The organism is Flavobacterium solisilvae, assembly GCF_012911605.1.
Lineage (GTDB): Bacteria > Bacteroidota > Bacteroidia > Flavobacteriales > Flavobacteriaceae > Flavobacterium > Flavobacterium solisilvae.
In genome coordinates this window covers 115,344-173,014 of sequence record NZ_JAAMPT010000205.1, presented here as the reverse complement: position 1 = coordinate 173,014, position 57,671 = coordinate 115,344, and the positions used below count along the sequence as shown (strand labels likewise).

The 57,671-nt window shown below is 33.4% G+C and carries 53 protein-coding genes and 1 riboswitch (2 of these 54 cut by a window edge); of the genes, 31 read left to right on the top strand and 22 right to left on the bottom strand.

Going from position 1 to position 57,671, the window contains the following annotated elements:
- The 10 genes from G6042_RS07555 to G6042_RS07510 form a co-directional block, all read left to right on the top strand.
- Nucleotides 1-770, top strand: partial view of a MotA/TolQ/ExbB proton channel family protein gene (locus G6042_RS07555; protein ID WP_169523696.1) — the 3' portion only. Its footprint begins 52 nt before the window's first position; only the last 770 of its 822 coding nucleotides appear in the window; the start codon falls outside the window, past its left edge; it ends in the stop codon at nt 768-770.
- Nucleotides 771-808: 38 nt separating this feature from the next.
- A complete protein-coding gene (locus G6042_RS07550) occupies nt 809-1,435 on the top strand; it encodes an ExbD/TolR family protein (RefSeq protein ID WP_169523695.1) in 627 nt (208 codons plus the stop codon).
- An 18-nt stretch (nt 1,436-1,453) separates the two neighbouring features.
- A complete protein-coding gene (locus G6042_RS07545) occupies nt 1,454-2,020 on the top strand; it encodes an ExbD/TolR family protein (RefSeq protein ID WP_169523694.1) in 567 nt (188 codons plus the stop codon).
- Between the two features lie 31 nt (nt 2,021-2,051).
- Nucleotides 2,052-2,852, top strand: a complete 801-nt coding sequence (locus tag G6042_RS07540) for an energy transducer TonB (RefSeq protein ID WP_169523693.1) — start codon at nt 2,052-2,054, stop codon at nt 2,850-2,852.
- 231 nt (nt 2,853-3,083) lie between these two features.
- On the top strand, nt 3,084-3,974 hold the full coding sequence (locus tag G6042_RS07535) for a PstS family phosphate ABC transporter substrate-binding protein (protein WP_169523692.1): 891 nt from the start codon (nt 3,084-3,086) through the stop codon (nt 3,972-3,974).
- 32 nt (nt 3,975-4,006) lie between these two features.
- Complete coding sequence (locus G6042_RS07530) at nt 4,007-5,671, top strand: tetratricopeptide repeat protein (RefSeq protein ID WP_169523691.1); 1,665 nt, start codon at nt 4,007-4,009, stop codon at nt 5,669-5,671.
- A 114-nt stretch (nt 5,672-5,785) separates the two neighbouring features.
- The gene (locus tag G6042_RS07525; RefSeq protein WP_169523690.1) at nt 5,786-6,418 is read left to right on the top strand and encodes a 7-carboxy-7-deazaguanine synthase QueE; all 633 of its coding nucleotides are present in this window, start codon (nt 5,786-5,788) and stop codon (nt 6,416-6,418) included.
- Between the two features lies 1 nt (nt 6,419).
- Nucleotides 6,420-6,806 carry an energy transducer TonB gene (locus tag G6042_RS07520; protein ID WP_169523689.1) on the top strand — a complete coding sequence of 129 codons (387 nt, stop codon included), beginning with the start codon at nt 6,420-6,422 and terminating at the stop codon, nt 6,804-6,806.
- Nucleotides 6,807-6,864: 58 nt separating this feature from the next.
- A complete protein-coding gene (locus G6042_RS07515) occupies nt 6,865-7,269 on the top strand; it encodes a DUF2059 domain-containing protein (protein WP_169523688.1) in 405 nt (134 codons plus the stop codon).
- 94 nt (nt 7,270-7,363) lie between these two features.
- Nucleotides 7,364-7,753, top strand: a complete 390-nt coding sequence (locus G6042_RS07510; protein WP_169523687.1) for an energy transducer TonB — start codon at nt 7,364-7,366, stop codon at nt 7,751-7,753.
- Here the strand turns inward: G6042_RS07510 and G6042_RS07505 are convergent.
- A complete protein-coding gene (locus G6042_RS07505) occupies nt 7,750-8,451 on the bottom strand; it encodes a class I SAM-dependent methyltransferase (protein ID WP_169523686.1) in 702 nt (233 codons plus the stop codon). The genes G6042_RS07510 and G6042_RS07505 overlap by 4 nt on opposite strands.
- A gap of 73 nt (nt 8,452-8,524) precedes the next feature.
- Between G6042_RS07505 and G6042_RS07500 the strand changes: the two genes are divergently transcribed.
- Together G6042_RS07500 and G6042_RS07495 are read left to right on the top strand one after the other, a co-directional pair.
- Entirely contained in the window at nt 8,525-9,022 is a 498-nt protein-coding gene (locus G6042_RS07500) for a YkgJ family cysteine cluster protein (protein WP_169523685.1), read from the top strand.
- Nucleotide 9,023: 1 nt separating this feature from the next.
- The gene (locus tag G6042_RS07495) at nt 9,024-9,413 is read left to right on the top strand and encodes a PH domain-containing protein (protein ID WP_169523684.1); all 390 of its coding nucleotides are present in this window, start codon (nt 9,024-9,026) and stop codon (nt 9,411-9,413) included.
- 91 nt (nt 9,414-9,504) lie between these two features.
- On the opposite strand, the gene G6042_RS07490 is transcribed toward G6042_RS07495, so the two are convergent.
- Entirely contained in the window at nt 9,505-10,725 is a 1,221-nt protein-coding gene (locus tag G6042_RS07490; RefSeq protein ID WP_169523683.1) for an exo-beta-N-acetylmuramidase NamZ family protein, read from the bottom strand.
- 4 nt (nt 10,726-10,729) lie between these two features.
- On the opposite strand from G6042_RS07490, the gene G6042_RS07485 reads away from it, so the two are divergent.
- Together G6042_RS07485 and G6042_RS07480 are read left to right on the top strand one after the other, a co-directional pair.
- Nucleotides 10,730-11,962: an ABC transporter permease gene (locus G6042_RS07485; protein WP_169523727.1), complete on the top strand. Its 1,233-nt coding sequence runs from the start codon at nt 10,730-10,732 to the stop codon at nt 11,960-11,962.
- Between the two features lie 140 nt (nt 11,963-12,102).
- Complete coding sequence (locus tag G6042_RS07480) at nt 12,103-12,666, top strand: hypothetical protein (protein WP_169523682.1); 564 nt, start codon at nt 12,103-12,105, stop codon at nt 12,664-12,666.
- A gap of 47 nt (nt 12,667-12,713) precedes the next feature.
- Here the strand turns inward: G6042_RS07480 and G6042_RS07475 are convergent, their stop codons facing one another.
- The 7 genes from G6042_RS07475 to G6042_RS07445 all read right to left on the bottom strand — a co-directional run bounded on the left by G6042_RS07475 (nt 12,714) and on the right by G6042_RS07445 (nt 22,476).
- The gene (locus G6042_RS07475) at nt 12,714-13,562 is read right to left on the bottom strand and encodes a TlpA family protein disulfide reductase (RefSeq protein WP_169523681.1); all 849 of its coding nucleotides are present in this window, start codon (nt 13,560-13,562) and stop codon (nt 12,714-12,716) included.
- A 49-nt stretch (nt 13,563-13,611) separates the two neighbouring features.
- Entirely contained in the window at nt 13,612-14,568 is a 957-nt protein-coding gene (metF, locus tag G6042_RS07470) for a methylenetetrahydrofolate reductase [NAD(P)H] (RefSeq protein WP_169523680.1), read from the bottom strand.
- A gap of 104 nt (nt 14,569-14,672) precedes the next feature.
- Nucleotides 14,673-17,339: a methionine synthase gene (metH, locus tag G6042_RS07465; protein ID WP_169523679.1), complete on the bottom strand. Its 2,667-nt coding sequence runs from the start codon at nt 17,337-17,339 to the stop codon at nt 14,673-14,675.
- Complete coding sequence (locus G6042_RS07460; RefSeq protein ID WP_169523678.1) at nt 17,339-18,328, bottom strand: homocysteine S-methyltransferase family protein; 990 nt, start codon at nt 18,326-18,328, stop codon at nt 17,339-17,341. The genes metH and G6042_RS07460 overlap by 1 nt, the downstream gene beginning before the upstream one ends.
- A 415-nt stretch (nt 18,329-18,743) precedes the next feature.
- A riboswitch (SAM riboswitch) is annotated at nt 18,744-18,846 on the bottom strand.
- A 135-nt stretch (nt 18,847-18,981) separates the two neighbouring features.
- Entirely contained in the window at nt 18,982-20,082 is a 1,101-nt protein-coding gene (locus G6042_RS07455) for a homoserine dehydrogenase family protein (RefSeq protein ID WP_169523677.1), read from the bottom strand.
- The gene (locus tag G6042_RS07450) at nt 20,069-21,070 is read right to left on the bottom strand and encodes an alpha/beta fold hydrolase (protein ID WP_169523676.1); all 1,002 of its coding nucleotides are present in this window, start codon (nt 21,068-21,070) and stop codon (nt 20,069-20,071) included. Before G6042_RS07450 ends, G6042_RS07455 begins: the two co-directional genes overlap by 14 nt.
- Before the next feature lie 110 nt (nt 21,071-21,180).
- Entirely contained in the window at nt 21,181-22,476 is a 1,296-nt protein-coding gene (locus G6042_RS07445) for an O-acetylhomoserine aminocarboxypropyltransferase/cysteine synthase family protein (protein WP_169523675.1), read from the bottom strand.
- Nucleotides 22,477-23,245: 769 nt separating this feature from the next.
- Here G6042_RS07445 and metK point away from each other — a divergent pair.
- Both metK and G6042_RS07435 read left to right on the top strand, forming a co-directional pair.
- Nucleotides 23,246-24,496 carry a methionine adenosyltransferase gene (metK, locus tag G6042_RS07440; RefSeq protein ID WP_169523674.1) on the top strand — a complete coding sequence of 417 codons (1,251 nt, stop codon included), beginning with the start codon at nt 23,246-23,248 and terminating at the stop codon, nt 24,494-24,496.
- Nucleotides 24,497-24,579: 83 nt separating this feature from the next.
- Nucleotides 24,580-25,935 (top strand): hypothetical protein, encoded by a 1,356-nt coding sequence (locus tag G6042_RS07435; RefSeq protein WP_169523673.1) that lies wholly within the window; start codon nt 24,580-24,582, stop codon nt 25,933-25,935.
- A gap of 127 nt (nt 25,936-26,062) precedes the next feature.
- Here G6042_RS07435 and G6042_RS07430 read toward each other — a convergent pair whose 3' ends face one another.
- From G6042_RS07430 to G6042_RS07415, 4 genes are read right to left on the bottom strand one after another with little or no spacing between them, the layout of a single operon-like run.
- Nucleotides 26,063-28,792, bottom strand: a complete 2,730-nt coding sequence (locus tag G6042_RS07430; RefSeq protein ID WP_169523672.1) for a carboxypeptidase-like regulatory domain-containing protein — start codon at nt 28,790-28,792, stop codon at nt 26,063-26,065.
- Between the two features lie 25 nt (nt 28,793-28,817).
- Nucleotides 28,818-29,657, bottom strand: a complete 840-nt coding sequence (locus G6042_RS07425; RefSeq protein WP_169523671.1) for a GLPGLI family protein — start codon at nt 29,655-29,657, stop codon at nt 28,818-28,820.
- 24 nt (nt 29,658-29,681) lie between these two features.
- The gene (locus G6042_RS07420) at nt 29,682-30,491 is read right to left on the bottom strand and encodes a GLPGLI family protein (RefSeq protein WP_169523670.1); all 810 of its coding nucleotides are present in this window, start codon (nt 30,489-30,491) and stop codon (nt 29,682-29,684) included.
- A 26-nt stretch (nt 30,492-30,517) separates the two neighbouring features.
- Complete coding sequence (locus G6042_RS07415) at nt 30,518-31,396, bottom strand: GLPGLI family protein (RefSeq protein ID WP_169523669.1); 879 nt, start codon at nt 31,394-31,396, stop codon at nt 30,518-30,520.
- A 122-nt stretch (nt 31,397-31,518) separates the two neighbouring features.
- Here G6042_RS07415 and G6042_RS07410 point away from each other — a divergent pair, with 122 nt between their 5' ends.
- A complete protein-coding gene (locus tag G6042_RS07410; protein WP_211161657.1) occupies nt 31,519-32,316 on the top strand; it encodes a hypothetical protein in 798 nt (265 codons plus the stop codon).
- Nucleotides 32,316-32,930 carry a deoxynucleoside kinase gene (locus G6042_RS07405; protein ID WP_169523668.1) on the top strand — a complete coding sequence of 205 codons (615 nt, stop codon included), beginning with the start codon at nt 32,316-32,318 and terminating at the stop codon, nt 32,928-32,930. Before G6042_RS07410 ends, G6042_RS07405 begins: the two co-directional genes overlap by 1 nt.
- Before the next feature lie 124 nt (nt 32,931-33,054).
- Here the strand turns inward: G6042_RS07405 and G6042_RS07400 are convergent, their stop codons facing one another.
- Entirely contained in the window at nt 33,055-33,708 is a 654-nt protein-coding gene (locus tag G6042_RS07400; protein ID WP_169523667.1) for a hypothetical protein, read from the bottom strand.
- 99 nt (nt 33,709-33,807) lie between these two features.
- The gene (locus G6042_RS07395; RefSeq protein WP_169523666.1) at nt 33,808-35,379 is read right to left on the bottom strand and encodes a beta-N-acetylhexosaminidase; all 1,572 of its coding nucleotides are present in this window, start codon (nt 35,377-35,379) and stop codon (nt 33,808-33,810) included.
- Between the two features lie 633 nt (nt 35,380-36,012).
- On the opposite strand from G6042_RS07395, the gene G6042_RS07390 reads away from it, so the two are divergent.
- Entirely contained in the window at nt 36,013-36,555 is a 543-nt protein-coding gene (locus G6042_RS07390) for a hypothetical protein (RefSeq protein WP_169523665.1), read from the top strand.
- A gap of 308 nt (nt 36,556-36,863) precedes the next feature.
- Here G6042_RS07390 and G6042_RS07385 read toward each other — a convergent pair whose 3' ends face one another.
- From G6042_RS07385 to G6042_RS07375, 3 genes are all read right to left on the bottom strand, one after another.
- On the bottom strand, nt 36,864-39,293 hold the full coding sequence (locus G6042_RS07385; protein ID WP_169523664.1) for a sodium-translocating pyrophosphatase: 2,430 nt from the start codon (nt 39,291-39,293) through the stop codon (nt 36,864-36,866).
- A 196-nt stretch (nt 39,294-39,489) separates the two neighbouring features.
- Nucleotides 39,490-41,973 carry a DUF5686 and carboxypeptidase-like regulatory domain-containing protein gene (locus G6042_RS07380; protein WP_169523663.1) on the bottom strand — a complete coding sequence of 828 codons (2,484 nt, stop codon included), beginning with the start codon at nt 41,971-41,973 and terminating at the stop codon, nt 39,490-39,492.
- A 51-nt stretch (nt 41,974-42,024) separates the two neighbouring features.
- A complete protein-coding gene (locus tag G6042_RS07375; protein WP_169523662.1) occupies nt 42,025-43,002 on the bottom strand; it encodes a pyruvate dehydrogenase complex E1 component subunit beta in 978 nt (325 codons plus the stop codon).
- 241 nt (nt 43,003-43,243) lie between these two features.
- On the opposite strand from G6042_RS07375, the gene G6042_RS07370 reads away from it, so the two are divergent.
- From G6042_RS07370 to G6042_RS07350, 5 genes are all read left to right on the top strand, one after another.
- A complete protein-coding gene (locus tag G6042_RS07370; protein WP_169523661.1) occupies nt 43,244-43,990 on the top strand; it encodes an electron transfer flavoprotein subunit beta/FixA family protein in 747 nt (248 codons plus the stop codon).
- Between the two features lie 81 nt (nt 43,991-44,071).
- Nucleotides 44,072-45,040, top strand: a complete 969-nt coding sequence (locus G6042_RS07365; protein ID WP_169523660.1) for an electron transfer flavoprotein subunit alpha/FixB family protein — start codon at nt 44,072-44,074, stop codon at nt 45,038-45,040.
- A 276-nt stretch (nt 45,041-45,316) separates the two neighbouring features.
- Entirely contained in the window at nt 45,317-45,943 is a 627-nt protein-coding gene (locus tag G6042_RS07360) for a bifunctional nuclease family protein (RefSeq protein WP_169523659.1), read from the top strand.
- A gap of 91 nt (nt 45,944-46,034) precedes the next feature.
- Nucleotides 46,035-46,859, top strand: coding sequence for a thymidylate synthase (locus G6042_RS07355; RefSeq protein ID WP_169523658.1), 825 nt, complete (start codon nt 46,035-46,037; stop codon nt 46,857-46,859).
- 2 nt (nt 46,860-46,861) lie between these two features.
- The gene (locus G6042_RS07350) at nt 46,862-47,824 is read left to right on the top strand and encodes an endo alpha-1,4 polygalactosaminidase (protein ID WP_169523657.1); all 963 of its coding nucleotides are present in this window, start codon (nt 46,862-46,864) and stop codon (nt 47,822-47,824) included.
- Nucleotides 47,825-47,879: 55 nt separating this feature from the next.
- Here G6042_RS07350 and G6042_RS07345 read toward each other — a convergent pair whose 3' ends face one another.
- Nucleotides 47,880-48,176: an isoamylase early set domain-containing protein gene (locus G6042_RS07345; RefSeq protein ID WP_169523656.1), complete on the bottom strand. Its 297-nt coding sequence runs from the start codon at nt 48,174-48,176 to the stop codon at nt 47,880-47,882.
- Nucleotides 48,177-48,413: 237 nt separating this feature from the next.
- On the opposite strand from G6042_RS07345, the gene G6042_RS07340 reads away from it, so the two are divergent.
- From G6042_RS07340 to porT, 4 genes are read left to right on the top strand one after another with little or no spacing between them, the layout of a single operon-like run.
- The gene (locus tag G6042_RS07340; RefSeq protein ID WP_169523655.1) at nt 48,414-48,752 is read left to right on the top strand and encodes a 2TM domain-containing protein; all 339 of its coding nucleotides are present in this window, start codon (nt 48,414-48,416) and stop codon (nt 48,750-48,752) included.
- A complete protein-coding gene (locus G6042_RS07335) occupies nt 48,749-49,234 on the top strand; it encodes a dihydrofolate reductase (protein ID WP_169523654.1) in 486 nt (161 codons plus the stop codon). The genes G6042_RS07340 and G6042_RS07335 overlap by 4 nt, the downstream gene beginning before the upstream one ends.
- 32 nt (nt 49,235-49,266) lie before the next feature.
- Nucleotides 49,267-49,998, top strand: a complete 732-nt coding sequence (ubiE, locus tag G6042_RS07330) for a bifunctional demethylmenaquinone methyltransferase/2-methoxy-6-polyprenyl-1,4-benzoquinol methylase UbiE (protein WP_169523653.1) — start codon at nt 49,267-49,269, stop codon at nt 49,996-49,998.
- Between the two features lie 20 nt (nt 49,999-50,018).
- The gene (gene porT, locus G6042_RS07325; protein WP_169523652.1) at nt 50,019-50,723 is read left to right on the top strand and encodes a type IX secretion/gliding motility protein PorT/SprT; all 705 of its coding nucleotides are present in this window, start codon (nt 50,019-50,021) and stop codon (nt 50,721-50,723) included.
- Between the two features lie 5 nt (nt 50,724-50,728).
- Here the strand turns inward: porT and G6042_RS07320 are convergent, their stop codons facing one another.
- On the bottom strand, nt 50,729-51,457 hold the full coding sequence (locus tag G6042_RS07320; RefSeq protein ID WP_169523651.1) for a TrmH family RNA methyltransferase: 729 nt from the start codon (nt 51,455-51,457) through the stop codon (nt 50,729-50,731).
- Between the two features lie 35 nt (nt 51,458-51,492).
- Here G6042_RS07320 and tamL point away from each other — a divergent pair, with 35 nt between their 5' ends.
- The 3 genes from tamL to accD all read left to right on the top strand — a co-directional run bounded on the left by tamL (nt 51,493) and on the right by accD (nt 56,112).
- On the top strand, nt 51,493-54,045 hold the full coding sequence (tamL, locus tag G6042_RS07315) for a translocation and assembly module lipoprotein TamL (protein ID WP_169523650.1): 2,553 nt from the start codon (nt 51,493-51,495) through the stop codon (nt 54,043-54,045).
- Between the two features lie 63 nt (nt 54,046-54,108).
- Nucleotides 54,109-55,176 carry a class II fructose-bisphosphate aldolase gene (gene fbaA, locus G6042_RS07310; RefSeq protein ID WP_169523649.1) on the top strand — a complete coding sequence of 356 codons (1,068 nt, stop codon included), beginning with the start codon at nt 54,109-54,111 and terminating at the stop codon, nt 55,174-55,176.
- 81 nt (nt 55,177-55,257) lie between these two features.
- Nucleotides 55,258-56,112, top strand: a complete 855-nt coding sequence (gene accD / locus G6042_RS07305; protein ID WP_169523648.1) for an acetyl-CoA carboxylase, carboxyltransferase subunit beta — start codon at nt 55,258-55,260, stop codon at nt 56,110-56,112.
- A 66-nt stretch (nt 56,113-56,178) separates the two neighbouring features.
- On the opposite strand, the gene G6042_RS07300 is transcribed toward accD, so the two are convergent.
- Nucleotides 56,179-57,222 carry an NAD(P)/FAD-dependent oxidoreductase gene (locus G6042_RS07300; RefSeq protein WP_169523647.1) on the bottom strand — a complete coding sequence of 348 codons (1,044 nt, stop codon included), beginning with the start codon at nt 57,220-57,222 and terminating at the stop codon, nt 56,179-56,181.
- Nucleotides 57,223-57,288: 66 nt separating this feature from the next.
- Nucleotides 57,289-57,671, bottom strand: the 3' portion of a protein-coding gene (porN, locus tag G6042_RS07295) for a type IX secretion system ring subunit PorN/GldN (protein ID WP_169523646.1). Its footprint extends 532 nt past the window's final position; 383 of the gene's 915 nt are visible here — the last part of the coding sequence; the start codon falls outside the window, past its right edge; the stop codon is at nt 57,289-57,291.

Below are 57,671 nucleotides of genomic sequence, written 5' to 3'. Positions count from 1 at the left end.
GTATCATCATCGTAGCATGTGTTTTTGTAGGATGGATAATTTGGCAATTCATCATGGGTAATGGAGCTAACTTTGAAGGTGGAGTAAACACAGGTCATCCGCTACCAGGAAACTATTTAGCGATGGTTTATAAAGGTGGACCAATTGTACCGGTTTTGATGGGATTATTCTTAATGGTAATTGTTTTTTCTATTGAGCGTTTCTTTGTTATCTCTAAAGCAAGCGGAAAAGCAAATCTTGACAACTTCATGAGTAATGTTCAAAGTAGCATTAAAGCTGGAAACATTGATGATGCAATCAGTGCTTGTGACAAACAACAAGGTTCTGTAGCTAACGCAATTAAATCAGCATTAGTAAAATACCAAGAGGTTAAAAAAGAAGGATTTACTAGCGAAGAAGCATCTGAAACTATACACAAAGAAATCGAAGAAGCTACTTCATTAGAAATGCCAATGTTAGAGAAAAACATGACTATCTTGTCAACTCTTGTAGCTCTTGGAACCCTTGCAGGATTATTAGGAACAGTAACAGGTATGATTAAAGCGTTTGGTGCATTAGCAACTGCTGGAACTCCAGACCAAGCTGCATTAGCAAATGGTATTTCTGAAGCACTTATCAATACTGCTACAGGAATTGCTACATCAGCTTTAGCAATTGTTACTTACAATTTCTTTACTTCTAAAATTGACACATTAACTTACTCTATTGACGAAGCTGGTTCAACTATCGTGAACACATACAGAAAATTCAGAGGAAGTTTAAAATCATAATTAATAATTAGAATTCTAATTATTTAAAAAATAAATAAATGGCTAAAGTAAAAATGTCTAAAAAAGCAACTTCCATTGACATGACAGCGATGTGTGACGTAGCTTTCCTTTTGCTAACATTCTTTATCCTCACGGCTACTGCAAAATCGCCAGAGCCATTACCAGTTGATACACCTTCATCTACTGTGCAGACTAAATTACCAGAAACGGATTTAGCTATTATAACAGTTGGAAAAAACAACAATGAAGATCAAGTATTTTACGGTTTAAAAGGTAAGGAACTACGCATTAAAACATTAGAGTTCATGGCTCAAAAATACAACATTTCATTTACCGATGAAGAAATAGCACAATTCGCTCTAATTGAAGAGTTTGGCGTTCCAATCGAAGCTTTGAAACAAGTATTGGCTATGAAAAATTCTGACAGAATTAAACAAGGAGTTCAGACAGGAATTCCTACCGACTCAATAAACAACCAATTAAAAGATTGGGTTTATACTTCAAGACAAGCAAATGCTGAATTAAAAGATGAAGATCTAAAATTTGCTATTAAAGGAGATGCTAAAGAATTATATCCTAGAATTCAAAAAATTATGGATATGTTACAAGATCAAGACGTAAATAGTTTCAATCTAGTTACTGGCTTAAGAGGGAAAGATTATTAATTTTAATAATAAAATATAATGGCTGAATTAAATACCGGCGATGGCGGTGGCAAAAAAGGCAGTAAAAAGGTAAGAAGTAAAAAATCCAACTCAAAAGTAGATCTTACTGCCATGGTGGATTTGGCATTCTTATTGATTACGTTCTTTATGTTGACGACATCTTTATCTAAACCTCAATCGATGGATTTAGGTTTACCTGATAAAAAGAAAGATCCTAATGAAAAAGAAGACGATATAAAAGTAGATCAAGTCCGAACAGTTACTATCATACTTGGAAAAGACAACAAAATCAAATGGTTTCATGGTTTACTTGAATCACCAGAACCAGGTGGAGCACCAGCTGATGGAACTTATGGCAAAAATGGAATTAGAAAAGAATTACTAAAAAGAGTTACTTCAATTCCTCAAGCAACAGGTAGTAAAGAAAAAGGAATGATTGTAATTATCAAACCTACTAAAAAATCAACTTACAGAAATTTAGTTGATATTTTAGATGAAATGGCAATATGTAATGTACCTACTTATGCAATAGTAAATGACATTACACCAGAAGAGCAGAAACTAGTAGATGAAATGAACAAGTAATGTCTTGTACTAATCTTTAAAAAAGTAAAAAATGAAATTAGACTTATTAAAAAGACAGTGGATAGACATCGTTTTTGAAGGAAAAAACAAGGCGTATGGCGCATACGAACTTCGTAAAGAAAATTCAAAAACAACGTTTCGTTCACTTCTAATTGGAGCTTTTATTTTTGGTTTGGCAGTAGCTTCGCCTCTGATAGCTGATTTAATACCAGATAGCAGTGATGAAGAAGCAGTCTTAGACAAAAAGATAGTAACCGTTAAGTTACCTCCAAAAGAAGAAAAAAAACCAGAAAATCTTCCACCTCCACCGCCACCACCGCCAAAAGTGGATCAGGTAAAATTTGTTAAACCAGTGGTTGCAAAAACAGAAGAAATTGTAGAAGATCCTCCAAAAATGGAAGATTTGAAGGAAAAAAAGATTGCTGACAAAACCATGGAAGGCGATCCAAATGCTAAAATAGCTATCGATCAACCTGTAGGAGATGGACCAGTTAATCAAGTAGTTGAAGAAGATAACGGAATTTATAACACGGCAGGTATCCAAGTACAACCTGAATTTCCTGGTGGAATGGATAAATTTTACAAGTTTATCTCAAAAAACTACAATACTCCTGAAGAAGAAGGCTTGAAAGGTAAAGTTTTTGTAACTTTCGTAGTAGAAAAAGATGGTTCACTAACTGATATCAAAGTAATTAGAGATATTGGATATGGAACGGGAAAAGAAGCTATTAGAGTTTTAAAATCTTGTCCAAAATGGAATGCAGGTGAACAAAATGGTAAAAAAGTAAGGGTTCAATACTCTTTACCTATTAGCATTCAATCTGCTGACTAATGTTATCAAGATTTATAGAAAATTTCAAGAAGAAATCGCTAAAAGAGCGATTTCTTCTCGTTATAGGAATTTTGTTTTTTTTGATTTATTTAACAATTGGACTAATCATTATTTTTTGGGAAAAACTACCTTTAAATATGCCGTCCAACTATAGAACTGCATTAGGAGTAATTCTAATAGTATATGCTTTTTTAAGATTTTTACGTTTTTTTAACACAGATAAAATTCAAAATGACTAAATTGCTCAAAACATTATCAGGGATATTACTAGTACTTGTACTATTCGTTTTTGCATGTCAAGACAAGAACAAAGAAACCATAATCAAAGGTAAAGCCACATTATTTGTAGACGAATCTATATTTCCTATAGTTGAAGATCAGCAAGCTGTTTTTGAAACCGAATATGATGCAAAATTAAAATTGATTACAAAATCAGAAAATGAAATCATCAATAGTTTAATGAATGACACCGTAAAAATTGCAGTATTACCAAGAAAACTATCCAATAATGAATTGAAAGCTTTTGTAGCCAAAAAAATCAATCCTAAAATGACACATTTTGCAACAGATGCTGTCGTTTTTATACGAAATAAAAAATCAAATGATACTTTGATTGCTCTTGATGATGTAATCAATTTCATGAAAGGGAATTCGGTTAATGGAATTAAAGGTTTAGTTTTTGATAATCCAAACTCAAGTTCTGTGCGATTAATTTCAGAATTATCGGGTATAAAAATTACACCACAAAAAAATATTTACTCATTTAACACCAATAATGAAGTAATAAAATATGTGGCAGAAAACGATGGAATGATTGGAGTTGTTGGTATAAATTGGCTAACACAAGCACCGTTAGACATGCAAAACAATGTTGATGCGGTTTCGGTTTTGAGTGTAAAAGACATAAATAAACAAGACTATATTTATCCAAGCCAAGATAATCTAGCTCAAGGAAAATATCCTTTGGCACGTGATTTGTATATTATCAATTGTCAGGGTTATTCTGGACTAGGAATGGGATTTGCTTCCTTTCTTGGTGGAGAAAGAGGACAAAGAATTGTGTTAAAATCAGGATTACTACCTGTTCGCATACCAAGTCGAAAAATCGTGATAAGAAAATAAAATTCTAAAGACAAAAATTAAATACAAGAAAAATGAAAACGATTAAAATTTTAAGTTTTGCCCTATTGGCTTCAACTTTTACAACGCAAGCTCAAGATTTAGAGCCAGCGAAAAAAGCCATCGATGCAGAACAATTTGAAAAAGCAAAAGGACTTCTAAAATCGATTATACAAGCTAAACCAAGCAACGGAAAAGCAGCTTTCCTTTTAGGAAACATCTATTTAAAGCAAAATATTGCTGACTCGGCTGCAATTTATTTTCAAAAAGGTTTAACAGCAAGTGAAAGTGCCAAACTAAATCACATTGGTTTAGGTCAAATGGATTTAGATGCGAATAATCATAGTGCTGCACAAGCTAAATTCGATATGGTTATTAAAGATTTGAAGAAAAAAGATACTGAGGAATTAGTTCACATTGCTCGTGCTTACATGAATGCAGACAAGCCTAATTACAAAAAAGCAATCGAAATCCTAAACAAGGCTAAATTAGCAAACCCAAATGATGCTCAAGTTCAACTAGCACTTGGAGATGCTTTTTATGGCGACAAAAATCAAAACGATGCTTATGTTGCTTATAGAAATGCGTATCAAACTGACGACACCTTGATAAGAGCAAAAATGCAATTAGGTGTGCTTTTGAAAGGTGCAAAAGCATACACTGAAGCCGTTAAAGCATACAACGAAGTTATCGCTATCAACCCAAATTATGGTCCAGTTTACAGAGAATTAGCTGAAACTCACTATTTATGGGGAAATAACGAACCAAAAACTTATACTGAAAACATCAAAAAAGCATTGAATTTTTATGAAAAATACATGAGCTTAACTGATTATTCTTTGAACTCTCGCATGCGTCATGCTGACTTTTTAATCTTAGCAAAAGATTATAAAGCACTAGAAACAGTGGCAAATAAAATGAAAGAATTAGATGGTGTAAACCCAAGAATTCTTAGATATTTAGGTTATTCAGCTTATGAAAATGGAAATATTGACGGTGCATTAAAAGCGTTAACCGATTATACTTCTAACCCAAATCATAAAATTATTGCAAAAGATTATGCTTATTTAGCACAAGCAAAAATCAAAAAAGCAATCACTGAAGATGGAAAAGTTACCGATGCTACTGCCTTAACTGATGCAATGACAACAGTAAAAAAAGCAATCGAAATGGATCCGTTAATTGCTAATGATTTGAATGAATTAGGAAAAAAACTATATGAGCAAAAAGCTTTTGGTGCTGCAGCAGCCGTTTTTGAAGCAGCCGTTAGTGTTCCAACTTCTAAAAATTACTTGATTGATAATTTCTATTTAGGAAACGCAATTTATTATGACAACTCTGGAAAAGATGCCGATAAAAGAGATAAAATTGCACTACAAAAAGCCGATGTTGCCTTTGGAAATGTAATCACAGCTTCTCCAACAACTCAAGATGCATACATCTTTAGAGCGAGAACTAATAAAATGTTAGAAAATGATCAACAAATGTCTGATTATTACCAACAGTATATTGATGTAGTTACAGCAAAAGGACAAGAAGAAATAACTAAAAATAAATCTAAGTTCACAGAAGCATACAACAATATGGCTGCGCATTATGCAAATTCAGATAAAGCTAAAGCTAAAGAACTTTTAAATAAAACGTTATCAATTGACCCAACGAATCAATATGCTTTAGACTCACTGAAATTATTAAAGTAATAAGAAAACAACTCTTAACTAAGCCATCCATTTTTTGGATGGTTTTTTTATTTAATGACATTTCAAAAACAAGCAGAACAAATTGAGTATCTTTGCAGACTATTTTTGATTAAAATGATTGCAAAAGAAATACAATTAGCAGTAAATAAAGGAGAAATGCTTCCGTTAATGGAAGAATTCTACACCATTCAAGGCGAAGGATTTCACACTGGAACTGCGGCTTACTTCATTAGAATTGGCGGTTGCGATGTAGGTTGCCATTGGTGTGACGTTAAAGAAAGTTGGAATGCCGATTTGCATCCACCAACAGCTACTGACATAATTGTTAAAAACGCTTCAAAATATGCCGACACTGTTGTAATTACTGGAGGCGAACCTTTAACTTGGGACATGACTTTGCTTACCCAAAAATTAAAAGCAAAAAATCTACGCGTTCATATTGAAACTTCAGGTGCTTATGATGTAACCGGAACTTGGGATTGGTTTTGTCTTTCTCCAAAAAAAACAAAGTTACCAGTTCAAACCGCTTATGATATTGCTGACGAATTAAAAGTAATCATATACAACAAACACGATTTTCAATTTGCCGAAGAACAAGCCGCAAAAGTAAATCCAAATGCTATTCTCTTCTTGCAACCCGAATGGAGTAAAAAAGATGAAATGACACCGTTGATTGTTGATTATGTAATGAATAATCCTAAATGGAGAGTTTCATTACAAACACACAAATACTTGAATATTCCTTAAAATGAAGAAAACAATTTTCTTTTTTCTAATACTATTAACTCCTATTTTTTCATTAGCCCAAATTGGTGGCGAAGATGAAGTTTATCTCGATGGAAGCAAAATTGATGCTAAATTCAGAGGTGACGATTCTATGGATGAATTTGGAAAATTCATCAGAAGTGAATTTGATTATTCAAAAGTTTCAAAATCTGGAACCATGATTTTTTCGTTTACCGTTGATGAAAATGGCGATATAAAAAACATCAAAGTCGTTCAAATGCTAGACATTGAATCAGCGACTGAAATCATTCGCGTGATGAAAAAATGTCCAAAATGGGAACCCGCCAAAAGAAAAGGAAAACCAATTAGCATCGAAATAAAATATCCTATGACTTTCAAGAAAAAATAGATTTCATTTCAAATGAAAATCACTATTTTTATACCATTAACTTTATTAAAAAAAATAAATGAAAAAATTTTTATTATCAATTACATTTGTATTCGTAACAAGTGTAATGGTTGCTCAAGAAAAACCAAACAAAGAAGATGTATTACAAGTAATTGAAAAAAGTGGTGCTTCTGGTCAGTTGAACGCTGCAAAAAAACAGTTGCTAACAATGATTCCTTCTGCTAAACAAGCTGCATTTGTAATTGAATTTGATGCTTTGATGAAAAAAGCAAACGATGCTACAGCAGAAATCTATATGGCTGAATATTCTAAAGAAGATATCAAAGCAATGCTAGCTTTTTACAATAGTCCAACAGGTAAAAAAATGGCCGAAAAAGCAGAAGCAATTGCCGAAAAATCACAAGAAGCTATGATGACTTTACAAGGCGAAGTTCAAACTATGATGACAAAATACATGCAATAATAGTTGTATTTTAAACTTACATAAGTCCCAACTTTTCATAGTTTGGGACTTTTTTTTGCAAAAAAAATCATATTTTTGGATAAACAACTAGCTTATGAAACATCTAGCAATTATCTTTTTGATGTTATTGTCAACTGAAATCCAAGCACAAGAAGAAGAAATTAAAATTAACGAAAACATCTACAATACTGCTGGAATTCAAGTGCAACCCGAATTTCCTGGAGGAATGGGAGAATTTTATAAATACATCGGTCAAAATTATAAAACACCGAATGTTAAAGGTTTAAAAGGCAAAATATTTTTAACTTTTATCATCGAAAAAGATGGAAGTCTAAATGATATAAAAGTTATAAGAGATATTGGTCATGGAACTGGAGAAGAAGCTGTACGAGTTTTAAAAATTTGTCCAGCATGGAAACCAGGCGAAGTTGATGGTGAAAAAGTTAGAGTTCAATATTCATTGCCTATATCTATTCAAAATTAAGTATAAATTTTCGCCAAATAATCAAAATGCTTTCCTTCCATAATTAATTCGCAGTTCAAACCATTGGCATGCGCTGCATTTTGTAGCGTATTGTAATCCATATACAACCAAGGAAACGGTTCGTCAGTTTGACCTTTATAAGAAACCGTAAAAACTAATTCGCCATAATATTGATTAGCAGGAACGAGATAACTTCCGTCTTCATCTTCGTCATACATATAGATGATATCCGAACTATCGATTAAAATTTGACCGTTTGGATTGAGCAACGATTTTAATTTTTGCAGATATTTTGAACATTCCATCAACGTTCTGAAAATTCCTGTTCCGTTCATTAAAAGCAGAATAGTATCAAATTTGTCATTCTCAATAGCTAAAACATCTTGAACTTTTACGTTCTTCAAACCTCTTAATTGACAAGCTTTCACAGCATTTTCAGAAATATCAATAGATGTTACGTCCAATCCTTTTTCTTGAAGATACAAACCGTGACTTCCTGCGCCACAGCCTACATCGAGTACTTTTCCTTTGGCGAGTTGCAATGCTTTTTGTTCCAACTTTGGCATCGATTTAAAATCTCTGAAAAGATACGCAACATCCATTTCATCGGCTTCAGAGATATTGGTTTCTGTGATTAAATCTTCTGGCGAATTATGAGTTTGAAAATCAAGTATGGCTTTTCCGAAAAGGTCTTTCATAGTTTAATTTGGTTTTTCGGTTATTTGATTATTCGTTTTGTGTAATTTTGTGGCTCAACATCAAATAACCAAATTGACAAATCCACAAATTAACATATTACAAAAGTTGGCCAAAGATAAGCATAACGAAAACAAAAAGTATTTCGATAAGCTTAAAAAGAAAACGCCTAAAAATCTGGATTATGTAATGCAAGATTTGCACGAAGCCGAGTTTAAAAAAACCGATTGTTTGGAATGTGCCAATTGCTGTAAAACAACTGGTCCACTTTTCACTTTGGCTGATATAGAACGAATTTCAAAGCATTTTCGACAAAAACCGCAACAGTTTATTGACCAATATTTACGCATTGATGAAGACAATGATTATGTTTTGCAAAGTGTTCCGTGTACTTTTTTAGAAGCCGACAATAAATGTTTCATCTATGATGTTCGCCCAAAAGCGTGTCGCGAATTTCCACATACCGATAGAAAAAAGTTTCAGCAAATATCCAATTTGACATTAAAAAACGTAGAAATTTGTCCGGCAGCATTTAATATTGTGGAGGAAATGAAGAAAAAATTACCTTTATAATATGAAAATATACAAATCAAAAATCGATTGGTGGCTAATTATTCTAATTCTTATACTTTTTGGCTATCCAATTGTTGATGGAATTCTCAGTAAAGAATATGTTTTATCACTAGTTTTTGGATTGATTTTAATTATTTTTTTCTTTTTATCTAAAACCATTCAGTATAAAATTGATGGCGAAAATTTAGTTATTTGGAAAACAAAAATCGATATTAAAACCATCAGAAAAATTTATAGAACAAACAATCCTTTGAGTTCTCCAGCAATGTCTTTAGACAGAATTGCTATTGTTTACAATAAATTTGATGAAGTTTTACTTTCTCCTGAAGAAAGAGATGAATTTATAAATGAACTCTTGAAAATCAATCCAAATATTGAAATAAAACTTTGAATATTGTGTTCTTCGTGCTTTCTTTGTGTACGTTGTGGTTAGATTTAACCACGAAGTTCACTACGATTTTTCACAAAGTTCACAAAGAATTTTATTTGTAAATCAAATAGTTGCGACGCATTGTTTTAAAATTATTCAATCCTTTTTCCCAAGATTTTCTGATTTCATTTTCAGAAACTCCTGCTTCGATTTGTTCTCTTAACTTTTTAGTTCCGGCTAATTTTACGAAGAAATCATTAAAAAATTTCGATTTATCCGACGTTGAATTGTAGGCTTTAATCAACCATTTTAATTCCAACTGTTTCACTTTTTCGATCTTAGTTAAATCTTCGCCATAGCATAATTTTCCGTTATGCATTGGATCTTTGGCACCAAAATTAGGCATTGGCGTAAAACTGAAACTACTTTTTGGCAGAAATGGCGAACCATAAATTTGGAATTGCATTTCGGTTCCACGACCAGAACTTACATTTGTTCCTTCAAACAAACATAAACTCGCATATAGATTTATCGATTGATCATTCGGTAAATTTGGCGATGGTTTAACCGGCAAACTGTACGCCATTTCTCGGTTGTAATTCAAACACGGAATAACTGTCAGCTTACATTCTACGCCATTCTTAAGCCATTTTTCGCCGTTAATCATTTTGGCATATTCACCAATGGTCATGCCGTGAAGCAACGGAATTTGATGCATTCCAACAAAACTTGTATGTTCTTTTTCCAAAATTGGTCCGTCAACAATACTTCCGTTTGGATTTGGTCTGTCTAGTACAATTAACGGAATATTATTTTCGGCACAAGCTTCCATAATATAATGCAACGACGAAATATAAGTATAAAATCGTGCACCAACATCTTGTAAATCAAAAACTAAAACATCAATTCCGGCCAATTGTTCCAGTTTTGGTTTTTTGTTATTTCCGTATAATGAAATGATTGGCAAACCCGTTTTAGTGTCTTTTCCGTCTTTAATCAATTCGCCAGCATCGGCAGTTCCACGAAAACCGTGTTCTGGTGCGTAGATTTTTTGGACATTGATTTTTTTGTCTAAAAGAAAATCAACCAAATGCGTTTTATCAGAAAGAATTCCGGTTTGGTTCGTAATAATACCGATTTTTTTATCTTTTAACAAAGGCAAATAAGCCACATAATTATCGGCTCCAGTTTTTATTTCTACCAATTGCTTCTCAGCAATAACTTCTATTTTCTCTTCTCTATTTTCTATTTTCTTAGTAGAACTACTACCACAAGACAACATTAGTAAAACCGAGAATAAAACTGTATTTTTGAACACTGAAATTGAAATCATACCATTGAAATTAGAATATTTTATAGCGAAACGACTGATTACTGCTAAAGACCATAAAAGTAGTATTTCTGCACCAATTATAAAAATTGCCATCATCGCCATTGCGTTAGGAATGATTATGATGATTGTTTCAGTCGCTACCGGTATTGGTTTACAGCAAAAAATACGCCAAAAAGTTTCGGCTTTCAACGGACATATTATTATTTCGAGTTACAACGACAACCAATCGGATGTTAGCACCAAACCGATTTCTATTTATCAAAAATTTTATCCGAAATTTAATGGTGTTGATGGCATCAATCACGTTCAAGCTGTTGCCGGAAAAGGCGGAATCATTAGAACAGAAAACGCTTTTGAAGGTGTAATTTTTAAAGGAATTGGCAAAGATTATAAATTGGATAACTTGGAAGAATATTTGGTTCAAGGAAAATTACCCAATTTAAAAGCCAATCTCAACGAAGAAGTCATCATCTCGGAATTTCTTGCTAACCGATTAGGTTTGAAACTCAACGATAGCTTTGTTACCTATTTCATGAAAGAAGATAACGACGGTTATAATTTGAGAAATTTTAAAATTGTTGGGATTTACAATTCCGGTTTTCAGGAATTTGACGCCAATTATGTTATTGGAGATATTCGTCATATTCAACGAATTAACAAATGGAAACCGCATGAAGTGGGTTCGTTTGAAGTTTTTATTGACGATTTTGACCAAATCGATTTAAAAGGACAACAAGTTTATGAAGAAACCTCATCAACGTTGGATTCAGTAACTATCAAGGAAAAATTTTACTATATTTTTGAATGGTTAAAGCTTTTCGACTTTAATATTATTGTGATTCTTATTGTGATGATTGCCGTTTCTACGATTAATATGGTTGTGGCATTATTGGTTTTGATTTTGGAACGAACCCAAATGATTGGGATTTTAAAATCACTTGGTGCGAACAATTGGAACATTAGAAAAATTTTTATTTACAATTCGTTTTACTTGATTACCAAAGGACTTTTTTGGGGAAATTTAATTGGAATATCGCTTTTATTACTTCAAAAATATTTTGGTATCATTAAGCTCAATCCCGAAAGTTACTATGTAAACGAAGCTCCGGTTGATATTAATTTATTCTACATTTTACTGCTAAACATTGGAACGGTTGCCATTTGTTTATTGGTTTTATTAATTCCTTCCTATATCATTACCAAAATATCGCCGTCTAAAGCGATACGGTTTGATTAGATTTATTTATTATATTTGGTAAATGGCTTGTTTGGAATTGTTTGAAAATGTATTTTTTTTAACTAATTATACCATGAATAATTCTAAAATAATAAAACTCAAAAAAATCTAAACCAATCTTCTATGAGAACTAGAAAGTTATGAAAAAGAAAAGTTATTACGATTTATTAAATGAAGAAATTATCAATGGTTTCAAGATAACTTACCAAGATAAACTATCTACCTCTGAATGGCAAAATAAAAGAGAGCAAATAATTTCTAGAGACAACTGTAAATGTATAAAATGTGGAGAACCCAAAATAACACTTTATGGGATGGGATTGAGAGAAATGAATCAATCTGAAAGAGATGAACGTTGGGAAAGAATATCACAAATTCCAAATTCTCCAATTAAATTTTCTAAAGACAAAATCGTATATCCTCGTGTGACTGTTCAACTTCATGTTCATCATAAATATTACATATTAAACAAGCTTCCTTGGGAATATCAAGACATTGCTTTAATAACACTTTGTGATTTATGCCACAAAGAAGTTCACAATACGGAAAAAATACTTGTTTTTAAAGACGATTCATTGACTGAAACTATTGATTTAGAAGCGTGTAATAATTGTAATGGAAGTGGATATTTAAGTCATTATAAGTATTATATGAACGGAATTTGTTTTAACTGTAGTGGAACAGGATATTTTGAATTAAAATAAAAACTTTTTAAAGATACAACTTATTTTTCAATGCATTTAACACAACCCTACTCATTCCCCATTTGAAACGCTGGACCAGCATCAACTGAATATTTTTTAGCTTTTACCAACTTAGTTAGTTCCGTTTTTATTTCTTCCATTCTGTTGTTGTGTTTAAAAAAACTACCAGTGTAAACAATTTTTCGGTTTTCATCAATAATCAACGTAGTGGGAAAGAATTTTATCCCAAAACGATCTACTAAATGTTGGCTATTCGGCACAATCGTAAAATCAAATTGTACTTTACTTAGTAATCGGTTTATCTTTTCTTTATTGTCATAGGTTACGCCAAACCAAGCCACGTTATTGGTTCCAAATTGTTCTTTCAACTTATTCATTTCCGGCATTTCTTTGATGCATGGTGCGCAAGTGGTAAACCAAAAATCGAGCACAATAATTTTATTTCCAATGCTTTCAAAATCGTGCTGATTGCCATCAATATCAACCATTACCAAATCATCAAGAACTGATTTTTTCAGTTTTTTACGGTTTTTTTCATCGGCTTTGATGTAATCATTAAAATCCTTATTGGTTTCCTTTACTTCCGCTTTTTCACGTTTGTATAACACATAACTGAAGCTATTGCTTATCGTATCGCGATAAAATTTCGTACTATATCGATAACCATCTTTTGTTTTAGTAATTGAATCTGCATATTTCTGATCATATGCGGAACCATCTTCCAAAAAATACCGAGTAGTTTTATGAATACTATCTTTTTTGGCTAAATTATCATTCAAATAATCAATGTATTCACCAATCTTAATTTTCTTAGTTGAAGCCGATAAAAAAGGATAATCTTGAGCGAACATCGACAGGTTCAATCCAAGGAAAACGATCAAAATAATTTTCTTCATTTTATTTGGTTTAGAACGATAACGATAAAATTATCCATTTATTACTTTACTAAAAAACTTCTTTGGCAATTGCTTTGATATTCTCAGATTTTCCCATCGAATAGTAATGCAGTACCGGAATTCCAGCTTTGACTAATTCTTTACTTTGAGCAATACACCATTCAATACCAATTTGCTTTACAGCGTCGTTATCTTTAGCTTTTACAACAGCCATAATTAAATCGTCAGGCAATTCTAGTGAAAATCGATGCGGAATTAAATTCAATTGCTTTTTGGTTGCAATAGGTTTCAATCCGGGAATAATTGGCACAGTAATTCCCGCAGCACGGCATTTGGCAACATAATCAAAGAATTTTTTATTGTCAAAAAACATCTGTGTAATAATATAATCAGCTCCGTTTTTTATTTTTTGTTTCAAGAAATGAATATCGCTGTCCAAACTTGGCGCTTCCATGTGTTTCTCAGGATAACCGGCAACGCCAATGCAGAAATTGGTTTTGGCAGAATTTTTCAAATCTTCATCCAAATAAATTCCTTCATTCAAGTTACTGATTTGCTTCACCAAATCGGAAGCATATTCGTTTCCTTCTTTCTCCGGTTTGAAATAGGTTTCGTTTTTCAATGCGTCGCCGCGAAGTGCCACAACATTATCAATACCCAAAAAGTCCAAATCAATCAATAGATTTTCGGTGTCTTCTTTGGTAAATCCGCCACAAAGAATATGCGGAATGGCATCGACATCGTATTTGTTTTGAATTCCGGCACAAATTCCCACGGTTCCAGGACGTTTTTTTACAATTTTCTTTTGCAAAAGTCCGTTTGGCAATTCTTTAAATTCATATTCTTCACGATGATACGTTACGTCAATAAAAGGCGGATTGAATTCCATCAACGGATCAATTCCGTCAAAAATTGACTGAATATTTTGTCCTTTCAACGGCGGAAGTATTTCAAACGAAAATAATGGTTTTCCGTTGGCGTTTTCTATATGTTGGGTTACTTTCATTTGCCTTTCCCAACCCTTTCCAAAGGAAAGGGCTTTTTTTGGGTGTATTTTTAGTTAAACATTTCTCATAATAATTCCTTCCCTTTGGGAAGGCTAGGTTGGGCTTAATCTGCTATATTCGGCGAAAGCCATTTTTTTGCTTCTTCAAAAGTTATACTTCTTCTTTTGGCATAATCTGTTACTTGGTCTTCTTTTATTTTTCCAAGTCCGAAATATTTACTTTCCGGATTTGCAAAATAATATCCCGAAACCGATGCTGCTGGCCACATTGCCATGCTTTCAGTTAGCTTCACTCCTATTTCTTGTTCTACATTTAATAATTTCCAAATGGTTGGTTTTTCCAAATGGTCTGGACAAGCCGGATAACCTGGTGCAGGACGAATTCCTTTATAATTTTCTTTAATCAAATCATCATTCGATAAATTTTCATCAGAAGCATAACCCCAAATTTCTTTTCGGACTTTCAGGTGTAAATATTCGGCAAATGCTTCGGCTAATCTATCGCCTAAAGCTTTTACTAAAATGGAATTGTAATCGTCTAATTGTTTTTCAAATTGAGCTGCTTTTTCATCTACGCCAAAACCTGTTGTAACACAAAAACATCCTATATAATCTTGCTTTCCGCTGTCTTTTGGCGCAATAAAATCGGCTAAGGCAATGTTTGGCGCGCCAGCCGTTTTTTGAGATTGTTGGCGCAAAGTCAAAAATCGAAAGTCGAAAGTCGAAAGTTCAATATCGTCATCATTAACAGTATTCGCTGGATAAATTCCGAGAATTCCTTTGGCAATAAACCATTTTTCTGAAACGATTTGCTGTAACATTTTTTGAGCATCATCAAATAAATTTGTGGCTTGTTCGCCCACAACCTCATCGGTTAAAATTGCCGGATATTTTCCGTACAATTCCCATGACTGAAAAAATGGTGTCCAATCGATGAAATCAACCAATTCAGAAAGTTCAACTTCAACAGTTTTTGTTCCAATGAAATTTGGTTTTACCGAAGTGAAATTATCCCAATCCAATTGTAATTTATTTCTACGTGCTTCTTCTATCGAAAGGAAATTTTTGTCGCGACTTCGACTTAAATAACCGTCACGAAGTTTGTCGTATTCTTCACGGATTGCCTTTACATAACTACCTTTGGTTTCTGCCTGAAGTAAATTACTAGCAACCGTTACGGCACGCGAAGCATCGTTTACGTGTACGACAGTTTCCTTATATTCCGGTGCAATTTTTACAGCCGTATGCGCGCGAGAAGTTGTTGCGCCACCAATCATAATTGGGATTTTAATATTCAGTTTATCCATTTCTTTGGCGAGATAAACCATTTCGTCCAATGATGGTGTAATCAATCCGCTTAAACCGATGATATCTACATTATTTTCAACCGCAGCTTGAATGATTTTTTCCGGCGGAACCATAACTCCTAAATCAATGATTTCGAAATTATTACAACCCAAAACGACTGCTACAATATTTTTCCCAATATCGTGAACATCACCTTTAACCGTTGCCATCAAGACTTTTCCCGCAGAAGATGATTTTCCATCTTTTTGTGCTTCGATAAATGGTAACAAATATGCCACTGCCTTTTTCATTACACGTGCTGACTTTACCACTTGTGGCAAAAACATTTTTCCGCTTCCGAACAAATCACCAACAACATTCATTCCTGCCATTAAATTGATTTCGATAACGTCAATCGCTTTTTCAGAATGTAATCGAGCTTCTTCGACATCAATTTCGATGAATTCGTCTATTCCTTTTACCAATGAATGTGTCAATCGATCTTGAACCGAACCGTTTCGCCATTCTGCAACTTCTTTCTCATTTGATTTTACATCGCCTTTGAAACTTTCGGCTAAAGTCAACAATCTTTCAGTTGCGTCTTCTCTCCTATTTAGCAACACATCTTCAACGTGTTCCAATAAGTTTTTATCAATTTCATCGTAAATCTCCAACATTTCTGGATTTACAATTCCCATCGTCATTCCGTTTTGAATAGCATGATATAAAAACGCCGAATGCATCGCTTCACGAACTTTGTCATTTCCTCGAAACGAAAACGAAACGTTACTTACACCACCCGAAATATTAGCATACGGAAGATTTTCTCTTATCCATTTTGTAGCTCTAAAGAAATCTAAAGCATTTAGTTTGTGTTCTTCCATTCCAGTTGCAACCGGAAAAATATTGGGATCAAAAATGATGTCTTCGGCTGGAAAACCTACTTCATTAACCAGAATATCATAACTTCTTTTGCAAATTTCAATTCGCCTTTCGTAAGTATCAGCTTGACCAACTTCATCAAACGCCATCACGATAACCGCCGCACCATATCTTTTTATCAATTTGGCATGATGAACGAATACTTCTTTTCCTTCTTTTAGTGAAATGGAATTCACAACACCTTTGCCTTGAATAACTTTTAATCCGGCTTCGATAATTTCCCATTTGGAACTATCAATCATCACTGGAACTCTAGCAATATCGGGTTCGGCAGCAATCAAGTTAAGGAATTTGGTCATAGCATAAACGCCATCCAACATTCCTTCATCCATATTGACATCGATGATTTGTGCGCCACCTTCAACCTGAGCACGAGCAATATCAAGTGCTTCTTCGTATTTTTCTTCTTTTATTAATCGAAGAAATTTACGTGAACCGGTAACATTGGTACGTTCGCCAACATTGATGAAATTACTTTCGGGTGTTATAATTAAAGGTTCAAGACCTGATAATTTTAGATATTTATTCTTTACTTCCGTCATTATATTGTTTCTAAAATTTGTCTTGGTTTGAATTCTTTGGCAATATCGGCAATTGCTTTGATGTGTTCTGGTGTTGTGCCGCAACATCCGCCAATGATATTGATTAAATTATCTTGTAAATATTCTTTAATTAATGCTTGCATTTCGGATGGTGTTTGGTCGTATTGCCCGAAAGCGTTTGGTAAACCTGCATTTGGATGCGCTGAAATATTGAGTTGTGTATTGTGTGCCAATCTTTTTAAATAAGGTTTTAATTGGTCGGCTCCTAATGCGCAATTAAAACCAATGCTCAACAACGGAATATGCTGAATGGAAATCAAAAATGCTTCAACTGTTTGACCTGAAAGTGTTCTTCCTGAAGCATCAGTTATTGTTCCTGAAACCATTACTGGAATATCTAAATTTCGCTCTTCTTTTACTTCTTCAATGGCGAAAAGTGCGGCTTTTGCGTTTAATGTGTCAAAAATAGTTTCTACTAATAAAACATCACAACCGCCATCAATCAATGCTTCAACTTGTTGTTTGTATGCAATTCTTAAATCATCAAAAGTTACTGCTCTAAATCCTGGATCATTAACATCTGGCGACATGCTTGCTGTTCTGTTCGTCGGCCCAATTGAACCAGCTACAAAACGTGGTCTATCTGTAAATTCATCGGCAACTTCTCGAGCGATTTTGGCGGATTGATAGTTTAATTCGTAAACTAAATCTTCCATGTGATAATCGGCCATTCCGATGGTTGTTCCAGAGAAAGTATTGGTTTCTACAATATCGGCGCCAGCTTGAAAATACAGTCGATGAACTTGTTTTACAGCTTCGGGTTGTGTGATGGAAAGTAAATCGTTGTTTCCTTTTAACGGATGTGGAAAATCTTTGAAACGTTCGCCTCGGAAATCTTCCTCGGAGAAGTTGTTTCGTTGTAGCATTGTTCCCATTGCTCCGTCGAGGACGAGAATTCTTTCTTGTATGGCTTGGTTTATTTTTGACATATTGTTTTGTTTCACAGAGTTGCACTAAGTTTTCACAGAGTTTCACAAAGTTTATTTTTACACGAATTGCACGAATTTGCACGAATTCTTGATGCTTATTTATTACACGAATTATAAAAACTTCGTTTTTTGTAAAACGTGCTTTTTATTGTTTTTTTTTAAACCATTAAGTAAGTTAAGTTTATTAAGAAATAGTTCTTTTGGAAACTTGATTTTGCAAAAATGGTTAGCTTTTTAGCCCTGATTGCAGCGGTATCTTTTTATTTTTTTCTTTAAAAAAATAAAAAATATAGCGGAAAGCAGGAATATGGTTTGCTGAAATGCGCAATCCATTCGCTCCATGCTTCGACAAGCTCAGCAGGACAAACTAGTTTAAAATTATTTTATGTTATGTGGAAAGTGAGAGAAATTCTCGTGGTTATCTGTTTCGCCGAAGCGAATAGAATGTAGCACCTTTTCGTGTTGATAGGTTGCTAAGCTTTCATTGAGTCTAATCTCTCCAGCTTTCGTGATAACGGTCAATAAGTTTATGAACGATGCAAAGTAATGGTATAGATTGTTAATTTGCAAGTGTTTTGTAAAAATAAAAACCTACAACGTTATAGTGTTGCAGGTTTTCGGGGTTTTGGGTTAGTTAGTGAAATTTTTATTTTTTAGAGCCAAATTGCTTCTTTTACTTTTATTTTTTCGGCGATTTTGAGAATATCGGTCAAAACGCCGCGCGCTGTAACTTCTTTTCCTGCGCCTGCGCCTTGAATGACGATGGGAATTTCACCATAGGATTTTGTGTAGATTTCAATCAAATTATCAGCACCTTTTAGTTGACCAAGTGGAGAACTTTTGGGAACAGAAATTAATTTAACCTCGAGTGATTTATTGTTTATATCAAATTCTCCAACATAGCGCAAAACATGGTCTTCTGCCTGAGTAATTTTGGCTACTTGAAATGGTTTATCGAACAAATGCTTGTTGGATGCATACTCTGCTTTTGAATGTGTTGTATTGAGATTGGGCAACAAGAGTGACGACACTTTAACATCGGAAAAATCAACTGAGTGTTCTATTTCACGAGCTAAAATCAATAGTTTTCGTGCTACATCATTTCCTGATAAATCTTCGCGGGAATCGGGTTCGGTATAACCGTTTTTTTCGGCATCGAGTAAAATTTTTGAAAACGGAGTTTCTTCGGATGAAAATCTATTAAAAATATAACTCAACGAACCTGAGAAAACGCCTCGAATTTTTGTGATTTTTTCGCCCGAAAAATGCAAATCATTGATGGTCTGAACAACTGGCAAACCTGCGCCAACATTAGTTTCATAAAGAAATGATTTGTCGTATTTTTTGAGATTTCTTCGTAGTTCTTTGTAGAAGTCAAAATGAATCGTATTTGCTTTTTTATTGGCTGCTACGATATCAAAACCATTTTGTATCAACGGAATGTAATTTTTGATGATTTCTTCGCTTGCCGTGGCATCAACTGCTATCAAGTTTTCTAATTGTTGTTCTTTGACATAATCGATAATGTCTTCTATTCTAAACGGAATTGCCGATTGGGCAAAGTTGGCTTCCCATTGATTTTTTACACCAGCTTTCTCAAAAAAAGCTAAGGACGAATTGGTTATAATTGGAAAACGTAAATCGATATTCTTTTTCTCCAAAAAGAATTTTTGACTTTCTATGACTTGATTAACCAATGTACTTCCGACATTGCCAATACCAAAAAGGATTATATTTACTCTAAGCGCTGACATATTTTTGTTGTTTTTGTTTGTTAAAAATGGGTTCTAAAATTTGGGATAATTGATTGATTTCGATTAAAAAAGCATCGTGTCCGTGAATGGAATTGATTTCATGATAAAAGACATTTTCTTTTACCAATTTAGCTTGCTGATAATCTTTTCTGTTTTCATCGGCAATGAAAAAATAATCGGTATCGACAGCTACGATATGAATATTGGCATTAATTGTAGTAATTACCGATTGGAAATTATTTCGCTCGCGTGTAATGTCGTTCGTTTTCAACAGATGATTCATTAGTTTATACGATGATAGTCGAAAACGGTTTTTGAGTTTTATTCCGTGATTAACCAACCAATTTTCGATTTGAAAAATGGAGTTTTCATTTAATTTTTCTCTTTGAAATCGCTGGTTTACGGACTGTGGCGTTCGATACAAAAGCATGGCGTGTAATCTTGCATCGGCAATCGGATCATCGGAATTATTGAGAATTTGATCCTGAATTAAGACATTGGCAATTACCCAATCTGTAGCTTTCCAATCTGTAGCAATTGGGATTAAATTTGCAATTTTATCGGGTTGAAGTGCTGTCATTTCCCAAGCGATTGAGCCGCCAAGACTTCCACCAATTAGTGCAAAAACCGAATTTACATTGAGAAAAAACAATCCTTCCCAAAAAATACGAGCTATATCACGAATGGTGAAATCTTTGTAATTTGATATGAGATTACCAAAATTATTATCAAATCCGTTTCCAGGAATATTGAAAGCAATTACCGTAAAATAATTGGTGTCAATAGTTTTATTTTCCCCAATTAAATCGTTCCACCAGCCGTTTTCTCCAGTTATATTAGAGTTTCCTGTCAAAGCATGATTGACAATTACAATCGGCGCGGAATGTAACGGTTGACCAAATAGTTGATAGAATAACGGAGTATAAGCGCGCTGTTTTCCGTTTTCTAACCCAAAATTAAAGAGGTCTATTTTTTCTAACTTTTTCATTTTTGTTTTTTATAGCAATTCTTCCCTTTTTTAAAAGACTGCCTTCAACCAAATGATTGAAGACAATCTTCAAAACAAACAAACAAAACCTAAACCAATGGCTTATTCTTTTATACTATAAACTGAGTTGCTTTTACTTTTACAAATACTGCTTTTAAATCAGCTTTCAAATCATCGATGTCTTCCAATCCAACCGATAAACGGATTAAATCCTTTGTTACTCCTGTAGAAAGTTGATCTTCATCGGACAATTGTTGATGGGTTGTACTCGCCGGATGAATTATCAATGATTTTGTATCACCAATGTTTGCTAAAAGTGAGAATAACTTGGTTTCTCCTACTACTTTTTTAGCTGCTTCATAACCTGCTTTTAATCCGAAGGTTACAATACCGCTTTTTCCTTCTGGCAAATATTTATCGGCTAACTCTTTGTATTTTGATGATGCTAATCCTGGATAATTTACCCAAGCAACTTCTTCTTGTTGCTCAAGCCATTGTGCTAATTTCAATGCATTTTCAGAATGTTTTTTAATTCTGATTTCCAAAGTTTCCAATCCTTGTATCGTTTGAAAAGCATTAAACGGACTTAAAGCTGCGCCAAAATCACGTAATCCTTCAATTCTTACTTTGGCTATAAATGATGCAGCGCCAAGAACTTCATAGTATTTTAATCCGTGATATCCAGCTGAAGGTTCGGTGAACTCTGGGAATTTTCCATTACTCCAATCAAATTTTCCGGCATCAATGATAACACCTCCAAGAGAAGTTCCATTTCCAGTAATGTATTTGGTTAACGAGTGAATGACAATATCTGCACCGTATTGAATTGGGTTCAACAAATAAGGCGTTGCAACCGTATTATCAACGATAAATGGTACTTTGAATGCTTTGGCTTCTTTGGATATGGCTTCCAAATCGAGTACATCTAACTTTGGATTTCCTATGCTTTCTGCAAAAAATACTCTAGTGTTTTCTTTTGCTGCTTTAGTAAAGTTTTCAGGATTTGACGGATCAACAAAAGTAGTTGTAATTCCTAATCTTGGTAAAGTAACACTCAGTAAGTTATACGTTCCGCCATACAAACTGTTGGATGCGACAATATGATCGCCTGCTTTTAATAACGTTAAAAACGCTGTTGCAATTGCGGCCGTTCCCGAAGCAGTAACAACTGCACCAATTCCGCCTTCTAATGCTGCTAAGCGTTGCTCAAGAATATCATTGGTTGGATTGTTTAATCTTGTATAGATAAATCCGGCTTCGGCAAGTCCAAAAAGATTAGCAGCGTGATCCGCATCTTTGAAAACATAAGATGTTGTTTGATAAATTGGAACTGCTCTTGTTCCTGCGTTTTTAGTAACGTCATGTCCTGCGTGTAATGCGTTGGTTGAAAATTTTTGTGTGCTCATGATTTTTAAGTATTAAGATATTTGTATTAAGTATTAAGATTTTTGTAGTTGGATTTTTGATGTGATGCTGAAATAAATTCAGCATAAAAAAAAGTCCTTTTGGATGGCTACCAAAAGGACTTCTCGAGTATAAAATATAAACTTAGATTACGTCTTCTGCTTTTGGTAATAGGATATGTCAATACAACACCACATCATCATGTGCATGTGCATACGCATCATACGGTTCATAATATTTTTTCCTATTACGTTCATTTTGAAATTATTATTTTAAATATTATTTTTTACCTTCAGATTCTGAAATAAATTCAGAATAAAAAAAGCCTCTGCGGTTTGCAGAGGCTTTGATTGTATATTTTTTAAAAAACTTAAAATTATGCAATATGAGTCCTCTGCGGAAAATTCCACATCATGCGACACATATGACAAATAATAAATTTCATTTTTTCTGTTATTTTGATGAAGCAAACTTCTGAACTAATTTTGAATAAAAAAAATAAAATTTGAAAATTTAACATTTAAAAGTTTGTATTATATATTTAAATACTACGTATTTAGGAATTTTAAAATTACGTTAAAAAAATAAAAAAAGTGAATTTGTTTTTCTTATTCGAAATAGTCTTTATACATTTGCAACCGAAAATCAAGAGGAAAAATTTGAACTGATTGCAACCTCATTAAAAAATGCTAAAGCAGAAACTCTCCTTTAGCTCGTTGTAGCAATCTTTCATTTCTTCATAACATTTAAAATTAAAAACTAAGTATAGTTATGGCTTATTTATTTACGTCGGAGTCTGTAAGCGAAGGACATCCGGATAAAGTTGCTGACCAAATTTCTGATGCATTAATTGATAATTTTTTGGCATTTGATGCTGAATCAAAAGTAGCTTGTGAAACATTGGTTACAACAGGTCAAGTAATTTTGGCAGGAGAAGTTAAATCAAAAACATATCTTGACGTACAATCTATTGCAAGAGAAGTAATTAGAAAAATTGGTTATACCAAAAGTGAATATATGTTTGAAGCCAATTCTTGTGGTGTTTTGTCAGCAATTCACGAGCAATCGGCAGATATTAATCAAGGAGTTGACAGAGCAAGCAAAGAAGAACAAGGTGCTGGAGATCAAGGAATGATGTTCGGTTATGCTACTAACGAAACTGCAGAATACATGCCGTTAGCGTTAAAATTATCTCATCAGTTATTACAAGAATTAGCGGATTTGAGAAGAGAAAATTCCGAGATTACTTATTTGCGTCCAGATGCTAAATCTCAGGTTACTTTAGAATATTCTGACGATAACAAACCGGTTAGAATCGATGCGATTGTTGTTTCTACACAACACGATGATTTTGCTGATGAACCAACAATGTTGGCTAAAATCAAGAAAGATATTATCGAAATTTTAATTCCGAGAGTTATTGCTAAAAATCCTCAATATGCTCATTTATTTAATGATGCAATTAAATACCACATCAATCCAACTGGAAAATTCGTAATTGGTGGACCACACGGTGATACTGGTTTAACAGGTAGAAAAATTATTGTGGACACGTATGGTGGAAAAGGTGCTCACGGTGGTGGTGCTTTCTCAGGAAAAGATCCTTCAAAAGTTGACCGTTCTGCAGCTTATGCAACGCGTCATATTGCTAAAAACTTAGTTGCTGCTGGTGTTGCTGATGAAATTTTAGTTCAGGTTTCCTATGCTATTGGTGTTGCTGAACCAACTTCTATCAACGTTAACACTTACGGAACTGCAAAAGTAAATTTAACCGATGGAGAAATCAGTAAAGTTGTTGAAGGTATTTTTGATATGCGTCCTTATTTTATTGAGCAACGTTTAAAATTGAGAAATCCAATTTACAGTGAAACTGCTGCTTATGGACATATGGGAAGAACTCCTGAAACGGTAACTAAAACTTTTACTTCTCCAAATGGAGAAACTAAAACGGTTACTGTTGATTTATTTACTTGGGAAAAATTAGATTACGTAGATCAAGTAAAAGCAGCATTTTCGATTTAATTTTTTTAATTCTAAAATATCTGAAACCATCTCAAAAATGAGGTGGTTTTTTTATTACTTTGTATTTCCAAATTTTACAAAATTTGTTTCAACTTTTCAAAAATATAGAAAATAGAATTCAACCACTTCAAGGTTATTTGCTACTATTAGCTTTGCTAAATGGTGCAATAGTGATGAATTTTCACAAACTCATTTATAGAAATCCTCCTATTCTTGCTTTTCTTATTTTTTTTCTGTTAGTAACGATTTTTAATCCAAAAAAATGGTGGGCAACTCTCATCAATTGTATTATTTTAATTGGGTTACAAATTTTAGCTTTCCCTAGAATAGGCAATCATTCCACGATACTTTTGTTTATTTCCTTAACAGTTTGGAGTTTGTTTTTCTTAAAATACTTTCGAATAAACCTGAATATTAAACCCGATTTTATTTCTTATTCTTTCAGAATAATCACGATTACAATCTATTTTTATACTGGATTTCATAAACTGAATACTGATTTTTTCAATTCTTGCGTTAGTTGTGTAAATGAAATTAACGAAAACACTATTTCGGGAATTCTAAATACCAATTTTAAAATAACGGATGACATATCTCGATTTTTTCAATGGTCAACAATTTTTATAGAATGTGTACTTCCGTTTGGACTTTTACACCATAAAACCCGAAAATATACTGCCTTACTATTGTTGTTTTTCCATTTTTATTTGGCTTTTTCATTCTTTGCTGATTTTTGTGCCGCTGCATTATTTTTGTTGATAGGTTGTATTATCGATTTTAAGAAAGAAGTGTCGCCCAAAACAATTTACTTCTTGAAAATCTATTTAATTTTTATAGTCATTGCAGTTGTTGGTTACTGTTTATTGCCATTTACAAATATTGAAAAAATCAAGTATCGTTTTGTTCAAGGAATAACTTTCAATATTGGTCTTTTCTTGTTTGCGTTTCATTATTTCAAAAAAACTTCATCGAAAAAACTTCAGTTTCAAAAAAAATATATTTTACCGTTGGCAAGCATGTCTTTTCTTATTAGTATTTGGACTTTAAAAACGTATATTGGTCTTGGAAACGCTGGAAATTTGACAATGTTTAGCAATTTGGTTACTGAAAAAAGCATGAACAATCATTGGCTAATCGATACCAAAAAAACTAAGCTTTTTGATTTTGAAGAAGATAATGTTTACATCATTTCTATTCAAAACCAATCTATAAAGAAATACTATAATGGTTATATACTACCGGCAACAGAATTTCGATTTTTAGTTAACTATTGGTCACGAAAATACAGCAAACCTATTCCGTGTACATTGATTTATAAAGGCAAGAAACAACACTTTGAAGACATTAGAAAATCTCCATTTACCGAAACGAAATGGTGGTATAAATATCTTTTTTTTCGGAAAATTCAAACATCATCGCCTAATAAATGTCGATGGTAAATTGACTAAAAAAAGTCAGTTAATTTAACTGACTTTTTTAGCCCTGATAGCAGCGGCATCCTTTTAAATTCATCAGGTTTTTTTCTAACCTGATGAATTTAAAAGATATAGCGAATAGCAGGAATAGCTACAAATTATATTTCAAACTGAAAATAATGTATCTCGGTTGCACTCTATATTGTGAATTTCGGGTGGAAAACTGTGTGAAACTATCATCGTTTAGTGATGTTGTGTTCAATAAATTGGTTGCTGCCACTTTGTATTCCCAATGACTGGCTTTTGTTTTTTGATAGGTTAAACTTGCCGATAAAAAGTCATATTCTTGGTCAACGGTTTTTGCTTTATTATAGTAATGAAAAAACTCATATTCAGCTACGAATGAAAAACTTTTTAGGAAGAAATAATCCAATTTTGCCGTTGGACTATCGGTGTAGAAATTGTCGTTTGGATATTGACTTACTCGATACGAATACCCCAATTCAAGATTAGGTAAGTTTTTGAAATTGGTTGAAGCAGTCAAACTATATTGTTGCGTAAAACTTTCGGTATCGACTACATTTTCTATTGAACTCACTGGATTTACTTGAATATTGTAAAACTTACTCCAATTTACCGATGCGCTGATATTTGCTTTATAATATTTCATAAACGAACGACCATAACGCACATTTCCTGAAAAAGTTTCATCACCAAAAGGCGAATTAAATGGTGAACCAATTTGATTTACACCTTCAAATAAAGCTCTGGTTTTGATAGCGTCAGTCGTTCTAGTATAGCTAATAACTGCTCCATAATTTTCAAAATTGAACATATTAAACTTTTGATAATTCAAAGAATGACTTTGCATTATCGAATTAGTCAAATCGCGATTTCCTGAGAACAAACTGCTGTAACTATTGAAAATTGTTCCCAATGCATAATTATTGATATTGGTAAAATTATTCGTCAGTCCAAAATTGTACGTCAACGATTCTGATTTTTTGATTTGGTAAATCATATTAAAATCGGGCAATAAACGATACATTTCTTGATTAACATCGGTTCCCAATTGTGTATTAGTCAAATCAAAACGATGCAAAGTAACTCCTGGCGTAAATGTAAATTTACCAGTCAACCATTTTATATGAAACCCTAAATAGGTGTCATTAAAACGATAATTTACGTCATTATTGTTTTCGGCTGCATTCAAATTGTTGATACTTCCATCATCCAATCGTTGAAAAATGGAAGAATTCAAGCTTTGATACACATAAGAATTTGCCAAAGTAAAATTCAAATTCGTTTTTGGTGTCAACACATAATAATAGTCCAATCTACTATCGAGTTTATTGGTTTTGATAAAACGACTTTGCGTAATATCATTGCGGTTTTGTGTTTGATTGTATCCAAAAAAGTCAAAAGGCTGAAACTCTAAATTGGCGTTGTACAACGGATCTTCGTTTTGATACAAATGCTGACTTTCGAAAGCGAAAACGTGTTTGTCAGTTGGCGTATAATAAAAACTCAAGTTCTGATTAATATTAACTGGATCTTGCTTTTTAGATGTCAAAACACTTTCATTTGTATCGATTCCTGAAACATAATTAAACACTTGACGTTGCAATTCGTTATTTTCTCTTTGAGCAGAAATTCGAGTTAAAATATCATAATCCAATTGAAACTTTGCTGTTGGTTTGTAGGTTGTACTAAACTTGAATAATCCTAAATTATTCTTTTGACTTCCTGCATCATCTCTAACTTCAGTTGAAGAAACATCGGTTGTATTAGGTCGTAAAATATTGACTGTTGAATTTGTTTCGGTATCAACTAAAGTAGAAGTTGCAATGGCAAATCCACTTAAACTCCAGCTTTTTGATGGATTGTATGAAAAGTTCGTTGCGCCAAAATGCGATTCGATTTCTTTAACTCTGTTATCTTGAAAAAAGCTAATTCCGAGTGAATTGCTTCCTACATTGATGCTTCCGCCACCTTTACCCATAATATTTCTAAAACCACCAGCAAATCGGAAATAATCTTGAATGGTAAACGCTTGCTGACCAACATTATTGCTGTTTGCCATTACGTTGATACTGTATTTTGGACTATAATAAAACGCTTTTGGTGCTACAACATAACGTTCATCATCGTGACCAACGCCAATTCCGGCAGTCATATCTCCAAACCAAAAGTTCTTCTTCCCTTCTTTTAGTTTGATGTTCATCGCCAAATTATCCTGATTGTTTTCAACGCCTTTCATGATAGAGTTTTCGTTGTAATTACGAAGTACTTGAACTTTATCAATCGCATCGGCAGGAATATTTTTTACACCTAATTTGGTATCACCATCAAAGAAATCTTTGCCTTCTACCATTAATTTAGTAACGGCTTTTCCTTCCACTTTTACTTGACCTTCGGCATCAACCTCAACTCCAGGAAGTTTTTTTAGAACATCCTCCAACTTTCTTTCAGTTCCTGTGGTAAACGAATCGGAATTGTAAACAATAGTGTCGCCTTTTATCGAAACCGGCATTTCACGAACAATTTCAACGCCTTGAAGTTCAATTCCGCCACTTTCCATTGTGATGTTTTGAGTAATGTTTTCGCTTTGGGTTGTAACCGTAATTTCTTTGTTTTGCATTCCTAGATAACTCAACTTGATAGTATAAGTCGAATTGGTTTTTAGGTTTAGCAAAAATTTTCCTTTTTCGTTGGTGATTGCATACGCATCCATAGCTTTGGTCGTTTGGTTCATCGCCATCACGTTTGCCATTTCTAGTGGAGCTTTTTTATCATCTTGAACAATTCCTTCAAAACGAACGGTTTGTGCAAAAGAAAATGATGAGAGTAAAACAACTAGTGTAAAAAGTAATTTTTTCATGAAGTAGGCTTATAAATGAATTGAATTAATGTTGAAACATGATAACGCCATCTTCGTCTTTCATGCTATCGGTTTTCTTTTTTTGGATTTCGTCAAATTTCTTTTGAGATACTTTTTCACCTGTATTGGGTGCTTTGATTTTAGTTTTTTCTTTGTTACTTAAAACCACTTTGGAACAAAGAATAATTAGTTTTTCTTCGCTTACTTCCAAAATCAATCCTGGTAAACCCCAATAATTATCGGGACCAAAATTCACTGGAATTTCTGGCGTGTACCAAGCTGTGATGACTTTATCTTCGGGCTTTTCCATTTTGAAAAGAGCTGGTTTTTTCTCTTCTTTTTTCAAAAACTCTTCATATTCCTTCTTTTGTTTTTCACTCACAGGAATAACTAGTTCAGCTTTAAAACAGTTGTAATCACCAATTTTTTTGGTTTCATCAATCAGTTTCCATTCAGGTTGTACTAATGGTTCCACGATTAAAAATTCTTTACCAAAAATTTCATCTTCAACAATGCTGTTTTTGTCTTTAACGTTAAGGTATTTTTTTCCACCACCAGAAAAACTTATCGAAATAGACATCCCATCAGAAGCACCTTTTGGTTCTTCTAATTTTTGTTCTTCTTCGTATAAACACTCCGTTTTATTAAAAGTAAGTACATATTGTTTTTCTGTAGCCTTTTTTAAGGCAATTTCGATTTCTTTTTGAAGTTCAGGATCAAGAGGTTCTTTAGATTTTGTTTCAACTTTTTCCGTTTTTTTCTTCATAATTCTTTTCGAAAAATACTCCGCTTTTCCTTGAAAATCTTGTGCTTTTGCCAAAAAACCCATTAGCAAAAACGATGAAATAAGTACAACTTTTGTCATGATATAATTGATTGATGAATATTTTTATCTTCTTTCTAAACTTTCCATTTTGTCTTTGTGTATGGCATCAAACTCTTCCTGAGAAACCTCAACTCCAACATTTGGAACTTTAATTTTAAAATTTTCTTTGTTACTGATAACCACTTTTGAGCAAAGAATTATTCTTTTTTCTTCTTGTATTTCTAAAATTAATCCAGGTAAACCCCAATAATTTAATGGTCCAACATTAACAGGAATATCTGGAGTATACCAAGCTGTAACTTTTTTTTCTTTGGGTTCATCCATTGTAAAAAAAGAAGGTTTGCTTTCCTGTTTCTTTAGATACTCTTCATATTGTTTTTTCTCTTTTTCAGTAACAGGAATAGTAACTTCTGCTTTATAGCAAGTATAATCTCCTATCTTTTTGGTTTCGTTAAGCAATTTCCAGTCAAACTGTTGTAATTTTTCAACAATTAAAAATTCTTTCCCAAGAATATCATCTTCAACAATTCTAGTTCGCTCTTTTGTATTTAGATACTTTTTACCTTCACCTGAAATATGAATTGAAACACTAACGCCATTATTTTGAGAACTTGGCTTTTCAAGACTTTGATTTTTCTCAAACAGCGCTTCGGTTTTAGTAAATGTTAACGTATATGCCTTTTCAGAAGCATTTTTTAAGGCTTCTTCATAGGCTTTTTTCAAATTCTCATCATCATCCGATTTGACACCAACTTCCTCAATTCCATTTTTGTAAATCATTTTAGAAAAATATTCTGCTTTTCCTTGAAAATCTTGTGCTTTTGCCAAAAAACCCATTAGCAAAAACGATGAAATAAGTACAACTTTTGTCATGATATAATTGATTGATGAATTAAAATTTATCTTCCTCTACCCATTTGAAAACCTCCGCGTCCACCCATTTCGCTCATTTCTTCCATTTTTTTGATAACCGTTTCATCATATTCTTTTTGAGAAACTTCTTTTCCTGTCGTTGGCGCTTTGATGTCGGCTTTATCTTTTGGATTTAAAACTACTTTCGAACAAAGTATGGTTGTTTTTCCATCATTCACTTCTAGGATTAAACCTGGCAAACCCCAATAACCTTCTGGACCTTGACTTACTGGAATTTCTGGCGTGTACCAAGCCGTGATGGTAATTTCTTTTGGCAAATCTATCTCATCTAAAAAGCTAGTTTTTTTAGCTTCTTCTTTTGGCTTTTCCTCTTTTTTATCGTCATTTCTTTTCGGACGGAAATTTCTAAAATCGGTTTTACTAGCTGGAATTACAGCTGTTGCTTTGAAACAATTATAGCCACCAATTACTCTAGTTTCGCCACTCATTTGCCAGTTATAATTAGTCAAAGAATCTTTTACTAAAAATTCTTTCCCCATAAATTCTTTATCAACTTTATAGATTTTTTCTTTTACATTTTTATAATGCGTTCCGCCGCCACCCATAAATGATGACATCATTCGCATTCCGCCTTGACCTTGTCCAGGAGCATCAAGTCTTTCTTCTTCCTTGTATATAGAAGCCGATTTGTCAAAATTTAAAATGAATGTCTTTTCAAACATTTTCTTCATTCGTTCTTCAATCATTTTTTGCATTTCGGGAGTAATTTCTTTGTTTCCCTCAAATCGTGATTTGAAATCGGCAGTACTGGTTTTGGATTCATAAACTGCCATGCCTTGAAACTCTTTTTGAGCAAATGAAACTGTTGTTAGTAAAACAGTTAGTAGGAAGAAAAACTTTTTCATTATTAGATTATTTTTGTCATTTCGATAACAAATATGACGATTGTTTGAGTAAAGTGTTACCAAAGTTTTGTTAAAAATTATAAGACTGCAAAAAATTGATTTAGTTTAATTAAATTAGCTGTATGAGTAAGAGAATATTTTTTTGTCTTTTTATAGTGCTTTTTACAATGCCAATTGTTGGTTATGCGCAACGCATAAAAACAGTTTTGGAACAAGAAACAAAATCTTCGGCTGATTTTTATTGTGGTTTAGATAATTTTAGAAACAGTTATTTCATAAAAAATAATGTTTTTGTAAAGCAATCTGGAAACCAAACTTGGGAATACAAAAACCTTCCGCTGGGAAAAATCACTTCGGTTGACATTATTAATCCCTTGCAAATTGTCTTGTTTTACGAGCAATTCAATACAGCCATTATGCTCGATAATCAGCTGAATGAAATTAGGAAAATAGACTTTACCGAAATAAACAACTCCTTAATCATTTCAAAAATTGGTTTGGCAGGACAAAATCAGTTTTGGATTTACAATGCTGTGAATCAAAAACTAATTCTTTTTGATTACTTAAAAAATACCGTAAAAGAATTACCTATTCCTATTGAGCACGAAATTAAATTTTATCAAACCGATTTCAATACGTTCTATTGGATAGACGAATACAACAATTGGTTTTCCTGCGATATCTTTGGAAAAAAAACACTTTTAGGCAATATTCCTGCCTTTGAAAACATCCAAATCGTTGATACTGAAAAACTCCTGTTTTCGGTTGGAACCAAATTATACTACTTGAATACCAAAACCCAATCGGTGATAGAAATAGAAATTGTTGAGAATTCGTTTGGAAATTTTTATTACAAAGACCAAATTTTATCTATTTTTACCAGCCAAGAAATTAAGAATTATAAAATAAAAATACCATAATGCATATAGCAGTCGCAGGAAACATCGGTGCAGGAAAGACAACTTTGACAAAATATTTGGCAAAACATTTTAAATGGGAACCTCATTTTGAAGATGTAGTTGACAATCCTTATTTGGACGATTTTTATCATCAAATGGAACGCTGGAGTTTCAATTTGCAAATTTATTTCCTCAACAGCAGATTTCGTCAGGTTTTGCAAATTCGCGAAAGCGGAAAAAACATCATCCAAGATAGAACAATCTATGAAGATGCACATATTTTTGCACCCAATCTTCATGCGATGGGTTTAATGACCAATCGTGATTTTGAAAACTATGCTTCACTATTTGAATTGATGGAAGGATTGGTTGGCGCACCCGATTTGTTGATTTACCTGCGAAGTTCCATCCCAAATCTTGTGGGACAAATTCACAAACGCGGACGCGATTATGAAAACTCGATTTCGATTGATTACCTAAGCCGATTGAACGAACGCTATGAAGCTTGGATTAGTACTTACAGCAAAGGAAAACTATTAATTATAGACGTTGACAACATTGATTTTGTCAACAATCCCGAAGATTTAGGAATGATTATCAATAGAATTGACGCCGAGTTAAACGGGTTGTTTTAAAATAGTTTGAAGCGAATGGCTTGGGCATTTTTGTAATCCATTTTTCAGCTATCATTACAATAAAAAAGACTTTCATGGTTGAAAGTCTTTTTTATTTTCATTGAACAATGCATTTGATAAAACACTAATCATAAATTGGAACCTTAGTTGCACCTAAATAATAAATATCCTCATCCATCCAAAAGAAAATATCCAAAAGGGGTGCATTTGAATGGTTATTTATAACTTCTTCTAATAAATTTCCTTTACTATCATAACCTCTATCTCTTTCATATAAAGTATCAAAATTAACGTAATAATCAACAACATCATACTCTTTTGTTTGAAGGTCTTTTAGTGTAACATATTTATAATCCTCTATTTGTAACTCATCAAATAGATACATTTTATTATTAATTAAATCTACATAAACTAAATATGCATCATCTTTATAAACTACATGGTCTTCAAATATGTAATAATGTAACTCATGAATACCGCCATAAGCAACTTTTAATTTTGGAAAGCTAGGTTCTTCATATTTAAATTTTGAATACCAGTAATTCTCTTTTTTTAAAAATGTTCTTTTTATTTTGAAATCATTGTACATCACTTCTAATTCTATTTTATCTTTCGTTTGACTTATAAATCTAACACAATGGTCTGTTTTTTCAGTTGGTTCAACAAAAGTCATGGTTTTATAATCAAACGTCTTGTAATAAACCTGTTTATCACAAGATACAAATAGAACTAATACTACATAAATTAATTGAATATGCATGATGTTTAATTTTTTCATTTCAGTTACTAATTTGTTTTTTATCTTAGAATACGAGCTTTTCAAAAAACACTTTGTGAAGCTAGTTTTCATTTTAAAATAGATTTTAAAGCTCGAATTTCATCTGGATTTGCTGTAATTGATACCTTTTTTATCAAAAATATCAAAATGTTGTATCATTCTGTTTTGAAAATCGGCAAATTTATCAGGATTTGATGTTCCCCAAACTACTTCGGATAAGGCTAACATTCTTGGGAAAATCATATACTCTACATGGCTTGGCGTTTCAATATATTCCGTCCAGAGATTGGCTTGTGCACCGAGAATGTATTGTGCTTCATCTGCGGATAATTCTTTTGGTGTTGGGTTAAAAGAGTACACTTTTTCTACTGGTGTATAGCCGCCAAAAGCGATGGGTTCATTTTTAGGTTCGCCTTGATAATGATCAAAATAACAGTGTGAACCTGGCGACATGACTACATAGTGTTTTTCTTTGGCAGCTGCAATGCCACCTTCGGTTCCGCGCCAGCTCATGACTGCTGCATTGGGAGCTAATCCGCCTTCGAGGATTTCATCCCAACCGATGATTTTTCGACCTTTGGCATTTACAAATTTTTCAATTCTTTGGATGAAATAACTCTGTAGCTCGTGTTCGTCTTTTAGATTTTCGGTTTTCATACGCTGTTGGCACTTTGGACAGGCTTTCCAGCGCACTTTTGGACATTCATCGCCACCGATATGAATGTATTTGGAAGGAAACAAATCGATAACCTCGGACAGAATGTTTTCTAGAAAAGTGAAGGTTTCGTCTTTTGGACAAAAAACATCGTCTAAAACGCCCCAAATTTTACCCACTTCAAATGGTCCGCCAGTACAGGAATATTCAGGATAGGCTGCTAATGCTGCCACGGCATGACCGGGCATTTCAATTTCTGGAACTACCGTAATGTGTCGTAGATTTGCATAAGCAACAATTTCTTTGATATCGTCTTGAGTATAAAATCCGCCGTAGCGTTTATCATCAAACTTTTGGTCGGAATAATGACCTACCATGGAACCGTTTCGATAAGCGCCAATTTCAGTCAGTTTTGGGTATTTTTTTATTTCGATGCGCCAACCTTGGCCATCGGTTAAATGCCAATGAAAGGTATTCATTTTGTACATGGCGAGATAATCGATGTATTTTTTGATGAATTCTTTTGGAAAAAAATGTCGCGCACAATCAAGATGCATTCCGCGCCAAGCGTATTTTGGTTGGTCAGAAATTCTTATCCAAGGAACTCGAATTTCAGCGGATTTTTCTAGTGGAAGTAATTGAGAAAGTGTTTGAATTCCATATAAAATGCCTTGATTTGAAAAAGCGGTTATCACAATTTTATTGCGTGAGCTACTTAATTTATAGTGTTCTTTATTGACGTTTGTAGCATCGGGTGATTTTAAGATAAGTTGAATACTATTGGAACTATTTTTAGAAGTTATTTTTAAATCTAAGCCCGTTTGTGCTTTGATTACTTCTTTTAAATAGTTTGCTTCAAATGAATTTTTATCCGCTTGAATAGTAGTTTTAGCTGTTATAGTGCAACTTCCTTTTCCTAATAGAACTGATTTGGGCTGCGGAATTAAAGGCAACTGTTCTTGTGCAAAGGAAAGATTGAACAGCAGTAGGAATAATAATAGCAGTTTTTTGGACATAAATAGATACAATTAGCAATGGCTAAATTTAGGTAAAAAACAAGCTGCTTGCTATTTTTCTTGTTTTAAAAAAAAGCAGAATACTAGTTGTATTGTATAACTGCTGTAAAAAAGGGTGTCAAAACAATTGCTTTGACTGCGTGTAAAGATTGCCATAAAATTAGTATGGTTTAGTGGTTAATGAACAAAAATGTTTGGTCTGCAAAAAAAATTGACAGTAAAGCAAAGGACATTGACAGTAAAGCAAAAGACATTGACAGTAAAACAAACGTGTCTGTCGGTGAAGCAAACGCGTCTAACTGTTAAGCAAACGTGTCTAACTGGTAAACAAACGTGTCTAACTGCTAAGCAAACGCGTCTAACTGTTAAGCAAACGCGTCTAACTGGTAAGCAAACGTGTCTAACTGGTAAGCAAAGGGTTGATTTTGTTGGGTTTTTGGGATTTTAAGGGTTGTAGCAAAGGTTTTTGCCACGGATTGCACTGATTTTAACAGATTGATTTATTGTGGTGATGGGTTTTGGGGGAAATTTGTATATTTGTTATGAAGTGGTTTGCGGGTATGGATTGGAAATCCACGCTATCAGGGTTGTTCCTTAGGTAAGAAAAAATCACATTTATCATAAATGAGAACAATGGAAATCGGAAAACAATTTAATAGCCTGAGTTTTAAAGAATATCAATTCTATATTGAAAATCATAAAAACTATTCAGATTTCAATACTTTAGGTCTTTATCGTTCTATTTCTGAGAATGAAAAGTTAAGCCTTGAGGAAAAAATAAAGGTTCGTGATTTAGCTAATACCATATTTCAGAAAACATTTGACTTCCTTCAAGTTAAAGATCCATGGACTTATATCAAAGTTGAAGCTTTAGGATTAGAACTTACAAATGGAGACAAAGAACAAATGTGGCGAAAAATACGCAAGTATCAAGAAAAAATATTACGAGAAAAAAGAATTAGACATCAAAATTTTGGAGAATATTCAAAACATAATTGCGGTTACGAAACTTGTTCTATGAACGGTATAATGATTAAACAAGGTTCATGGTTTGCGGAATATGAAATGTGTATTGGGAATATCAATAAGTATATTCAAAAGAAAAAATCTGAAAGAAGAAAATCAGATAGAAAAAATGAAACTCAAATCATAAAAAAAGAGCTTGACTTAGAGTAACTCGCTATCAAATAACAGCCGTAACTGTTGCACAACCACCATTTTTTAAAAGTAATTTAAAAAACAAAACAGCTACATTATTTTTATTACCTTCACATCAGTTTTACAAATTTGCATTGCAAAAAGGATAGAACTAGAAACACCATGTCGCATCTATGTCGCACTAACGATATAGCAACCCTATGCCATCGCTATGGGAAAGCCTTACCAAACTTATGATATAAGTAATCTATATTTATACTAATCCAAACAAAAATGCCTTTCAAAATTGAAAGGCATTTTTAATAAAAGTATATAAGGGTGTAAATCTACTCCTGTTTCAAAGTATCCACTTCTTGAACTACTTCTACTTCCTCAGTAGCAACTTCACCTTTGAATTTTCCGTTTTCGTCATACATTGACATGCATTTTTCTTTGCACTCAGCAGAACAACCGTTGTCATCACACATTTTTGCACATTCTTCCTTAGTCATTGATGCCATCATAGCAGTATCACATTTTGAGCAATCCAACTTTTGTTCTGTTTTAACACAACAAGAAGCTTTTGCAGTAGTTGCACCCGCTTCATGACCACCTAAAATTGGAGCAATTACCAATCCAATTAAACACGTTAATTTAATTAAAATGTTCATCGATGGACCAGAAGTATCTTTAAATGGATCACCAACAGTATCTCCAGTTACAGCCGCTTTGTGAGCATCAGAACCTTTGTATGTCATTTCTCCGTTGATTTCAACACCTGCTTCGAATGATTTTTTAGCATTATCCCATGCTCCACCAGCATTGTTTTGAAACACTGCCCAAAGCACACCTGAAACGGTAACTCCAGCCATATAACCACCCAACATTTCAGCGATTAATTGGTTGTTATCAGCATAAACTAATTTACCTAAAAGTACAATAGCAATAGGGAAACCAATAGTCAAAATACCTGGCAACATCATTTCACGCAACGCTGCTTTAGTAGAAATTTCAACACATTTACCATATTCTGGTTTGTTTTTACCTTCCATGATACCTGGAATTTCTCTAAACTGACGACGTACTTCATACACCATATCCATTGCCGCTTTACCTACCGAATTCATAGCTAACGCAGAGAAAACTACTGGTATCATTCCACCAACAAACAACATCGCTAATACTGGCGCCTTGAAAATATTAATTCCGTCAATTCCTGTAAAGGTTACATAAGCCGCAAATAAAGCTAACGAAGTTAATGCAGCCGAAGCAATAGCAAAACCTTTTCCTGTTGCAGCTGTAGTGTTTCCAACTGAATCCAAGATGTCTGTACGAGTACGAACTTCTTTTGGTAATTCACTCATTTCAGCAATTCCACCTGCGTTATCAGAAATAGGTCCAAAAGCGTCGATGGCTAATTGCATTGCTGTTGTAGCCATCATTGCCGAAGCAGCCAAAGCCACACCATAGAAGCCTGCAAAAGCATAAGAAGCCCAAATAGCAGCAGCAAATAAAATTACAGTTGGAAAAGTAGAAATCATTCCTGTTGCTAAACCAGCGATTACGTTAGTTCCTGCACCAGTTGATGATTTTTGTACGATTGCCAAAACTGGTTTTGTACCTAAACCTGTATAATATTCAGTCACTGAAGAAATAACGCCACCAACCACTAAACCTACGATGGTAGCATAGAAAACTCTCATGGATGAAATTTCTTTTAATCCTTCACCATAGAATTCCATTTGCATTACTTCTGGTAACAAGTATTTTACTAAGAAGAAACATGAAACAGCTGTTAACACAATAGAAACCCAGTTTCCAACGTTTAATGCACCTTGAACTTGTTTTTCTTTAGCATCATCGCTAGATATTTTCACTAACATTGTTCCAATGATAGAGAATAAAATTCCGAAACCAGCAATTGCCATTGGTAATAAAATTGGACCAATTCCACCGAAAGCATCTTGAATACTTCCGCCCATATCTTTGATAACATAGTTACCTAATACCATTGCAGCCAAAACGGTTGCCACATAAGAACCGAATAAATCGGCACCCATTCCAGCAACGTCACCAACGTTGTCACCAACGTTATCAGCAATTGTAGCAGGATTTCTTGGATCATCTTCTGGAATACCAGCTTCAACCTTTCCTACTAAGTCAGCTCCAACATCGGCAGCTTTAGTATAAATTCCACCACCAACACGAGCAAACAAAGCGATAGATTCTGCTCCAAGAGAGAAACCAGCTAAGGTTTCTAATACGATAGTCATATCATCTGTAGAAGTCCAAGTTCCTTTCATGAACACTTGGAATAAAATAATAAAGAAACCTGTTAAACCAAGAACTGCAAGACCTGCAACTCCTAATCCCATAACGGTTCCACCACCAAAAGAAACTTTTAAAGCTTGTGGCAAACTTGTTCTTGCCGCTTGTGTAGTTCTTACGTTGGTTTTGGTAGCAATCTTCATCCCGATGTTTCCTGCAAATGCAGAAAATATAGCACCAAAAACGAAAGCTACAACTATTAAAATGTGCGTTGTTGGAACTACAAAAGAAATTCCAGCTAACGCAATACTTGCTCCAATTACGAAGAAAGTTAGTAATCGGTATTCTGCTTTCAAGAAAGCTAATGCGCCTTCATAAATGTAATCTGAAATCTCTTTCATCTTACCATCGCCTGCGTCTTGTTTTAAAACCCAAGCTTGTTTGTATAGCATAAATGCTAAGCCAATAACTGCCATTACTATTGGCAAATAAATCATAAAATTATCCATCTTTATTTATTTAAAATCGGGCTAAAATAACAATTTTTTAACAATTTAAACAATATAATCTTGAATATTAGTTCATTTACTATACATATCAATTGTTACGCTTTATGCTAAGGATTATCGCATAAAAAAACCAGTGCCTTTTAAATTAAAAGCACTGGTTTGATATAAATAAATTAGGTTTTAAACCAAAAATAATCTAGAAATGAAACCCAAACGAACCTTTTACAGTAAAATTATTTCCATCAGGAACATCTCTGTAATTGCCTCGCCAAGCAAAATCTAGTCTAAAAACTTTGAAGATATTTCCAATTCCTGCGCTGTATTCCCAATAAGGTTTTTCAGGTGATTGATAAATTAATCCTGAAGCGTTGATGGCTTTATTTTCATCAGAAACCGTTCCATAAACTCCTTTTATTCCAATGATTTCTCTTAGGTTTAATTTTCGTAAACCAGGAATTCTAGCAAATATTTTTCCTTGGAAATTGTGTTGCCAATTTACCGTTGCATATTGATCGGCTACAAATTCGTAGAAATTCAAATTATTAAACGTGTTATCAATGATAAAATAAGTTTGGTTACCTGGAACAACACTCAACAATCCTAACGGAACTTGACCAAATGTTTTTCCTAATTCTACCGTAAAATTAGAACGACCAATCGCACCAATAATCAATGGCTGTTTATAATACAACTGAATTTTTTGATAATCAAAATCGCTATCGATAAAACCTTTCAAACCTTGACTATAATTAATAAAAAATCGGCTGTATGGACTATCAACTTCTCTTCGTTCTACACCATAACCAATGGTTTTTCTTTTTGGTGTATATTCAAATTGCAGATTGATTTCAGATTGTTTTACTTCGCTATTAATTGTGGTAAAAGTGTTATCTGTAAAGTAATCTAAACTAAATGTATCTGATGCCGATTCTAAGGTTCGATAAGAAAATCCTAATTGCATCGTGAAGTTTTTAGCAGGTTCAATTTCTGCGGCAATGGTAGTCAAATTAATGTTGGTTAATTTTCCATTGGCACCAGTAGTAAAAACTCCCGACGATGCATAACTTCTCCCTAAAACATCATTAGTAGTCGTTAAACTTGCTCCAATTTGTTCCACATCGCGACGATTTCCTCCCGAAAGAATGATTCTGTTTTTCTTATCAACCATCCATTTCCCTGAAAAACCATATTTGAATTTATTATCTTCAAATCCATAAGCAGTGTAAGCTTGCAAACGCCAAGTATCATTCGGTCCAAAATAAGTTCTACCACCGACGCGAACTCGAACACCTTCGACTTCATTATACCCGAAAGTGGAGAAAATCGGTCCATAATCAAAGTTTTTAAACTCAACATAACCACTTCCTAAAATGGAAACCAAGTTATACATTCGCTGGAATTTCTTGACCGTCTTCAACGTATCAAGCATTTTATAAATGCCTTGTTCGTCTTTGTTTAATTTCTCAAATCGATTCTCACTCCAATAATTGTCATCTTTGTTGTAAACCGAATTGTCTATAAAATTGATTTCTTCTTTATAGAATTTCTCAGGTTTCTTTTCATTGAATTTGAAATTTTGGTACATGGTTGTTCGTTTTCCATAAATACCTTTGGATTCTTCTTTCTTTCTTAAAGCAAAATCCGACATCATATAATCGCGGGTTGGCAAGAAAACAGAGTCGTTCAAAACCTCAAATTCTTGTTCGATATAGATATCTTTTACCCAGTTAATATTGGCGCTTTTGGTTACAGCCATATTAATTTTTTTGATGGCAAATGTGGTATCGTTTACCCAAAAATCACCTTTAAAAGTCAATTCGTTTTTACGTCTTGGATAAAAAACAATATTATAGCAGAGTTTATTATCGATAACTGCGGTATCTGCCAAAACATAGTTGTAAACATCAATTCCGGTTCGCGACAACGGACTTGTAAAACTTTTATCAAAGAAATTCAAATAGTTGTCATAAATATCAAAATCGTTGTACAAATCTTTGATAAAAGTATTTACACCATCGCCATTTCCTAAACCTGAGTTTTTATTGGCTTTTAAAATTTCTTTAGTCTTTTTAATCTGATTATCTCCATAAACTTCCGAAATGGATTCGTTGATAAAAATTGGCAAATAGGTTTTTCCTGTTACTCGCGAAGTATCAACATTTTTGAAAACAAACTCCATTCCTTTGAAAATTTTACTTTTCATCATCGCGCTATCGATGGTATTCATGTCAAATTCTACCTTTTCATACTTATCATATTGGTATTGTTTAAACATTTTCAATCCATTTTTGCGTCTTCTTTCCCAAATTTTTCTCAAAATATCCAACGCAGGATTGTTTTTCTTGGAAGTTTTTCCGGCATAAACCACAACTTCTTTCAAGCTTTTTCCTTCGCTTAGCACAATTTTAAAATCATAACTAACCGATTTGGTTAGCTTTACTTCTTTGGTTGGAAAACCAACAAATGAAACCAATAAAGTATCATAATTATCTGGAGCTTCAATATAAAAACGTCCGTCTTCATTGGAAACTACACCAATTTTTGAACCCTTAAAAACCACATTGGCATAAGGAATTGGCATATCAGTATTGTCCACAACCATTCCGCTCACTTTGGTTTGAGCAGACATAAAACTTACAGAAGCAAACAATAAAACTAAAGTTAAAATACTATTTTTCATAGGCATAAAAAAACCACGCTAAGCGTGGTTTCAAATATAGTAAGTTTCTTATTATCTATACATAACTTTTTTTACTGCTTTTACCACATCATTTGAATTAGGCAACCATTCTTTTAATAAAGTTGGCGAATATGGTGCTGGCGTATCAGCTGTAGTGATTCTTTGAATTGGCGCATCAAGATAATCAAACGCTCTTTCTTGAACCATATACGTAATTTCTGAAGCTACAGAAGCAAATGGCCAAGCTTCTTCAAGAACTACTAAACGGTTTGTTTTTTTAACAGAATTGATAATCGCATCATAATCCATTGGACGAACCGTTCTCAAATCGATAATTTCACATGAAATTCCTTCTTTTGCTAGTTCTTCAGCAGCTGTTAAAGCTTCTTTAATGATTTTCCCAAAAGAAACAATAGTTACATCAGTTCCTTCTCTTTTAACATCAGCAACTCCTAGTGGAATTGTGTAATCACCTTCTGGAACTTCACCTTTGTCACCATACATTTGTTCTGATTCCATGAAAATAACTGGATCGTTATCACGAATGGCAGCTTTCAACAAACCTTTTGCATCATAAGGAGTTGATGGAACAACTACTTTCAAACCTGGTGTATTGGCAAACCAGTTTTCAAAAGCTTGTGAATGCGTTGCACCTAATTGTCCCGCAGAAGCTGTTGGTCCACGAAAAACCATTGGCATTGGGAATTGTCCAGCCGACATTTGACGCATTTTTGCAGCATTATTGATGATTTGATCGATTCCAACTAATGAAAAGTTAAACGTCATATATTCAACAATTGGACGACAACCGTTCATAGCAGAACCAACTGCAATACCAGCAAATCCAAGCTCAGCAATTGGCGTATCGATAACTCTTTTTGGACCAAATTCGTCCAACATTCCTTTGGAGGCTTTGTAAGCACCGTTGTATTCGGCAACTTCTTCTCCCATTAAATATACTGATTCATCGCGACGCATTTCTTCACTCATCGCTTCGGCAATTGCTTCTCTAAATTGTATCGTTCTCATATAATGATTATATTACTGTCTGTAAATTTTGAAACGCAAAAATAAAAATTAAAAGTGATAAAAAAACAAATTAAACTATAATTAATACAGCACATTTCAAGACTTTACTCTGAAATTATCTGAAACCAATTTTCAATCCTTTACGAAATCGATTGAAAATTGAAAAAATAGTATGCAAGCATATAAAAATTAGAAATATATTTTATACTTTTACGGACAGAAATTTTTTAATCAAAAATATATGAAAATATTAGTTTGTATTAGTCACGTGCCTGATACTACCTCAAAAATCAATTTTGTTAACGGCGATTCTGAATTCGATACCAATGGCGTTCAGTATGTTATCAATCCAAATGACGAATTTGGTCTAACAAGAGCGATTTGGTTTCAAGAACAACAAGGTGCAAATGTAACTGTGGTAAATGTTGGTGGCGCTGATACTGAACCAACTTTGAGAAAAGCATTAGCTATTGGTGCAAACGAAGCTATTCGTGTAAACGCTGAGGCAACCGATGGTTTTTTTGTTGCAAAACAATTAGCCGAAGTAGTAAAAAATGGCGGATATGATTTAGTTATCTGTGGAAAAGAATCATTAGACTACAATGGCGGAATGGTTCCAGGAATGCTGGCAGCTTTATTAAACTACAACTTTGTAAATTCTTGTACCGAGTTAACTGTTGATGGTTCAACAGCAAAAGCTTCAAGAGAAATCGATGGTGGAAAAGAAACCATTTCGGCTTCACTTCCATTAGTAATTGGTGGTCAAAAAGGTTTAGTAGAAGAAAAAGATTTACGTATTCCAAACATGCGTGGAATTATGACGGCAAGAACAAAAGCGTTAACCGTTCTTGAACCAGTTGGAGCAAACGTAAACACAAAAGCAGTAAAATTTGAAAAACCAGCTCCAAAATCGGCAGTAAAATTATTTGCCGCAGACGATTTAGACGGATTAGTAAATGCATTACACAACGAAGCAAAAGTTATCTAACAACCAGATTGCTGATTAAAGATTTTTGAATGCTGATTGCAAAAAAAATCTAAAATCTAAAATCTAAAATCTAAAATTATTATGTCATTATTAATATATGCAGAATCAGCAGAAGGAAAATTCAAAAAAGTAGCTTTTGAATTAGCTTCTTATGCAAAAAAAATTGCCGATTCACTAGGAACAACAGTAACCGCAGTAACCGTTAACGCAGGAAATTCATCTGAATTAGCAAACTATGGCGTTTCAAAAGTACTAAAAGTTACCAACGACAAATTGAACAACTTCAACGCAAAAGCATATGCTGATGTTATCAAACAAGCTGCTCAAAAAGAAGGTTCAAAAATAATAGTATTATCATCAACAACCGATAGTTTATACCTTGCACCACTTGTTGCCGTAGGTTTAGACGCAGGATTTGCTTCAAACGTAGTTGGATTACCACTTTCAACATCGCCATTTCAAGTAAAAAGAAACGCATTTTCAAACAAAGCGTTCAATATTACCGAAATTTCAACCGATGTAAAAGTACTATCAATCGGTAAAAACTCATTCGGATTAGTAGAAAGCTCAACTTCATTATCCGAAGAAGATTTCGCTCCATCATTAAACGATGCCGATTTCTCAGTAAAAGTAGAATCAGTAGAAAAAACAACCGGAAAAGTAACTATTGCCGATGCAGATATCGTAGTTTCTGGCGGTCGCGGATTAAAAGGTCCAGAAAATTGGGGAATGCTAGAAGAATTAGCAACCGTTCTTGGCGCTGCAACCGCATGTTCAAAACCAGTTTCCGACTTAGGTTGGCGTCCACACAGCGAACACGTTGGACAAACCGGAAAACCAGTAGCAACTAATTTATACATTGCCGTTGGAATTTCTGGAGCAATTCAACACATCGCCGGAATCAACTCATCCAAAGTAAAAGTTGTCATCAATACCGATGCCGAAGCACCATTTTTCAAAGTTGCCGATTACGGAATCGTTGGCGATGCCTTTGACATTCTACCAAAATTAACTCAAAAATTAAAAGAATTCAAAGCAAACAACAGCTAGAAAATAAAACTAACTCAAACCCGAAAACTATCTGAAAAAACATTTTTTTAGGTAGTTTTTTTATTTTTAAAAGCGAAAAGTTTTTGTTACTTTGCATTCCATTTTCCTGCTATCCGTTGCAATCTTTCTTTTTTAGCAAAAAAGAAAGGATTTCCACTGCTATCAGGGCTAAAAGACAAACTGTATTGAATAAAAATCAGTTTTCAAAAAAAACAATCTGAACAAAACATAAAATTTGAGGATGAGATTGCTTCGTTCCTCGCAATGACGAAATTAATGAGTTTAGTAAAACTAACCATAAAAGGAATATCATACAGTCAAACGCAAAACGGTGCGTATGCTTTAATATTAAATGAAGTTGACGGCGAAAGAAAACTACCAATCGTTATTGGCGCATTCGAAGCACAATCAATCGCCATTGCATTAGAAAAAGAAATCAAACCGCCAAGACCATTGACGCACGATTTATTCAAAAGCTTTGCCGACCGTTTTGACATTGTGGTAAAACAAGTCATCATTCACAAATTAGTTGACGGTGTTTTTTACTCAAGTATCATTTGCGAAAGAGACAAAATAGAAGAAATCATTGATGCCCGAACTTCTGATGCTATTGCATTAGCATTGCGATTCAACGCACCAATTTTTACCTATAAAAACATTCTGGATAAAGCCGGAATTTACCTAAACAATCCAACAGAACTAGAAAATCCTAGCGACGATGATGATGGCGTTCTTTCAACACCAGAAACATTTGGATTAGACAGCGAAGGAAAAGAACCAAGCGAAGGTTATTCAAAATTAAGTCTATCAGAATTGCACGCTCAACTAGAATCAGCAGTTCAAGACGAAGATTATGAAAAAGCAGCAAGAATAAGAGACGAAATTTCAAAACGAGAATCATAAACGGTTTGAATGTTTCGGGTTACGGGTTACGAGTTAGAAACCCGCTACAAAAACTCGAAACTCGAAACTCGCAACTTTTAAACCTAAGAAAATGAAACAATACCACGATTTAGTAAAGCACGTTTTAGAAAACGGAACTCAAAAAGGCGACCGAACTGGAACTGGAACCAAAAGTGTTTTTGGCTACCAAATGCGTTTTGATTTAGCCGAAGGTTTTCCAATGGTTACCACGAAAAAACTACATTTAAAATCAATCATTTACGAACTATTATGGTTTTTAAATGGCGATACTAATATTGGTTATCTAAAAGAAAATGGCGTTAAAATTTGGGACGAATGGGCTGACGAAAACGGCGATTTAGGTCCAGTTTATGGTCATCAATGGAGAAATTGGAACAGCGAAGAAATCGACCAAATTAGCGAATTAATAGATACGCTAAAAAATAATCCAAATAGTAGACGAATGTTAGTTTCCGCTTGGAATCCATCAGTTCTTCCTGATACGTCAAAATCATTTGCAGAAAATGTTGCTAATGGAAAAGCAGCTTTGCCTCCATGTCACGCTTTCTTCCAGTTTTATGTAGCCGACGGAAAATTATCTTGTCAGTTATATCAACGAAGTGCTGATATTTTTCTTGGCGTTCCATTCAACATCGCTTCTTATGCTTTGTTTACTATGATGATTGCTCAAGTTTGTGATTTACAAGTTGGCGAATTCATTCACACTTTTGGCGATGCACATATTTATAACAATCATTTTGAACAAGTAGAATTACAATTGTCTCGCGAACCAAGACCATTGCCAAAAATGATTTTAAATCCTGAAGTAAAAAACATTTTCGACTTCAAATTTGAAGATTTCACCTTAGTTGATTATGATCCGCATCCGCATATTAAAGGTCAAGTAGCCGTTTAGTTATGAAAAAAATTGTTTTTTTGGTTATTGGATTGGCAACAATTTTTGTACTTACTTGTAATTCGAGTAGTATAAAACAAGCTGTTGTTAGCCAAAAGGATTCTCCAAAAAAAATGCAAGATTTCGTCATTAACATTTCAAAATACACTCGAAAATTTGACACTAATTTTATAATTATTCCTCAAAACGGAGAAGAATTAGCTTATACTAATGGCGATATTAGTAAAAAACCAAACGAAAATTATTTGAATGCCATTGATGGATTTGGGATTGAAGAACTTTTTTATAACGAAACCTTTAAACCAAACGAATACCGAATTGGCATTTTACAAAAACTAAAAGACCAAAAAACCATTCTGGTTTCTGAGTTTGTGAACGATTCATCCTTTGTGAAAGATGCTCAAAATAAAAATGAAAAAGAAGGTTTTATAAGTTTTATTAGAACCAAAGAAAACTACCATTATTCGATAATTCCCGAGAAAATACATCACGAGAACAACAACGATATTTCATCCTTAAAAGAAGTGAAAAACTTTCTTTACCTGATAAACAACAGTAATTATTACAGTAAGTCAAAATTTCTAGAAGCCATTTCAAATACAAATTATGATTTGATTTTCATTGATTTATACCACAACGGTGTTATTTTTAAAAAGGAAGAAATCGAAAAATTGAAACAAAAGAAAAACGGCGGAAAGCGACTTGTAGTATGCTACATGAATATTGGCGCAGCCGAAAAATACAGAAACTACTGGAAACGCGATTGGACATTAGGAAATCCATCGTGGTTGAAGAAAAAATACGATGGTTATGACAATGAGTTCTGGGTAGAATATTGGAACAAAGATTGGCAAAAAATCATTTATGGCAATGACGATTCTTATGCTAAAAAAATAATTGATGCCGGTTTTGATGGTGTTTATCTCGACAATATTGAAGCCTATTATTTCTTATATAATGACTAAAAAAAAAATCCGTTGCAACAAACAAACAACGGATTTTTCACTAAACCAATAAAACTTATACAGTAACCACACTGTTTTCAGAACCAGCAAAGTCATTATAAACATAACTGTCTGCTTCTGGATCGTTGATGTAAGCACCATCAACTAAATATTTGAATTCATATGTAGAATCTTTTGGCACTTCGAAAAGTCCTTTAAAAGTTCCATTTTTTAATTTTGACAATTCACCTTCTTTTGGATTCCAATTATTAAAATCACCAACAACTGCTGCAAACTTTGCATCTTTCGCTTCAATAGAAAAGGTAACTTTGCATACTGGTTTTGTTTTTATAAATTGTTTTTTGATAGACATAACTAATTCATTTATAGATTACTGAAGCAAAGAAACATCATTTTTTCATACGTTCAACAACGTATTTAATTTTTACCAAATTGTTAAAAACCAAGGCTTTTAAAAAGAAAATTATCAAAATATGAGTAAATATATTTTTGATACCACATTAAGAAATCGTTTTCTTAATAAAATATCTTAAATTGAAATTTTTCTATTTTAAAAATATATTCTATATTTATTGCACAATTTTGACTTATGGATAGAGATCAACACGAAATTTATGAATATGCTAAAGAAAGAATTAAGCAAAAAAAACGCTTGTATTTTCATTTTATACTTTTATTCTTAGGTAGTATTTTTTTATTCATCGCTAATAATTGGCTGTCATTTTATCCCGAAAAAAATTGGTGGATTTGGGCAGTTACCATATGGATTTTCCTTTTTGTGCTTCACGGAATTAAAGTTTTTATCACTGACAGCTTTATGAACAAAAACTGGGAAAGAGCTCAAATTGACAAACTAATGTTGAAACAAACCAAAAAAATTGAACAACTAAAAAATGATTTAGAAAATTCTAAATCAACCACAACATGATTATAGCCATTGCAGCCATTGGGATGAACAACGAATTAGGAAAAGACAACCAACTAATTTGGCATTTACCCAATGATTTTAAACGATTTAAAACCTTAACAACTGGTCATTACATCATCATGGGAAGAAAAACTTTTGAAAGTTTTCCAAAACCATTACCCAACAGAACACATGTAATCATCACACGACAAAAAAATTACACCGCAGAAAACTGCATCGTTGTGGATAGTTTGAAAAAAGCTATTGCTGTTTGTCCAAAAGACGAAGATGTTTATGTAATTGGTGGTGGCGAAATTTACAATCAATCAATCGATTTTGCCGATAAATTAGAAATCACCAAAGTGTTTCATTCGTTTGAAGCCGATACTTTTTTCCCCGAAATTGATATTACAAAATGGAAATTAGTTTCAGAAGAATTTCATGCAAAAGACGAAAAACACGCTTATGACTTTTGTTTTCAAACCTATGTTTCCAAGCAATAAAATAATGCGCTATATTTGTCAAAAATTGTAAAATGTCAAAAAATATAACTCCATACAAAGATTCATCGCTAGGAAAAAAAGAACAAGTTACCCAAATGTTTGACACTATTTCGGGTAATTATGACGATTTAAATCGAGTAATTTCACTTGGAATTGATGTAAAATGGAGAAAAAAAGTAGTTGCTCTTGTTGCTGAAAAAAATCCTGAAAACATTCTCGATATTGCTACTGGAACTGGTGATTTAGCTATTTTAATGACAAAAACTTCGGCAAAAAAAATTGTTGGACTTGATCTTTCTGTTGGAATGCTTGAAGTTGGAAAGAAAAAAATAGCTACTCAAAACCTTTCAGATAAAATAGAAATGGTGGTTGGCGATAGCGAAAACATTCCGTTTCCTGACAATTATTTTGATGCCATTACCGTTTCGTTTGGTATTCGAAATTTTGAAACTTTAGAAAAAGGTTTGGCCGAAATTTATCGTGTATTAAAACCTGGTGGTGTTTTTGTTATTCTCGAAACTTCAGTTCCAACTAAATTTCCTTTTAAGCAAGGTTATTCATTTTATACCAAAATGATATTGCCTTTGATTGGAAAAATCTTTTCAAAAGATAAAAATGCTTATGGTTATCTTTCCACTTCGGCGGCAAATTTTCCTTTTGGCGAAAAACTGAACAATATTTTGAGAAAAGTTTCGTTTATAGATTGTGTAGCTTTGCCACAAACATTTGGAGTTGCTACAATTTACACAGCAACAAAAAAATAATTTTTGAAGATTTTCTCTAAATGAAAAGACTATTCTGCATACTATTTCTACTGATAACATCTCAAATCTTTGCACAATTTGGGCAAAGTCTTTTTTCAAAAGATCCTATCATCAACCTTGAAAACTTTGATAGACAACGTGTTCATTGGGGTTATTTTCTTGGATTTAGTAGTTTTGATTTTAAAACCGATTATAAAACCGTTGGAAACGATATTAACGTTAAAGGTCAAACCGGTTTTAATGTTGGTTTGGTTGGAAATCTTCGTTTGCATGAATATATCGATTTACGTTTTGAACCAGGATTATATTATGCTTCAAGAACGTTAACCTATTCTGGTTTTACAAATGATAGAGATGCTATTCGAGAGGTTAAAGCAACCTATATTAATTTCCCTTTACTACTAAAATTTTCTTCGCTAAGAACTGGAAATGTTCGTCCATATTTGGTTGGCGGCGTTTCTACCACTTTAAACCTTTCGAGTAATTCAAAATCTGACGATGATAATTACCAACAACGATTTAGAGTAAAACCTTGGACACAAAACTATGAAATTGGTTTTGGAATTGATTTATACTTTGAATATTTCAAATTTTCACCATCAATTCGAGGCGTTTTCGGATTTAATGATGAATTAATTCGCGATAACAATCCTGATAGTCCTTGGACTGGAAATGTTGAATCGATGAAAACCAGAGCAGTTTTAATCAATTTTACTTTTCATTAAAATCATTATAATCGTCGACAAAATTCACTCAGTATAATTGCTGTTGCCGTTGCTACATTTAAACTTTCGGTTTTTTGTAATTTACCAAAACGCGGAATGGCTATTCTATTAGTAACCAATTTTTCTATTTCGGCTGAAATTCCGTTAGCTTCGTTTCCAAAGATAATTATTCCATCATTTGGTAAATCTTCGGAATAGATGTTATTTCCATCCATAAAAGTACCAAAAATGGGTAAACTACTATTGGAAATAAATTCTTGAATATCCAAATACTGAATATTTACACGAGCAAGCGAACCCATTGTTGCCTGAACTACTTTTGGATTAAAAACATCAACCGTTTCCTTTGAACAAATCATTTGCTCAATGCCAAACCAATCACACAAACGGATTATCGTTCCTAAATTTCCTGGATCACGAATATCGTCGAGCGCCACAATTAATCCTTGGTTGGAAATTTTTGTTTCTTTTGGCATTTGAAAAACAGCTAAACAACTGCTTGGCGATGACAAAGCCGTAATTTTTTTCATTTCGGCTTCGGTTACAACCGTTTTATTATTGACCGAAAACGAATTAAAAACTTCCTCAGTTGCAAATAAATCTTCTAGCACAAAATTTGATTGTAATAATTCTTGAATTACTTTTACACCTTCGGCAATGAAAAGTTGATTTTCTAACCGATATTTTTTCAGTTGAAGACTAGTTATCCATTTAATTTGGTTTTTGCTAACCATAAATAGTTTATTTTTGAATTAAATTTTTGCAACCTTTGAAACTTTTCAGCACAAAAATATCATTTATTATTCTATTAGCCTTCATTTTTGTTGGATGTAACTCTACAAAAAAAGTTCCCAACGGAAGAAAACTACTCACGAACAACACTATTCTTGTTGACGAAAAAAAAGACAAGAACGAAGATGTTCTCAATCAGTTGTATCAAAAACAAAATACAGCTTTGCTTGGTTATCCGCTTCGATTGAATATTTACAACCTTGCCAAAGAAAAAACCGATTCCATTTATAGAGCAAAATACATCAACAATCCAAAAAAATATGCTCGAAAAGCCAAATGGTTATCTCGAAAACAAGTTAAACGTCTTGGGCAATCATTTTGGTACAGCGGAATTCATAATTTTTTAAAGAAAACTGGCGAAGCTCCAATTATTCTTGACACTTCGAGCACAAAACGTTCAGCAAAAAGACTGAATTCCTATTTTAAAAACAAAGGTTATTTTGATGCCAAAACCGATTTTAAAATTGACAGCATCGCACCAAAAAAAGTAAAAATAAACTATAACGTTACCAAAGGTAAACCGTATATTCTCGACTCAATCTATGCTACTATTCCAAGTAAACCGCTTGATTCTATATACCAATCAAGAAAAAAGAATTCCTTAATTTTCAAAGGACAACAATTTGATACCAATATTTTTGAAGAAGAAAGCAAACGAATCACCGAAGATTTTAGAAATAATGGCGCATTTTATTTTCAAAAAAACTATGTAAATTTTGTAATCGATACGCTAAACAATAAAAAACACCGTCCAAACATCAATATTAGTATTGAAGACCAAAGAGTTAGAACGGAAGACAGTGTTACTTCTATTGGTTTTAAACTTTACAAAATCAACAAAGTAAATATTTATACCGATCATAACACTGCAAATCCTAACGCAAAAATCACCGATAGCACTACATATAACGACTTTACTTTATACAGTGTTGAAAAACTAAAATACAAACCAAAATCGTTGACGAATGGAGTTTTTGTAAACAAAGGAAACTATTTCTCCGATTTTAGAACTGCTGTAACCTCAAAATATTTGAGTAATTTAAAAGTTTTCAACTATCCGTTAATTCAATATGTTCCAGACAAAAATGACGAAAACGGATTGATTGCCAATATCTTTTTAACCCCAAGAAAAAAATATACATTTGGTTTTTCTACCGATTTTACGCATTCCAATATTCAAGATTTTGGTATTTCGGGAAATACTTCATTAACCATTCGAAACGTTTTTAATGGTGCCGAAACTTTTGACATTGGTTTTAGAGGAAATATTGGTTCGTCACGCGACATGGCAAATCCTAATAATAATTTCTTCAACATCTCCGAAATTGGTATCGATTCCCGACTTAATTTTCCGCGTTTGCTGTTGCCGTTTAATACCGATAAAATCATTCCAAAAACGATGATACCTTATACGACATTCAGCGTTGGTTATGCTAAACAACGAAATGTAGGTTTGGATAAACAAAACTTTACCAGTTCACTTTCCTATAATTGGACTCCAAAAAGAAACACCACTTTCAAACTGGATTTAATTAATATTCAGTTTGTTAAAAACTTAAATCCGTCTAATTATTTCAATATTTATCGCTCGTCTTACAATGCTTTGAACAATATTTCCGAAAATTATCCTGTAAATCCAAGTTTACTAAATGAAGATGGAAATCTAATCATTGAAGAAGGTGTTTTAGGTTTTTACAATCAGGTTTTTGATGCCGGAAATCCTTTAGGAGTTACAGCATCCGATGCAAAATCGGTTTTGAGTATCCTAGAAAGACAAGCGCGTTTAACGGAAAACAACCTAATCTTTGCCTCTAATATTGCTTATTCAAAAACATCAAAAATCGATTTAACCGATAATGATTTCTATGTTTTTAAAGCAAAATTCGAGTCGGCTGGAAATTTACTTTCTTTAATTGCTCGCGCTTCAAAACAACTTCAAAATCAAGGTGGTTCAAATACTATTTTTGATGTAGAATTTTCACAATATCTAAAAACCGAATTCGAGTATATCAAACATTGGAGTTTATTCAAACGAAGCGTTTTTGCAACCCGAACCTTCTTTGGCATCGCCATTCCTTATGGAAATTCTGATGATATTCCTTTCTCCCGAAGTTATTTTGGTGGCGGTTCAAATGACAATCGCGCTTGGCAATCTTATAGTCTTGGTCCTGGAGCTAGCGGTAGCGTTCTCGATTTTAACGAAGCCAATATGAAAATTGCTTTAAGTGCAGAATATCGCTTTAATATTTTTCAAAAACTAAACGGCGCTCTATTCTCTGATGTGGGTAATATTTGGAATGTTTTAGATAATACCATTGCTGAAGAAGCTATCTTCGAAGGTTTCAAATCACTGAAAAACATTGCCGTTGGTACTGGTTTCGGGTTCAGGTACGATTTCAACTTCTTCATCGTTAGAATTGACATGGGTTTCAAGACCTACAATCCTGCTCGTCCTGAAAACCAAAGATGGCTAAAAGAGATGCGCTTTGACAAATCTGTTTTAAATATCGGGATAAATTATCCATTCTAAAATTAGAAATTATTATTTTTGTAACCCATTAATTAAAAATTAACTTTTAAACAACACATAACAATGGCTCATAATATCAAACCTGGAGTTGCAACTGGCGACCAAGTGCAAGAAATTTTCAACTATGCAAAACAAAAAGGCTTTGCCCTTCCAGCTGTAAACGTTATAGGTTCTAGCACCATTAATGGCGTTTTAGAAACTGCTGCAAAATTAAATGCACCAGTTATTATTCAATTTTCTAATGGTGGCGCAGCTTACAATGCTGGAAAAGGTCTTTCAAACGAAGGTCAAAAAGCAGCTATTCTTGGTGGAATTGCTGGAGCAAAACACGTTCATACTTTGGCAGAAGCTTATGGTGCAACCGTAATTCTTCACACTGACCACTGTGCAAAAAATCTTTTACCATGGATTGATGGTTTATTAGATGCTTCTGAAAAACATTTTGCCGAAACAGGAAAGCCGTTATTTTCTTCGCACATGATTGATTTATCAGAAGAACCAATTGAAGAAAACATCGAAATCTGTAAAGAATATTTAGCTCGAATGAGTAAAATGGGTATGACACTTGAAATCGAATTGGGAATTACAGGTGGCGAAGAAGATGGCGTTGATAACTCAGATGTTGACAGTTCAAAATTATATACGCAACCAGAAGAAGTAGCTTATGCTTATGAAGAACTTATGAAAGTTTCTCCAAAATTCAGTATCGCTGCAGCTTTTGGAAACGTTCACGGAGTTTACAAACCAGGAAACGTAAAATTAACTCCAAAAATCTTGAAAAACTCTCAAGATTATGTTCAAAATAAATTCAATACTGGTCACAATCCAGTTGATTTTGTTTTCCACGGTGGTTCTGGTTCAACTTTAGAAGAAATTAGAGAAGCAATTGGTTATGGAGTAATCAAAATGAACATTGATACCGACTTACAATTTGCTTTCACAGAAGGAATTCGCGATTATATGACTTCAAAAATTGAGTATTTAAAAACTCAAATTGGAAGTCCAGATGGAGCAGATTCTCCAAACAAAAAACACTATGATCCAAGAAAATGGATACGCGAAGGCGAAATGACTTTCAACAAAAGATTAGAACAAGCATTTGCTGACTTAAATAACGTTAATACATTATAATAATTTAGAATTTAGAGTTTAGAATTTAGAACTTCGTTTTTTATTCTAAACTCTATTTTCTTACTTCTAACTTCAAGAATTATGGCTTGGTTTAAAAGAAAAGAAAAAGGTATTACTACCGCAACCGAAGATAAGAAAGATGTTCCAAAAGGACTTTGGTATAAATCTCCAACAGGAAAAATTATTGATACCGATGAACTAGCACGAAACCTTTGGGTTAGTCCAGAAGATGATTTTCATGTTAGAATCGGTAGTAAAGAATACTTCGAAATCTTGTTTGACAACAATGAATTCAAAGAATTAGACGCAAAAATGACTTCAAAAGATCCACTAAATTTTGTGGATACAAAAAAATATTCCGACCGTTTAAAAGATGTTATCAGCAAAACTGGTTTGAATGATGCTGTTAGAACTGGTGTTGGAAAATCAAAAGGAAAAGATTTAGTCGTTTGCTGTATGGATTTTGCTTTCATTGGAGGTTCAATGGGTGCAGTTGTTGGAGAAAAAATCTCACGTGGAATTGATTACTCTATCAAAAACAATATTCCTTTTGTAATGATTTCAAAATCAGGTGGAGCGAGAATGATGGAAGCAGCATTATCATTAATGCAGTTGGCAAAAACTTCGGCAAAATTAGCTCAACTAGCCGAAGCAAAAATTCCATACATTTCATTGTGTACTGATCCAACCACTGGTGGAACAACGGCTTCTTATGCAATGCTTGGTGATATTAATATTTCTGAACCTGGTGCTTTGATTGGTTTTGCTGGACCAAGAGTTGTTCGCGATACCACAGGAAAAGATTTACCAGAAGGTTTCCAAACCGCAGAATTCGTTCTTGAACACGGTTTCCTTGACTTTATTGCTCATAGAAAAGAACTGAAAAACAAAATCAATTTATACATCGATTTAATTTTAAATCAAGAAATTAGATAAACCACTATAAATTCCAATACACTAAAAAACACAAAGCGATGGCTTTGTGTTTTTTTTATTTTGAAACTATCTAAGATTATATCGTTTTATATCAATCGTCTTATCCAAAGGTTTATTACATTCAATATAATCGAATAAATCTTTTGCCATAGCTGGAGCAAGCATTACGCCACGAGTTCCTAGTCCATTCAAAACATAGAGATTTTTATGTTTAGGATGTAAACCAAGTAATGGTCTTCTATCGTTTACCGTTGGACGAACACCTGCAAAATGCTCAACTATTTCAAAATCACAATTGACGATTTCCTTTATTCTTTCAACTAATTCTTGTTTTCCTTCAACGGTTGGCAAATCGGTTTTATCTTTCCAATTATAAGTTGCACCAACTTTAAACAAATCATTTCCCAAAGGCAAAATAAATACACTCGTATTGATGATCACATCAATTTTCAAATCGGGTGCTTTAATGATAAATAATTCGCCTTTGGTTCCATCTAATGGTAAATAATTAAAAAATGGATTAGAATGCATCCCAAAACCTTCAGCAAAGACAATTTTTTTTGCTTTTAGGTTGTCATATTGAATATAATCTTCAAAGAATTCAATGGTTTTATAATTAAACGTTTCTTTTCTTAAACTATTTATTTGCTCTAAATACTTGTGATATACATCCAAGAGCAAAGCCGTATCAACATAACCTGTTTGTAACACTTCACCATAACCAAAAGGCGATTCAATTCCGGGATAGTTATTCTTTATGATTTCCGTTGAAAGAAAAGGCGAAAGATTTGGTTTATCAGCAGCAATGAACCAATTATTTTGTTCCTCTACAGAAAAGAATTTCCTATAGATTGGTGTTCTAAAATCTACTTTTACATTTAATTTAGTTTCAATTTTAGCATAAAAATCAAAAGCCAAAACAAGTTGCTGTTTAGCATTCCAGACTTCGCTAAATCGTTTTAAAATAACTGGATTATATAAACCGCCAGCAATTCGAGTAGATTTTTGAGATTGATTTTCGAAAAACACAAAACTCTTATTATTTTCTAAAAGCATTTCGGCAAAAGCAATTCCAGCCAAACCTGAACCAACAATAATATAATCTAGCATAATTTATAAACTAAAAAAACTCTCATCGATTTGATGAGAGTTTTATATTTTTAATTGAGTTACCTACTAGTAATTCCACATATCTGATTCGAAACTGCGAATCTTCTCTTTAATTCTTTCCGATTCTAACAACTGCATTTGAGAGTTATCTTTCATATACTGTTGAATTTCTCTATCGCCGTAAACATTCTCTTCCTTGTAAATTACTCCATTAAACCTACGGGAATTTAACAAGTGGTCAAATGTTATTGGCATTGCGGAGTTCTTATCATTAAAAGCTTTGGCTTCGTGCAGAACATCTCTTGCTGCAGGGAAATACACCCAAAACAAATCAATTACGTCTGGATTATCTTTACCAATTTCACGCGCTTCAGGTGCAACTGGACAAATGGCTAATAATCTGTATTTCAATTCACCTTGACGCTTATCAAAATACCAATACCCTTTAA

Excerpts from the sequence above, each read along its gene's own strand:
- G6042_RS07320 (WP_169523651.1), bottom strand. The coding sequence starts at position 51,457 with ATGGTTAGCAAAAACCAAATTAAATGGATAACTAGTCTTCAACTGAAA.
- G6042_RS07495 (WP_169523684.1), top strand. The coding sequence starts at position 9,024 with ATGAAAATATACAAATCAAAAATCGATTGGTGGCTAATTATTCTAATT.
- metH (WP_169523679.1), bottom strand. The coding sequence starts at position 17,339 with ATGACGGAAGTAAAGAATAAATATCTAAAATTATCAGGTCTTGAACCT.
- G6042_RS07430 (WP_169523672.1), bottom strand. The coding sequence starts at position 28,792 with ATGAAAAAATTACTTTTTACACTAGTTGTTTTACTCTCATCATTTTCT.
- G6042_RS07365 (WP_169523660.1), top strand. The coding sequence starts at position 44,072 with ATGTCATTATTAATATATGCAGAATCAGCAGAAGGAAAATTCAAAAAA.
- G6042_RS07420 (WP_169523670.1), bottom strand. The coding sequence starts at position 30,491 with ATGACAAAAGTTGTACTTATTTCATCGTTTTTGCTAATGGGTTTTTTG.
- G6042_RS07525 (WP_169523690.1), top strand. The coding sequence starts at position 5,786 with ATGATTGCAAAAGAAATACAATTAGCAGTAAATAAAGGAGAAATGCTT.
- G6042_RS07530 (WP_169523691.1), top strand. The coding sequence starts at position 4,007 with ATGAAAACGATTAAAATTTTAAGTTTTGCCCTATTGGCTTCAACTTTT.
- G6042_RS07375 (WP_169523662.1), bottom strand. The coding sequence starts at position 43,002 with ATGAGAACGATACAATTTAGAGAAGCAATTGCCGAAGCGATGAGTGAA.
- fbaA (WP_169523649.1), top strand. The coding sequence starts at position 54,109 with ATGGCTCATAATATCAAACCTGGAGTTGCAACTGGCGACCAAGTGCAA.
- G6042_RS07520 (WP_169523689.1), top strand. The coding sequence starts at position 6,420 with ATGAAGAAAACAATTTTCTTTTTTCTAATACTATTAACTCCTATTTTT.
- G6042_RS07540 (WP_169523693.1), top strand. The coding sequence starts at position 2,052 with ATGAAATTAGACTTATTAAAAAGACAGTGGATAGACATCGTTTTTGAA.
- metK (WP_169523674.1), top strand. The coding sequence starts at position 23,246 with ATGGCTTATTTATTTACGTCGGAGTCTGTAAGCGAAGGACATCCGGAT.
- G6042_RS07445 (WP_169523675.1), bottom strand. The coding sequence starts at position 22,476 with ATGAGCACACAAAAATTTTCAACCAACGCATTACACGCAGGACATGAC.
- G6042_RS07380 (WP_169523663.1), bottom strand. The coding sequence starts at position 41,973 with ATGAAAAATAGTATTTTAACTTTAGTTTTATTGTTTGCTTCTGTAAGT.
- G6042_RS07415 (WP_169523669.1), bottom strand. The coding sequence starts at position 31,396 with ATGAAAAAGTTTTTCTTCCTACTAACTGTTTTACTAACAACAGTTTCA.
- G6042_RS07390 (WP_169523665.1), top strand. The coding sequence starts at position 36,013 with ATGGAAATCGGAAAACAATTTAATAGCCTGAGTTTTAAAGAATATCAA.
- G6042_RS07425 (WP_169523671.1), bottom strand. The coding sequence starts at position 29,657 with ATGACAAAAGTTGTACTTATTTCATCGTTTTTGCTAATGGGTTTTTTG.
- G6042_RS07410 (WP_211161657.1), top strand. The coding sequence starts at position 31,519 with ATGAGTAAGAGAATATTTTTTTGTCTTTTTATAGTGCTTTTTACAATG.
- metF (WP_169523680.1), bottom strand. The coding sequence starts at position 14,568 with ATGAAAGTAACCCAACATATAGAAAACGCCAACGGAAAACCATTATTT.
- G6042_RS07370 (WP_169523661.1), top strand. The coding sequence starts at position 43,244 with ATGAAAATATTAGTTTGTATTAGTCACGTGCCTGATACTACCTCAAAA.
- G6042_RS07400 (WP_169523667.1), bottom strand. The coding sequence starts at position 33,708 with ATGAAAAAATTAAACATCATGCATATTCAATTAATTTATGTAGTATTA.
- G6042_RS07535 (WP_169523692.1), top strand. The coding sequence starts at position 3,084 with ATGACTAAATTGCTCAAAACATTATCAGGGATATTACTAGTACTTGTA.
- G6042_RS07345 (WP_169523656.1), bottom strand. The coding sequence starts at position 48,176 with ATGTCTATCAAAAAACAATTTATAAAAACAAAACCAGTATGCAAAGTT.
- ubiE (WP_169523653.1), top strand. The coding sequence starts at position 49,267 with ATGTCAAAAAATATAACTCCATACAAAGATTCATCGCTAGGAAAAAAA.
- accD (WP_169523648.1), top strand. The coding sequence starts at position 55,258 with ATGGCTTGGTTTAAAAGAAAAGAAAAAGGTATTACTACCGCAACCGAA.
- G6042_RS07515 (WP_169523688.1), top strand. The coding sequence starts at position 6,865 with ATGAAAAAATTTTTATTATCAATTACATTTGTATTCGTAACAAGTGTA.
- G6042_RS07550 (WP_169523695.1), top strand. The coding sequence starts at position 809 with ATGGCTAAAGTAAAAATGTCTAAAAAAGCAACTTCCATTGACATGACA.
- G6042_RS07300 (WP_169523647.1), bottom strand. The coding sequence starts at position 57,222 with ATGCTAGATTATATTATTGTTGGTTCAGGTTTGGCTGGAATTGCTTTT.
- G6042_RS07455 (WP_169523677.1), bottom strand. The coding sequence starts at position 20,082 with ATGTCAGCGCTTAGAGTAAATATAATCCTTTTTGGTATTGGCAATGTC.
- G6042_RS07405 (WP_169523668.1), top strand. The coding sequence starts at position 32,316 with ATGCATATAGCAGTCGCAGGAAACATCGGTGCAGGAAAGACAACTTTG.
- G6042_RS07395 (WP_169523666.1), bottom strand. The coding sequence starts at position 35,379 with ATGTCCAAAAAACTGCTATTATTATTCCTACTGCTGTTCAATCTTTCC.
- G6042_RS07510 (WP_169523687.1), top strand. The coding sequence starts at position 7,364 with ATGAAACATCTAGCAATTATCTTTTTGATGTTATTGTCAACTGAAATC.
- G6042_RS07480 (WP_169523682.1), top strand. The coding sequence starts at position 12,103 with ATGAAAAAGAAAAGTTATTACGATTTATTAAATGAAGAAATTATCAAT.
- G6042_RS07335 (WP_169523654.1), top strand. The coding sequence starts at position 48,749 with ATGATTATAGCCATTGCAGCCATTGGGATGAACAACGAATTAGGAAAA.
- G6042_RS07355 (WP_169523658.1), top strand. The coding sequence starts at position 46,035 with ATGAAACAATACCACGATTTAGTAAAGCACGTTTTAGAAAACGGAACT.
- G6042_RS07545 (WP_169523694.1), top strand. The coding sequence starts at position 1,454 with ATGGCTGAATTAAATACCGGCGATGGCGGTGGCAAAAAAGGCAGTAAA.
- G6042_RS07505 (WP_169523686.1), bottom strand. The coding sequence starts at position 8,451 with ATGAAAGACCTTTTCGGAAAAGCCATACTTGATTTTCAAACTCATAAT.
- G6042_RS07385 (WP_169523664.1), bottom strand. The coding sequence starts at position 39,293 with ATGGATAATTTTATGATTTATTTGCCAATAGTAATGGCAGTTATTGGC.
- G6042_RS07340 (WP_169523655.1), top strand. The coding sequence starts at position 48,414 with ATGGATAGAGATCAACACGAAATTTATGAATATGCTAAAGAAAGAATT.
- G6042_RS07460 (WP_169523678.1), bottom strand. The coding sequence starts at position 18,328 with ATGTCAAAAATAAACCAAGCCATACAAGAAAGAATTCTCGTCCTCGAC.
- G6042_RS07350 (WP_169523657.1), top strand. The coding sequence starts at position 46,862 with ATGAAAAAAATTGTTTTTTTGGTTATTGGATTGGCAACAATTTTTGTA.
- G6042_RS07475 (WP_169523681.1), bottom strand. The coding sequence starts at position 13,562 with ATGAAGAAAATTATTTTGATCGTTTTCCTTGGATTGAACCTGTCGATG.
- G6042_RS07360 (WP_169523659.1), top strand. The coding sequence starts at position 45,317 with ATGAGTTTAGTAAAACTAACCATAAAAGGAATATCATACAGTCAAACG.
- porT (WP_169523652.1), top strand. The coding sequence starts at position 50,019 with ATGAAAAGACTATTCTGCATACTATTTCTACTGATAACATCTCAAATC.
- G6042_RS07450 (WP_169523676.1), bottom strand. The coding sequence starts at position 21,070 with ATGAAAAAGTTAGAAAAAATAGACCTCTTTAATTTTGGGTTAGAAAAC.
- G6042_RS07490 (WP_169523683.1), bottom strand. The coding sequence starts at position 10,725 with ATGATTTCAATTTCAGTGTTCAAAAATACAGTTTTATTCTCGGTTTTA.